Source organism: Rhizobium oryzihabitans, assembly GCF_010669145.1.
Taxonomy (GTDB): domain Bacteria; phylum Pseudomonadota; class Alphaproteobacteria; order Rhizobiales; family Rhizobiaceae; genus Agrobacterium; species Agrobacterium oryzihabitans.
This window is the reverse complement of the sequence record NZ_CP048635.1, coordinates 1832961-1890631: the sequence shown is the minus strand read 5'-3', so window position 1 is coordinate 1890631 and position 57671 is coordinate 1832961. Positions and strand designations below refer to the sequence as shown.

The 57671-nt window shown below is 60.4% G+C and carries 46 protein-coding genes and 3 pseudogenes (2 of these 49 cut by a window edge); 17 read left to right on the top strand and 32 right to left on the bottom strand.

Going from position 1 to position 57671, the window contains the following annotated elements; translation table 11 throughout:
- Positions 1 to 125, bottom strand: the start of a protein-coding gene (locus tag G3A56_RS25225) for an ABC transporter substrate-binding protein (RefSeq protein WP_003499501.1). The gene continues 682 nt to the left of window position 1, outside the view; the window shows 125 of its 807 coding nt (coding positions 1-125); it begins with the start codon at positions 123 to 125; its stop codon lies beyond the left edge, outside the window.
- Positions 126 to 591: 466 nt separating this feature from the next.
- On the opposite strand from G3A56_RS25225, the pseudogene G3A56_RS25220 reads away from it, so the two are divergent.
- A pseudogene (locus tag G3A56_RS25220) lies at positions 592 to 1628 on the top strand (Ldh family oxidoreductase).
- A 252-nt stretch (positions 1629 to 1880) separates the two neighbouring features.
- On the opposite strand, the gene G3A56_RS25215 reads toward G3A56_RS25220, so the two are convergent.
- From G3A56_RS25215 to ftsZ, 3 genes are all read right to left on the bottom strand, one after another.
- Complete coding sequence (locus tag G3A56_RS25215) at positions 1881 to 2846, bottom strand: dihydrodipicolinate synthase family protein (RefSeq protein ID WP_003499498.1); 966 nt, start codon at positions 2844 to 2846, stop codon at positions 1881 to 1883.
- Between the two features lie 108 nt (positions 2847 to 2954).
- On the bottom strand, positions 2955 to 3653 hold the full coding sequence (locus G3A56_RS25210; protein ID WP_035243351.1) for a GntR family transcriptional regulator: 699 nt from the start codon (positions 3651 to 3653) through the stop codon (positions 2955 to 2957).
- Positions 3654 to 3943: 290 nt separating this feature from the next.
- Positions 3944 to 4906: a cell division protein FtsZ gene (ftsZ, locus tag G3A56_RS25205; RefSeq protein WP_003499495.1), complete on the bottom strand. Its 963-nt coding sequence runs from the start codon at positions 4904 to 4906 to the stop codon at positions 3944 to 3946.
- 377 nt (positions 4907 to 5283) lie between these two features.
- Here ftsZ and G3A56_RS25200 point away from each other — a divergent pair, with 377 nt between their 5' ends.
- Complete coding sequence (locus G3A56_RS25200) at positions 5284 to 5727, top strand: response regulator (protein WP_003499492.1); 444 nt, start codon at positions 5284 to 5286, stop codon at positions 5725 to 5727.
- A 197-nt stretch (positions 5728 to 5924) separates the two neighbouring features.
- A complete protein-coding gene (locus tag G3A56_RS28595; protein WP_082184749.1) occupies positions 5925 to 6230 on the top strand; it encodes a hypothetical protein in 306 nt (101 codons plus the stop codon).
- Here G3A56_RS28595 and G3A56_RS25195 read toward each other — a convergent pair whose 3' ends face one another.
- The 11 genes and pseudogenes from G3A56_RS25195 to melA (G3A56_RS25145) all read right to left on the bottom strand — a co-directional run bounded on the left by G3A56_RS25195 (position 6231) and on the right by melA (G3A56_RS25145) (position 21919).
- The gene (locus tag G3A56_RS25195) at positions 6231 to 6377 is read right to left on the bottom strand and encodes a DUF1127 domain-containing protein (protein ID WP_003499491.1); all 147 of its coding nucleotides are present in this window, start codon (positions 6375 to 6377) and stop codon (positions 6231 to 6233) included. It lies immediately after the preceding gene.
- 159 nt (positions 6378 to 6536) lie between these two features.
- Positions 6537 to 7139 (bottom strand): hypothetical protein, encoded by a 603-nt coding sequence (locus tag G3A56_RS25190; RefSeq protein ID WP_164056864.1) that lies wholly within the window; start codon positions 7137 to 7139, stop codon positions 6537 to 6539.
- A gap of 135 nt (positions 7140 to 7274) precedes the next feature.
- Positions 7275 to 8391: pseudogene (locus tag G3A56_RS25185) on the bottom strand (ABC transporter permease).
- Entirely contained in the window at positions 8388 to 11165 is a 2778-nt protein-coding gene (gene rbbA / locus G3A56_RS25180) for a ribosome-associated ATPase/putative transporter RbbA (protein ID WP_082185964.1), read from the bottom strand. Before rbbA ends, G3A56_RS25185 begins: the two are co-directional and overlap by 4 nt.
- An 11-nt stretch (positions 11166 to 11176) precedes the next feature.
- The gene (locus G3A56_RS25175; protein ID WP_035224903.1) at positions 11177 to 12241 is read right to left on the bottom strand and encodes an HlyD family secretion protein; all 1065 of its coding nucleotides are present in this window, start codon (positions 12239 to 12241) and stop codon (positions 11177 to 11179) included.
- A gap of 645 nt (positions 12242 to 12886) precedes the next feature.
- Positions 12887 to 14260 carry an alpha-glucosidase/alpha-galactosidase gene (gene melA, locus G3A56_RS25170; protein WP_082184751.1) on the bottom strand — a complete coding sequence of 458 codons (1374 nt, stop codon included), beginning with the start codon at positions 14258 to 14260 and terminating at the stop codon, positions 12887 to 12889.
- A 22-nt stretch (positions 14261 to 14282) separates the two neighbouring features.
- Positions 14283 to 15953, bottom strand: coding sequence for an ABC transporter ATP-binding protein (locus G3A56_RS25165; protein WP_082184752.1), 1671 nt, complete (start codon positions 15951 to 15953; stop codon positions 14283 to 14285).
- 12 nt (positions 15954 to 15965) lie between these two features.
- Positions 15966 to 17102: an ABC transporter permease gene (locus G3A56_RS25160; protein WP_082184753.1), complete on the bottom strand. Its 1137-nt coding sequence runs from the start codon at positions 17100 to 17102 to the stop codon at positions 15966 to 15968.
- A gap of 1 nt (position 17103) precedes the next feature.
- Positions 17104 to 18111, bottom strand: a complete 1008-nt coding sequence (locus G3A56_RS25155; protein WP_003521727.1) for an ABC transporter permease — start codon at positions 18109 to 18111, stop codon at positions 17104 to 17106.
- Positions 18112 to 18256: 145 nt separating this feature from the next.
- The gene (locus tag G3A56_RS25150) at positions 18257 to 20344 is read right to left on the bottom strand and encodes an ABC transporter substrate-binding protein (RefSeq protein ID WP_082184754.1); all 2088 of its coding nucleotides are present in this window, start codon (positions 20342 to 20344) and stop codon (positions 18257 to 18259) included.
- Between the two features lie 108 nt (positions 20345 to 20452).
- Positions 20453 to 21919, bottom strand: coding sequence for an alpha-glucosidase/alpha-galactosidase (gene melA, locus G3A56_RS25145; protein WP_082184755.1), 1467 nt, complete (start codon positions 21917 to 21919; stop codon positions 20453 to 20455).
- Positions 21920 to 22116: 197 nt separating this feature from the next.
- On the opposite strand from melA (G3A56_RS25145), the gene G3A56_RS25140 reads away from it, so the two are divergent.
- Together G3A56_RS25140 and G3A56_RS25135 are read left to right on the top strand one after the other, a co-directional pair.
- Positions 22117 to 23010, top strand: coding sequence for an AraC family transcriptional regulator (locus G3A56_RS25140; protein ID WP_082184756.1), 894 nt, complete (start codon positions 22117 to 22119; stop codon positions 23008 to 23010).
- A 76-nt stretch (positions 23011 to 23086) separates the two neighbouring features.
- On the top strand, positions 23087 to 23554 hold the full coding sequence (locus G3A56_RS25135; protein WP_082184757.1) for a hypothetical protein: 468 nt from the start codon (positions 23087 to 23089) through the stop codon (positions 23552 to 23554).
- A 12-nt stretch (positions 23555 to 23566) separates the two neighbouring features.
- On the opposite strand, the gene G3A56_RS25130 is transcribed toward G3A56_RS25135, so the two are convergent.
- The 3 genes from G3A56_RS25130 to G3A56_RS25120 are packed head-to-tail and all read right to left on the bottom strand — an operon-like array spanning position 23567 to position 28123.
- On the bottom strand, positions 23567 to 24478 hold the full coding sequence (locus G3A56_RS25130) for a DMT family transporter (RefSeq protein ID WP_082184758.1): 912 nt from the start codon (positions 24476 to 24478) through the stop codon (positions 23567 to 23569).
- Positions 24475 to 26877 carry a PIG-L family deacetylase gene (locus tag G3A56_RS25125; RefSeq protein WP_082184759.1) on the bottom strand — a complete coding sequence of 801 codons (2403 nt, stop codon included), beginning with the start codon at positions 26875 to 26877 and terminating at the stop codon, positions 24475 to 24477. The genes G3A56_RS25130 and G3A56_RS25125 overlap by 4 nt, the downstream gene beginning before the upstream one ends.
- 19 nt (positions 26878 to 26896) lie before the next feature.
- Positions 26897 to 28123 (bottom strand): ROK family transcriptional regulator, encoded by a 1227-nt coding sequence (locus G3A56_RS25120; protein WP_082184760.1) that lies wholly within the window; start codon positions 28121 to 28123, stop codon positions 26897 to 26899.
- Positions 28124 to 28368: 245 nt separating this feature from the next.
- Here G3A56_RS25120 and G3A56_RS25115 point away from each other — a divergent pair, with 245 nt between their 5' ends.
- The 6 genes from G3A56_RS25115 to G3A56_RS25090 are packed head-to-tail and all read left to right on the top strand — an operon-like array spanning position 28369 to position 34885.
- A complete protein-coding gene (locus G3A56_RS25115) occupies positions 28369 to 29634 on the top strand; it encodes a sugar ABC transporter substrate-binding protein (protein ID WP_003499460.1) in 1266 nt (421 codons plus the stop codon).
- Between the two features lie 15 nt (positions 29635 to 29649).
- Entirely contained in the window at positions 29650 to 30591 is a 942-nt protein-coding gene (locus G3A56_RS25110) for a carbohydrate ABC transporter permease (protein WP_003499458.1), read from the top strand.
- Complete coding sequence (locus G3A56_RS25105; RefSeq protein WP_003499456.1) at positions 30588 to 31430, top strand: carbohydrate ABC transporter permease; 843 nt, start codon at positions 30588 to 30590, stop codon at positions 31428 to 31430. Before G3A56_RS25110 ends, G3A56_RS25105 begins: the two co-directional genes overlap by 4 nt.
- Before the next feature lie 4 nt (positions 31431 to 31434).
- Entirely contained in the window at positions 31435 to 32949 is a 1515-nt protein-coding gene (gene argH, locus G3A56_RS25100; protein WP_082184761.1) for an argininosuccinate lyase, read from the top strand.
- Positions 32949 to 33989, top strand: coding sequence for an ABC transporter ATP-binding protein (locus tag G3A56_RS25095; protein WP_082184762.1), 1041 nt, complete (start codon positions 32949 to 32951; stop codon positions 33987 to 33989). The genes argH and G3A56_RS25095 overlap by 1 nt, the downstream gene beginning before the upstream one ends.
- Positions 33986 to 34885, top strand: coding sequence for a carbohydrate kinase family protein (locus G3A56_RS25090; protein ID WP_082184763.1), 900 nt, complete (start codon positions 33986 to 33988; stop codon positions 34883 to 34885). The genes G3A56_RS25095 and G3A56_RS25090 overlap by 4 nt, the downstream gene beginning before the upstream one ends.
- A 12-nt stretch (positions 34886 to 34897) precedes the next feature.
- Here G3A56_RS25090 and betC read toward each other — a convergent pair whose 3' ends face one another.
- Together betC and choX are read right to left on the bottom strand one after the other, a co-directional pair.
- The gene (gene betC / locus G3A56_RS25085; RefSeq protein WP_082184764.1) at positions 34898 to 36412 is read right to left on the bottom strand and encodes a choline-sulfatase; all 1515 of its coding nucleotides are present in this window, start codon (positions 36410 to 36412) and stop codon (positions 34898 to 34900) included.
- Positions 36413 to 36426: 14 nt separating this feature from the next.
- On the bottom strand, positions 36427 to 37380 hold the full coding sequence (gene choX, locus G3A56_RS25080) for a choline ABC transporter substrate-binding protein (protein ID WP_082184765.1): 954 nt from the start codon (positions 37378 to 37380) through the stop codon (positions 36427 to 36429).
- A gap of 94 nt (positions 37381 to 37474) precedes the next feature.
- Here choX and G3A56_RS25075 point away from each other — a divergent pair, with 94 nt between their 5' ends.
- Entirely contained in the window at positions 37475 to 38371 is an 897-nt protein-coding gene (locus G3A56_RS25075; RefSeq protein ID WP_082184766.1) for a choline sulfate utilization transcriptional regulator, read from the top strand.
- A gap of 30 nt (positions 38372 to 38401) precedes the next feature.
- Here the strand turns inward: G3A56_RS25075 and G3A56_RS25070 are convergent, their stop codons facing one another.
- The 6 genes from G3A56_RS25070 to G3A56_RS25045 form a co-directional block, all read right to left on the bottom strand.
- Positions 38402 to 39853 carry an aldehyde dehydrogenase gene (locus G3A56_RS25070; protein ID WP_082184767.1) on the bottom strand — a complete coding sequence of 484 codons (1452 nt, stop codon included), beginning with the start codon at positions 39851 to 39853 and terminating at the stop codon, positions 38402 to 38404.
- Between the two features lie 16 nt (positions 39854 to 39869).
- Complete coding sequence (locus G3A56_RS25065) at positions 39870 to 40592, bottom strand: ABC transporter ATP-binding protein (RefSeq protein ID WP_082184768.1); 723 nt, start codon at positions 40590 to 40592, stop codon at positions 39870 to 39872.
- Positions 40585 to 41313, bottom strand: a complete 729-nt coding sequence (locus tag G3A56_RS25060; RefSeq protein WP_082184769.1) for an ABC transporter ATP-binding protein — start codon at positions 41311 to 41313, stop codon at positions 40585 to 40587. The genes G3A56_RS25065 and G3A56_RS25060 overlap by 8 nt, the downstream gene beginning before the upstream one ends.
- Entirely contained in the window at positions 41310 to 42218 is a 909-nt protein-coding gene (locus G3A56_RS25055; RefSeq protein WP_082184770.1) for a branched-chain amino acid ABC transporter permease, read from the bottom strand. The genes G3A56_RS25060 and G3A56_RS25055 overlap by 4 nt, the downstream gene beginning before the upstream one ends.
- A complete protein-coding gene (locus tag G3A56_RS25050; RefSeq protein WP_082184771.1) occupies positions 42215 to 43087 on the bottom strand; it encodes a branched-chain amino acid ABC transporter permease in 873 nt (290 codons plus the stop codon). The genes G3A56_RS25055 and G3A56_RS25050 overlap by 4 nt, the downstream gene beginning before the upstream one ends.
- Before the next feature lie 70 nt (positions 43088 to 43157).
- Complete coding sequence (locus G3A56_RS25045) at positions 43158 to 44372, bottom strand: amino acid ABC transporter substrate-binding protein (RefSeq protein ID WP_082184772.1); 1215 nt, start codon at positions 44370 to 44372, stop codon at positions 43158 to 43160.
- Between the two features lie 133 nt (positions 44373 to 44505).
- On the opposite strand from G3A56_RS25045, the gene G3A56_RS25040 reads away from it, so the two are divergent.
- Both G3A56_RS25040 and G3A56_RS28485 read left to right on the top strand, forming a co-directional pair.
- Positions 44506 to 45381, top strand: coding sequence for a helix-turn-helix transcriptional regulator (locus G3A56_RS25040; protein WP_082184773.1), 876 nt, complete (start codon positions 44506 to 44508; stop codon positions 45379 to 45381).
- A 129-nt stretch (positions 45382 to 45510) separates the two neighbouring features.
- Positions 45511 to 45687 carry a hypothetical protein gene (locus G3A56_RS28485; RefSeq protein WP_170311461.1) on the top strand — a complete coding sequence of 59 codons (177 nt, stop codon included), beginning with the start codon at positions 45511 to 45513 and terminating at the stop codon, positions 45685 to 45687.
- A gap of 227 nt (positions 45688 to 45914) precedes the next feature.
- Here G3A56_RS28485 and katG read toward each other — a convergent pair whose 3' ends face one another.
- The gene (katG, locus tag G3A56_RS25035; protein ID WP_082184774.1) at positions 45915 to 48086 is read right to left on the bottom strand and encodes a catalase/peroxidase HPI; all 2172 of its coding nucleotides are present in this window, start codon (positions 48084 to 48086) and stop codon (positions 45915 to 45917) included.
- Between the two features lie 215 nt (positions 48087 to 48301).
- Here katG and G3A56_RS25030 point away from each other — a divergent pair, with 215 nt between their 5' ends.
- Positions 48302 to 49222, top strand: coding sequence for a hydrogen peroxide-inducible genes activator (locus G3A56_RS25030; protein ID WP_003499426.1), 921 nt, complete (start codon positions 48302 to 48304; stop codon positions 49220 to 49222).
- Here the strand turns inward: G3A56_RS25030 and G3A56_RS29370 are convergent.
- The 5 genes and pseudogenes from G3A56_RS29370 to G3A56_RS25010 form a co-directional block, all read right to left on the bottom strand.
- Positions 49202 to 49549: a VirK/YbjX family protein gene (locus G3A56_RS29370; protein WP_281357793.1), complete on the bottom strand. Its 348-nt coding sequence runs from the start codon at positions 49547 to 49549 to the stop codon at positions 49202 to 49204. The genes G3A56_RS25030 and G3A56_RS29370 overlap by 21 nt on opposite strands.
- 1 nt (position 49550) lies before the next feature.
- On the bottom strand, positions 49551 to 50168 hold the full coding sequence (locus G3A56_RS29365) for a DUF535 family protein (RefSeq protein WP_281357792.1): 618 nt from the start codon (positions 50166 to 50168) through the stop codon (positions 49551 to 49553).
- Positions 50169 to 50319: 151 nt separating this feature from the next.
- Positions 50320 to 51196: pseudogene (locus G3A56_RS25020) on the bottom strand (DUF3313 domain-containing protein).
- A 102-nt stretch (positions 51197 to 51298) separates the two neighbouring features.
- Positions 51299 to 52639 carry a sensor histidine kinase gene (locus G3A56_RS25015; RefSeq protein ID WP_082184776.1) on the bottom strand — a complete coding sequence of 447 codons (1341 nt, stop codon included), beginning with the start codon at positions 52637 to 52639 and terminating at the stop codon, positions 51299 to 51301.
- Positions 52636 to 53310, bottom strand: a complete 675-nt coding sequence (locus tag G3A56_RS25010; RefSeq protein WP_003499418.1) for a response regulator transcription factor — start codon at positions 53308 to 53310, stop codon at positions 52636 to 52638. The genes G3A56_RS25015 and G3A56_RS25010 overlap by 4 nt, the downstream gene beginning before the upstream one ends.
- A gap of 186 nt (positions 53311 to 53496) precedes the next feature.
- Here G3A56_RS25010 and G3A56_RS25005 point away from each other — a divergent pair, with 186 nt between their 5' ends.
- A complete protein-coding gene (locus G3A56_RS25005) occupies positions 53497 to 54645 on the top strand; it encodes an efflux RND transporter periplasmic adaptor subunit (protein WP_082184777.1) in 1149 nt (382 codons plus the stop codon).
- A 1-nt stretch (position 54646) separates the two neighbouring features.
- A protein-coding gene (locus tag G3A56_RS25000; RefSeq protein WP_082184778.1) for an efflux RND transporter permease subunit crosses the window boundary here: on the top strand, positions 54647 to 57671 show its 5' portion. Its footprint extends 128 nt past the window's final position; the window shows 3025 of its 3153 coding nt (coding positions 1-3025); its start codon is at positions 54647 to 54649; its stop codon lies off the right edge, out of view.

The window sequence follows — 57671 nt, the reverse complement described above, 5'->3', positions numbered from 1 at the left end:
AAATCGAGCACGACAGCGCAACGCAGCGTGCCGGACGAAATGATGTCGTCAAGTTTGTCGGCCTTGGCCGGAGTAATAGCGAAAGTGGCGGCCAGCAGGCCGGCGACGATGACCGATTTTTTCATTCTTTATTTGCTCCCACAATTGGTCTGCCTTTGAAGGCGCGGTCACTATTTCCCCACGGGAGCGATAAATCAACATAAAAATACAAGGAGTATACAAAAAGAATTTTTTGCATGTGCGAATGATCGGAATTTTGTCAGGCAGGCTTTATGGAAAACGGTGCGGGGAAATGTGGAGCGGCGCAGAAAGGCCCAACGCCCCTCATTCCTGTGCTTGTCACAGGAATCCAGTCGGCACGCGTCGGCGGGACGGGAAGAGTCTTTTCAGCCCAAAGACTTGGGCTGACTGGATTCCTGTGACGAGCACAGGAATGAGGGCGCGGGAAACGTCGTGGAAAACCGGGAGCTTTGCGCCTAGCGCTTTGATCTGCGCTCTCATAACACTTCACTGAAAAGACGAGTTGCAATAGCACCACCTTTGTATACTTTATGTATTCAAAATGTGCGAGCCCGACATCGGAGGATTATGATGAGCGACACCACCACCTTGACCATTGGAGAGCTTTCGGCGCGGGTCGAAGCAATTTTTCGCAAGGCCGGTCTCAATGCCGTCCAGTCGGGAGCGATCGCACGCGTCATCACGGCCGGTGAGAGGGACGCCTGCAAATCCCATGGCATTTACCGCATCGAAGGTGCGCTCCGCACCGTCAAGGCGGGCAAGGTGAAGCCCGATGCAATCCCGGAAGTGGCCGAAGATGACGGCACGGCGATCGTGAAGGTCAACGCCAATGGCGGATTTGCCAACCCCGCTTTCGAGCTTGGCCTGCCTGTTCTGGTAGAGCGGGCGAAACACTCCGGCATCGCCGCGCTCGTCATCAATGATTGCACGCATTTTTCGGCGCTCTGGCCGGAAGTCGAGGGCCTTACCTCGAATGGCCTTGCCGGGCTGGTGATGTGCCCGAGCTATTCCACCGTCGCACCCACCGGCGGCAGCAAACCGCTACTCGGCACCAACCCCTTCGCCTTCGGCTGGCCGCGCAGGGACACTTCCCTTACGTCTTCGACTTTGCGACATCGGTTGCGGCGCGCGGTGAAATAGAGTTGCATCGGCGCGCAGGAAAATCCCTGCCGGAAGGCTGGGCTCTGGATGCCGACGGCAAGCCGACGACCGACCCGGAGGCGGCCCTTGCCGGCTCGATGCTGCCCTTTGGCGGCCACAAGGGGTCGGCCATCGGCACGATGATCGAACTTCTCGCCGGCATCATGATCGGCGACCTGACCAGCCCCGAAGCGCTCGAATTTCTCGGCACCACGACGCTTGCCCCGACCCATGGTGAGTTGATTATCGCCTTTTCCCCGGAAGCGTTCGCCAAGGGCCGCCCGGGCGATCCCTCCCAGCGGGCTGAAGTGCTGTTCGACGCCATCATCGGCCAGGGCGCCCGCCTGCCCTCCGGCCGACGCTTCACCGCCCGCGCCAAATCCGAAAGCGAAGGCATCACACTCACCGCCGCCGAAATGGCCGGGCTCGACCGGCTGCTGGAAAAGGGGCTGGACGCGGTTGCCTGACCGCGTTTGAATAAAAAAGGCCCGCGATTGCGGGCCTTTTTCATGTTGACACAGCATCCCCGCTCCGTCACCCCGGACTAGATCCGGGGTCCAGTGCGATCAAGTCCTTGATCGCAGAAGAGTCCTTTCACAGCGCAGACGCGCCGTGGCTGGATGCCGGATCAAGTCCGGCATGACGGAGGAGAGACATCAAACCTCATCACATACAAAAAAGGCCCGCAATTGCGGGCCTTTTTTTACAGCAGCAATCTATCAGGCCGCCTTGCAGGCCTGCACGGCGCCCGGAAGCTTGCTCCAGTCGGCGTACCAGCTGTTGAACAGCTTGAACTGCGCCTCGACATAACCGCGCTGGCTGTCTGTCAGGGCGTCGGTCTCGTTGAAGTGCAGCGTGTATTCCTTGTCGCCCTTCAGCACCATCATGTGCTTGAAATAAAGAACCAGATCCGGGCCTTCATCGAAGGAGGAGAGCACGGCCAGCGCCTGTTCCAGTTCCAGCGCGCGGGCGCGGGCATCGGCATCGCCCTTGGCGGCGGCCTGCGACAGCTTGCAGAGATGAATGACTTCCTTCGGCAGAACATTGCCGATGCCGGTGATGGCGCCGGTTGCGCCGCAATTGACGAAGCCGTGGACGACGGCGGTATCGACGCCGATCATCAGGGTCACGTCATCATCGCGGCTGGTGATGTTTTCAGCGGCATAACGCATATCGGCCGGGCCGCCGAATTCCTTGAAGCCAACGAGGTTCTTGTGTTCGGCACGCAGCGCGAAGAAGAGATCGGCGCGGGTGGCGAAGCCGTAATAGGGGCTGTTGTAGATGACAGCAGGAATTTCTGGAGCGGCAGCAAGGATGGCCTTGAAATGCGCCTTCTGGGCGGAGATGACCGAACCGCGCGACAGGACGCGCGGAATGACCATCAGGCCCTTTGCGCCAACCTTCTGGGCATGGGCGGCGTGCGCGACGGCAGATGCCGTGTTGACGGCGCCGGTGCCGACGATGACCGGAATGCCGGCTTTCACCAGACGCTCCACGCCTTCCATGCGCTGCTCGTCCGTCAGGAGCGGCCAGTCGCCCATGGAACCGCAATAAACGACTGCCGACATTCCATCGGCGATCAGTTCCTTGCCCTTGCGGACAAGCGCGTCGAAATCGGGAGTGCGATCATCCTTGCAGGGGGTCATCAAGGCGGGAATCACGCCGGAAAAAATGCTGGCCGTCATTACTAGCTCCTAAGGGACAGTTTTTCAGGAATGGACGCACCTCCGCGCCATCCTTTCGACAAGGACATTACAATCTTGTATTTTATTTGTCGACAAGAAATCGACAAGCTATAGATTTATTTCCAGACGCTCGTTACGCACCAGCAGTTTCTGCACCTGCCGCACGATCTGCTCGGCGTGCTCGCGGGCCAGTTTCTCGGAAAGAACGGTATCGCGCGCGGCAATCGCAGCAATGATCTCATCATGATCATCGACGAAGCGTTTCGGCAGGCGATCGTCATAGGACTGATAATAAAGTCTGAGGATGCGCCGTCCCTCGTCCAGCAGGCGCTTGAACAGGCTGGTGAAATAGGGGTTGCGCCCGGCTTCGGCGATCGAAAGGTGAAGCGCGGCATTGGTGGAAATCATCGCCAGCGCATCCTGCTCTTCCACCGCAACGGCGAACTCCGCATTATGGGCGCGGATGCCGGCCAGATCCTCCGGGCGATGATATTGCGCGGCAAGCTGGGTCGTGACCCGGTACATCAGCACCAGCGCATCGAAATAGGTATGCATGTTGAGGAAATCTATATTCGACACCATGGTCGAACGGTTCGGCAGCGTATCGATCAGACCCTCGCCCGAAAGCCGCACCAGGGCCTCGCGAATGGGCGTGCGCGACATCTTGAACCGCTCGGCAAGCTGCACCTCGTCAATGGGGCTGCCGGGCGGCAGGACCAGATCGAGAATTTCGTCGCGCAGCAGATCATAGACCATCTTCACGCCGGAGCCGCGCTTGCGCTCGGCAGATGCAATAATATCCGTCATCATCAAATCCCTCTTGTCGACATAAAGAGTACTATTATATTTTTTCCCGATCAACGCCGCGTTGCATCGCCCGCACTTCGAATGGCGGAATAATTGTTCAAAAACAACAAAAAGCCGTCGCGAAAATTACCCGCGACGGCTTTGCTTATTCAATTTGTGGCGCTGGTGCCTTGCCAGCCAACGCTGCGGCTCGGAACGGACAGTTTACAAATGGAGCGAGGAGCACCCACCTTGCTTCTTCTCCCCACGGGAGAAGAAACGAGCCGCGAAGTCGCTCCTCAAACGAAACGTCAGTTGCGCAGGCCGGTGGCCACGACGGAAATCTTGAAAGCGCCGTCCAGCGTCGGATCGAAGGAGGCGCCCATCACCACATCCGTCTCCTCGCTGACCGCCTCGCGCACCAGCGTCATCGCCTCATCGATCTCGTAAAGCGTCAGATCGTTGCCGCCCGAGATGGAGACCAGCGCGCCGCGCGCTTCTTTCAGCGAGGGTTCGCCGAGCAGCGGATTGGCGATGGCCGCAGCGGCCGCTTCCGAGGCGCGCTTCTCGCCCTTGGCCTGGGCCGTGCCCATCAATGCACGTCCGCCGTTCTTCATGACGTAACGCACATCGGCGAAATCGAGATTGACCAGACCTTCGCGCAGGATGAGATCGGTGACGCAGCGCACGCCGAGCGACAGAACCTTGTCGGCCGTCTTCAGCGCGTTCTCGAAGGTGGTGCCGGCATCCGCAATGCGCAGCAGGTTCTGGTTGGGAATGACGATGACGGTATCGGCGGTGTTCAGCAGATTGGCGAAGCCGTATTCGGCAGCCCGCATGCGGCGCGCACCCTCGAAGCTGAACGGCAGGGTGACGACGCCGACCGTCAGGATGTTCTTCGCACGGCAGGCTTCGGCGATGACGGGTGCAGCACCCGTACCGGTGCCGCCGCCCATGCCGGCGGTGATGAAGCACATGTCGTAACCGCTCAGGTGATCCATGATTTCGTCGAGCGAATCGATCGCGGCCTGGCGGCCGACTTCCGGATCAGCACCCGCTCCCAGCCCGCCGGTCAGCTCGGAGCTGAGCTGCACGAGCCTTGGTGCGTTGGTCTTCTTCAGCGCCTGCGCATCCGTATTGGCCGCGATGAAATCGACGCCGCCAATGCCCTCGGCGATCATGTTGTTGATCGCATTTCCGCCACCTCCACCTACGCCGATAACGGCGATATTGGGCGTGTTTCGGGCAATGGTGGCGCGCGGAGACTGGGTCATCGTTTTATTCTCTTTCTGAACTCATAGGGTCTCGCGCCGTTTTTTGAGCGCGGCACGCGAATGATCGGCAAGGTCCCAGCACTTTCCTTCTGATGCGCGAAGGAGGCTGTAACGCTTTGAATTTGCATGTAAGCCGCTCTGCCGCTTGCGGCAAATGGCCTGTACTCCTGGGACGAAAGATGCGCTACGGCGACTTTCTCCGACCCTTCCCCGGATGAAAACCGAACCGAATCAACTGCTTCGCTATCGAGAGGTGATAGCTGAAAAGCCATGTGGTTTACACTCCATTCACCATGTTTATCTCACTTTGGAACGAGTTGCTCCGACAAGTGTTTGCTTGCCGACAGCGCTAAAGCGCACAGAATGGAGGCAGGCATATGTTGGCAGACGTCTTGCAAAGCGAACCGGGTTTCCACACGGAACAACCGCGTGTGCTGATCGTGGAAGACGAGTTCCTCATCGCCATGGATATCGAGGATTCCATTCTGCAGGCGGAAGAAGAGGCCAATGTCATCGGCATCGCCAACCGGCTGGATCAGGCCGTGGCGCTCGGCAGCCGCGCCGACATCGCCTTCGTTGACGTCAACCTTGCCGACGGCCAGACGGGCCCCGAAATCGGACGGCGGTTGTCTCAGGATCATGGCGTCGTGGTGATCTTCATGACGGCGAACCCGGAAGTGGTGGTCAATCTCGGCATCGGCGCCGGGGTGATTGCAAAGCCCGTACCGCAGGATGCCGTGGAACAGTGCCTTACCTACGCACTTGCCAGACGCGCCGGCACGCGCGCCGTCACGCCAATCGGCATGATGGTTTTCGACTGAGCTATTTTTCCTGAAGGCAAAACGAAGAGACGAAAACAAAAAAGCCTGCCGCGGGAGGAGGTGCGGCAGGCTTTTTGAAAAAATGAACAGCGATATGGGAGGAGAAAAACCGCTGTCCCCGGGGCAATCCTTGGGAGGAGGAGTGGGATCGCCCGCATACCAAAACGATGTGGGAGGAGGTACATCCGTTTCGATGATTGGAAGATAGCATTTTCCTGCGCGTTTTGCAGGCACAAGGTTGCAGCGCAGATATGCGTTTGGCGCATGGCACTATCAACATCGAAAATTCCTGGCGATTGGTCCGCTTCCGTCGTCTTCCCGCGTGGAACGACATCGCTTTGCACATACTCAACGTCATCCTCGGGCTTGACCCGAGGATCCACACCCCGTTGAAAGCAATGGATCCTCGGGTCAAGCCCGAGGATGACGGAGGAGAGGCTTCCAAAACAAAAACGCCCGCTAAGCGGGCGTTTGGGCATTCAAAAGCGGCATTTTCGCCTTGATTACTTGCCGACTGCGGCGCGGGCGACGCTGGTGATCTGGCTGCGGTCGAGACCGAGATCATGCAGTTCGCGGGCGCTCATGCGGCCGAGCTCGTTGACGGTCTGACGATATTTGCGCCAATTGTTGAAGCTGCGTGCTACGTTCATGACATGACCCTTTCTGAGGTTTAGGTGACGTCAGCAACGTTTTCGTTCCGGCGTCCTTCGATGTCCTCTATATGCGCCTTGTCGTGACCAATGAACAGGCAGAATAAGGCAATCCACCCATGCGCTGCACGCAGGGCATGCAGTTTGACTGCAAAAGCGTCAGAACTTGTAGCGCACGCCGAATACATTGGCATTGGTCGCACCCTTCATGTTTCCAAGTGTCTTGCCGCCACCGGAACGATGGTGAAGCCGCCAGAAGAATTCCGTCGAGGAATCCTCGCTAAAGGAGACGTTGATTTCCGGACCGAGGTAAAACAGGACATTGGCATTGCCGTCATCCTTGATTTCCTGCTCCCGCTCGCGGCCGCGTTGTGCATCGTTCACGAGGCTTAAGCCCGCCGTGAAGCTTGGCGTGACGAACAGCCGTTCTCCGAGCTTGATCTGTTCATAGCGCGCAACCGGCCCCGCCCAGACCTCGCCGGTAAAGCCCTTGCCGAACCTGGCCGCAATGCCGATTTCGACACCCAGCTTCACATTGCCGATGCTGTAGGGATAAAACTGGTAACCGCCGCCGAGGATGGCGTTCCTCTCATATTCCACCGGAATGAGAGCCGCGCTTTTCAGCATGTCTTCCTTCGTCATGGCGCCGGCAAAGCCGAAGATCGCTTCGCTTGTCTCCGCGGTCATATCCTCCGAAGCAAGAGACGGCGTTGCCGCCAGTGCGATCATGGCTGCCAGAGACAGACGTGGTGCGATATTCATTTTATTACTCCTGAACAAAGCCCGCTTTACCCAGCCGTCCTCATAGGCATATTCCCGGAAGGCGAACATACCGTTACCGAACACAATTAATTCAACAGGGTCGGAATGGCCGGGAAACAGGCATTTTCCCCGGTGTCAGCGCAGGAAACGCCGGAAGCGGCGAAGCGCAAAAACGAAGAGCGCCGAGCCGATGGCCAGGAGGGCCAGCAATTGCGGCCAGACGACATCCAGCCCCGCCCCACGGAAAAGCACCGATTGCGCCAGGATGACGAAATGCGTGTTGGGTGCCAGAAGCATGATGTACTGGATGATATCAGGCATGCTTTCGCGCGGCGTCATGGCGCCGGAAAGCACCTGCAACGGCAGTAGAAACAGGATCAGCAGCATGCCGAACTGCGGCATGGAACCGGCAACCGTCGCCAGAAATATGCCCATCGAGGTCATGGCAAAGAGTTGCAGGGCGGTCCCAAGCAGGAAAAGCGAGAGCGAGCCTTCAATCGGAATGGCAAGCAGCCCCTGACGACGACGAACAGCGAAAATGCCGAGGCCACCAGCACCACGAGGCCCATGGACCAGACCTTGCTCAGCATTATCTCCAGCGGCGTCACCGGCATCACCAGCAGATGCTCGACCGTGCCATGCTCACGCTCGCGAATGAGCGCCGCCCCGTCAGCACGATGGAGAGCATGGTGATGGCGGTGATGATGTTATTGATCGATCCGAACCACGATTTGTCCAGTTCCGGGTTGAAACGGGAACGCAGCGTCAGGTCCACCGGCACCGAGGTCGCACCACGGTAGCGGTTCATATATTCCTGGATTTCGCTGGTCACGATGGTCTGGACATATCCGCCGCCGCTGAAAGCCTGGCTCATGCGGGTGGCGTCGATGTTGAGCTGAATGGCCGGCTGCTGTCCCGCCATGAGGCGGCGCTGGAAATCCGGCGGAATGTTGAGCGCGAAAGTGTCGAGCCCCGCATCCATGCGCTTGTCCATTTCAGCAATGGAAATCTGCTTTGGCGGCGCAAAATAGGGCGGATAAAACGCCGTGCTGATGCGGCCCGAAAGCGGCGACTGATCCTCATCGACAATCGCGATGGCGGCATTGTTCAGCGTCTCAGGCAGCGCGCTGGAGCCGGTATAGATCTGCAGCGTGAAGGCATAGACGATGAGCAGCAGCAACATGCCGTCACGCGCAAGGCCGCGCAGTTCCTTGATGCCGAGCTGGAAGATGTTGGACGAAAACAACCTCATGACGCCTGTTTCCTCAAGAGAGCGGCGCCGGCGATGAGCAGCAGCGGAATGGCGATGATGAGCGGCAGGAAAGAGCCGGAAAGGCCGGCGAAATCCAGCCCCTTCGAAAAAGTCCCGCGCGAAATCGTCATGAAATAGGTGGCGGGATAGATGTTTCCGATAAAGGCGCCCGCTCCCTGCAGCGACGAGACGGGATCAATCATGCCCGAATATTGCGTCGCCGGAATGAGCGTCAACAGGGCCGTACCGAAGATCGCGGCAATCTGGCTCTTCATGAAGGACGACATGACGAGGCCGATCGAGGTGGCGATGATGACGAAGAGCAAGGCTCCCGTTGCGTAAGCAAGATAACTTCCCGTAAACGGCACCCGGAAGATGAAGATGGCGAATGCCGTCAGCAGCAGGAAATTGAGCATGCCAAGTGCGACATAGGGTAGCTGCTTGCCGATCAGGAATTCCAGCCGTGTGGTCGGCGTCACGTAAAGATTGACGATGGAGCCGAGTTCTTTCTCCCGGACGACGCTGAGTGCCGCCAGCATGGCGGGAATGAGCATGAGCAGCAGCGGAATGACCGCCGGCACCATGGCGACAAGGCTTTTGACATCAGGGTTATATCGATAGCGCGTTTCGATGCTGAAGCTGTTCTGCGTCGCCGCACTGCCATAAATCTCGGCCGCCTTCCTCGCCAGCCATGTCTGGTGCATGCCCTGCACGTAACCGCGCACCGTCTCGGCCCGCTGCGGCATGGCGCCATCGATCCAGGCGCCCACCTCCACCGTCTTGCCGCGCAGCACATCGCGGCCGAAACCGGGGGGAATTTCAATGGCGAGGCTCAGTTCGCCATCGCGCATGCGCCGGTCCATATCGGCATAGTCGCGGATCGGTTCCTTTTCGAGGAAATAACGGGAACCGGCTATATCCAGCACATAATCGCGGCTGATGGTGGAATCGTCACGGTCCAGCACCGCAAAGGTCAGATCCTCGACATCCAGATTGATGCCGTAACCGATCACGAACATCAGGATGACGCTGCCAAGCACCGCCAGCGTGCCGCGAATGGGGTCTCGCTGCAGTTCCAGCGCCTCGCGGCGCGTATAGCTGAACATGCGCCTGACATCGAAAAACCGTTTGCGGGCGGGCGCTGCATGTGGCGTCACAGGCACATCCGCTTTAGCGACCGGCACCGCCGCCGGTTCCGCCTTTTTCACGCCGGACGCATCTTCGAGATAGGCGACGAAAGCCTCTTCCAGCGTTGCCGCATTCCGGCTTCTGGTAATCGCATCAGGCGTATCGCTGATCAGAACCTTGCCGGCATGCATCAGCGAAATCCGGTCACAGCGCTCCGCCTCGTTCATGAAATGGGTGGAGATGAAAATCGTGACATTATCGTTGCGGGAGAGATCGGCAAGGATCTGCCAGAACCCGTCCCGCGCCACCGGGTCGACACCGGAGGTCGGCTCGTCGAGGATGAGAATGTCAGGCGAGTGGATCATCGCCACCGCCAGCGACAGTCTTTGCCGGATGCCAAGCGGCAGGTCGTCCGGCAGGGTCTCCATGACAGCGCCAAGATCGAAACGCCCCGCCATCTCGGCGATGCGCGGCTGAATTTTCTCTTCCGGCAGCTTGAACAGCCGCGCGTGAAGATCGAGGTTCTGGCGCACGGTCAGTTCGGAATACAGCGAAAAGGCCTGGCTCATGTAACCGACGCGGTGGCGGATGGCCATGTCGCTGGCATCCACCTTGTGCCCGAAGAGCTTCGCCTCGCCTTCGCTGGCGGCCAGAAGCCCGGTCAGCATCTTCATGGTCGTGGATTTTCCGCAGCCGTTCGAGCCGAGAAAGCCGAAAATCTCGCCGCGCGGAATCTTGAAGCTGACATTGTCGACGGCGGTGAAGTCGCCGAAACGCATGCTGAGATGGGACGCCTCGATGGCATAATCGCCATCATCACTCACCTTGCGCGGCGCGATGTGTACCTCGTGGTAACCCTTGCGCTTTTCTTCCGGAAGAAGCGCGATGAAGGCGGCATCGAGATTTGCAGCCGAGGTGCGCTCCAGAAGCTCGGCAGGCGACCCCGTTGCCAGAATTTTTCCGCCATCCATGGCAACCAGCCAGTCGAAACCGGCGGCTTCCTCCATATAGGCGGTGGCGACGATGACGCTCATGCCCGGACGCCCGGCCCGGATCGAATCGATCAGTTCCCAGAACTGCCGGCGCGACAGCGGATCGACACCCGTCGTCGGCTCATCGAGAATGAGCAGGTCCGGGTCGTGGATCAGCGCGCAGCAGAGCCCGAGCTTCTGCTTCATGCCGCCCGAAAGCTTCATTGCCGGACGGTCGGCAAAGGGCTCGAGGCCGGTGCTTTTCAGCAGTTCGGCAATGCGCGCCTGCCGCTCCCTGCCGCCCTGCCCGAACAGCCGCCCGAAAAAGTCGATATTCTCGAACACGGACAGGGTGGGATAAAGGTTCTTGCCAAGGCCCTGCGGCATATAGGCGATGCGCGGGCAGGTATCCTCGCGGTGGCGCGGATCGGACATATCGCCGCCCAGAACCTCCACCTTTCCCTTCTGTATGGCCCGCGCACCGGACACAAGCGACAGGAGGCTGGATTTACCGACACCGTCAGGCCCGATAAGCCCGATCATCCGCCCGGACGGAATTTCAACCGATATGTCGGCCAGAGCGACCGTGCTGCCGAAGGCCAGCCGCACATCCACCAGCCGCGCAACCGGCGCGTTCCTGTCGTTTTCACTGTTCATCGCGGCGGGTGTGCCCATGGCGGCCACCGTCACTTGACGAGGTTACGTTCGAGATTTTCCGGCCAGGCGGCCTGCGGATCAAGCCGGACATAGGCCATGCCGGGCAGGCCGGTTTTGACATATTGAATGTATTTCTGCAGCAGTTCCTGCGGGATCTGCGCCCGCACCCGGAAGGTCAGCTTCTGGCGCTCTTCCTCGGTCTCGACCGTTTTCGGGGTGAATTGCGCGACATCGGCCACGAAGGAAACCTTGGCCGGAATGGTGTATTGCGGCGCGGCATCGAGGATGAGGCGCACGTCGGACCCCATCGATGTGCGACCGGCCTCCGCCGTCGGGAGGAAGAACGTCATGTAGACGTCGCCGAGATCGACGAGGTTAAGAACGCGGCCGCCGGCAGAAAGCACCTCTCCGGGCTGGGCGATGCGATATTGCACGCGGCCGTCGCGCGGCGATTTCAGCGTCGCATCGGTGATGTCAGTCTCGATGCTCTCAATATCGGCCTGGGCTGCATCGACCGCTGCTTCTGCGTCGACGATCTGCGCCCTGGCGGCGTTGATGGCGGCATCCGAAGCGGCAAGCGAGGCCTCAGCCGAGGCAAGCGTAGCGCGGGCGGATAGCTCGGCCGCTTCGCTGTCGTCGACGATCTGCTGCGACACCGCATTGCCGGTCAGCAGCTGTTTCGAACGTGCATTGGTCTTGGAGGCGGAATCGAGCTGCGCCTTGCGCTGTTCCACCACCGCCAGAGCGGATGTTTTTTCCGCCTCCCGCTGGGCAACGAGGCTGTTGGCGGTATCGATCGCTATTTTTGCGCGGCGAAGCTGTGCTTCCGCCTGGCGCTTCTTGGCTTCCAGCTGGGCCGTGTCCATCTGCGCCAGCACCTGCCCGGCCTTCACGAAGTCGCCTTCGCGCACCATGATATCCTGAAGGCGACCCGCTGTTTTCGTGGAAATATCGATCTCCACCGCCTCGATCCGGCCGTTACTGGCCACGAACCCGGCGGGAAGTCCCTCCCCCGTCAGCTTCGACCAGAAGAAATAGGCGGCAACGGCAACAGCCAGAACCACCAGACCAATGAGCAAGCCTTTTTTAGACATCCGTCTTCCCCATGAACCCTTCAGGTTTCAACCGTAATACGTAAAAACCGAAGAAGCCAGCCACCATCGCGTTCAGAATTCGCACCCGGCATTTCTTCTGTTTGAGGAAATGGGCCGGGTCATGCGGCTGTTTAGGCGTCGAGGTGTTTTGTGGCCTTGACACAAGTCAAATGACCCAAGGATGTTTCGTACAGGAAGCTGGGAGGGCGCAATTTCGCTCGTCAGAGGTTTTGCTGCTGTTGTCGCGACTGCCCAGAGGTTGCTAACACCACACTCGCCGTCATCCTCGGGCTTGACCCGAGGATCCACAACCCGGCGCGACGATGGATCCTCGGGTCAAGCCCGAGGATGACGGCGAGTGTGTTTAGGGCCTCTGCGACAAGTCCGAAGGCAGACCGCAGGGGTTGCAAAGCCCGATGAAACGGCCTCGTTTGGCAAAGCCGCATCATCCGCAGCCCGTCACCCCGGACTTGATCCGGGGTCTAGCGCGATCAAGTCTTTGATCGCGAGAGAGTCCTTTCACGGCGCAGACGCGCCGTGGCTGGATGCCGGATCTAGTCCGGCATGACGGAGGAACGGCTCACCTTAAATAGTCAGAGGCCGCAGGGTGAAACCGCGGCCTCGTATTGTCTTAGCGATAGAGCCTTAAACCGCCCGCGCCCGCTTCACCTCCACCTGCGTCCATTCCGGCAGCCAGTCACGATGCGCGACGAGGAGATCGTCGACCAGCGACCAGATCTGGTCGAGGTCGAGTTCCGCCGCCGTATGCGGGTCCATCATCGCCGCGTGGAAGATGTGCTCGCGGTTTTCGGTCATCAGCGCCCGCACCGTCAGTTCCTGCACATTGATGTTGGTGCGCATCAGCGCGGTGAGCTGCGGCGGCAACTCGCCGATATAGGTGGGCTGCACGCCGTTATGATCGACAAGGCACGGCACTTCCGCCGCACAATTGGCCGGCAGCGAGGTGATGCAGCCATTGTTGCGCTGGTTGCCGTAAATCACCGAGGGTTCGCCGGTCCAGACCGAGTTGATGATCGAAGAGGCATATTCCTTCGATTGCTTGACCTCGATCTTCTCGGCCGAACGATAGGCCGCCGCCTGCCCCTTCCAGCGCTCGATCTGCTCGATGCAGCGCTTGGGATATTCATCAAGCGGAATGCCGAATTTCTCGATCAAATCCTCGCGCCCTTCCTTGATGAAATAGGGCGTATATTCGGCGAAATGCTCGGAGCTTTCGGTGACGAAATAACCAAGCCGCGTCAGCATCTCGTAACGCACCTTGTTGGGGCAACGCGGGTTCCAGCCGGGCTTCGGCGCACGGCCTTCGCGATAGCCGCGCACGAGATCGGGATAGAGGTTCCTGTAGCTGCCATCCGGCTGGCGGTGCTCGAACTCCAGGAAAAACGCCATGTGGTTGATGCCGGCCGAACGATAACGGATTTCCTCGTAGGGAATGTCGAGATCGTGGGCGAGTTCCATGGCCGTGCCCTGCACCGAATGGCAAAGGCCAACTTGGCGGATCGTCGGGTATTTCTCCGCAATCGCCCAGGTGTTGATCGCCATCGGGTTGACATATTGCAACATGATCGCGTTGGGGCAGACGGCGAGTATGTCTTCGCAGATCTTCCACAAATGCGGCACGGTCCGCAGGCCGCGCATGATGCCGCCGACACCGAGCGTATCGGCAATGGTCTGGCGCAGGCCATATTTGCGCGGCACCTCGAAATCGGTGACCGTGCAGGGCTCATAACCGCCGATCTGGAAGGCGACGACGACAAAATCGGCACCCGTCAGCGCCTTCTTCTGGTCGGTATAAGTCTCGGCTTTCGCCTTTGCCCCGAGCGTCGAAATCAGCTTGTTGACGACGATGGCGCTTTCCTCCAGCCTTTCCCGGTTGATGTCCATCAGCGCGATGGTGGCGCCCGAAAGGGCCGGCCGTTGCAGCACGTCACCGATGATGTTCTTCATGAACACCGTGGAACCTGCGCCGATAAATGTGATCTTGGGATCTCTTGCCATTTCTACCTCCGGCATTTGGCATTCAAGCGATTTCGAAGGCGGCTCGTACAAGCCGCTGAGTATATTCGGTTTTCGGGCGGGTCAGTACCTCCTCGACGGGGCCTTCCTCAACGATCTTGCCGCGCTGCATGACGATGACGCGGTGGCAGAGCGCGCGAACGACCTTCAGGTCGTGCGAGATGAACAGGTAGCTTAAGCCCCGCTCGTCCTGCAGCTTGCGGAGCAGGTCGATGATCTGCGCTTGAACGGAAAGGTCGAGCGCGGACGTCGGCTCATCGAGCAGAATGAATTCCGGCTCCAGCGCCACCGCACGCGCAATGGCGATACGCTGGCGCTGGCCGCCGGAAAATTCATGCGGGAACCGTGAGAGGATGTTGCCGGGCATGCCGGCCGCCTCCAGCGCGTCGCGCACCCGCTCCAGCCTTTCGGCCTTGGTCCTGCCCAGCCCGTTGATGACAAGCCCTTCCTCGATGATCTGGCCGATGGTCATGCGTGGGTTGAGCGAGGCGAAAGGATCCTGAAAAACGATCTGCATGCGCGAACGCAGGGGCCGCATTTGAGATCGGGACCGGCCATCGACCCTCTCGCCATCAAAGATCACCTCACCGGCCACCGGCTCGTTCAGCCGCAACAGGGATTGTCCGAAGGTCGTCTTGCCGGAACCGGATTCGCCGACGAGCCCCAGCGTCTCGTGCCGATTGAGGGTGAGCCCCAGACTGTCGACGGCGATCAGTTCCTTCAGTTCGGGCTTGAACAGGCCGCCGTAGCGCATCATGAAGGAAACCCGCACGCCGTTCGCCGTCAGCAGCACGCCGGAATTTTCCGGCAGCGGTTTGGCCGTGCCATGCGGCTCTGAAGCCAGCAGCTTTTTTGTATAGGGATGGTTCGGCGCCGCAAACAGCCGCTCAGTCGTGTTGTGCTCGCGCATCTCGCCATGCTGCATGACATAAACATAATCGGAAAACTGCTTCACGATCGTCAGGTCATGGGTGATGAGAACCACGGCCATGCCGCGCTTCTTCTGAAGATCGCGGATGAGGTTGAGGATCTGCGCCTGCACCGTCACATCGAGCGCGGTGGTTGGCTCATCGGCAATCAGCACATCCGGATCGTTGGAAAGCGCCATGGCGATCATCACACGCTGCCGCTGGCCGCCGGACAGCTGGTGCGGATATTGCTTCAGCCGCGCTTCCGGTTCGGGTATCTGCACCTGCCGCAGCAGATCGAGCGCCCTCGCCTCGGCCTCTTTCCGGCTGAGTTTCGAGTGAACGCGGATCGCCTCGACGATCTGGCTGCCGATCGTATAGATCGGGTTCAATGAACTCATCGGCTCCTGAAAGATCATCGAGATGCGGTTGCCGCGTAGCGCCCGCCGCTGGCGGCTCGAAAACTTCAGAATGTCGTCGCCGTTGAAACGCACGGTCGCGGATTTCGAAACGGACGCCCGCTTCGTCAACAACCCCATGATGGTGCGGGCCGTGACGGATTTTCCCGAACCGGATTCGCCAACGATGGCAATCGTCTCGCCGCGATAAAGCTGGAAGGAGATGTCCTTCACCGCCTCCACCGTTCCGTGCTCCACCTTAAAGGTCACGGCGATGTTGCGCGCATCGATGATGGCGTCGTCGTTTCGGTCATCGGCGTCAAAGCGGATGGCGGGCGCGTAAGTGTTGTTCTGTGCAGCAGCAACCATGTTACGCTCCTCTCAATAGGGATCAACGGCATCGCGCAGGCCATCGCCGAGCGCGTTGAAGGCGAAGACCGTGACCAGCACGAAACCAACAGGTGCGAGAATCCAGGGATAGGAACCGATGACGGAATAGGTCGCGGTATCCTGCAGCATCAGCCCCCAAGAGATGAGCGGCGGCTTGACCGCAAAGCCGAGGAAACCGAGGAAGGATTCGAGCAGCACGACGCTCGGAATATGCAGCGTCACGGCGACGATCACATGGCTCATCACATTTGGCAGGATGTGCTGGAAGATGATGCGCCGGTCCGTGGCCCCGACGGCAATCGCCGCCCGCACATAATCGATACGCGCCAGCGCCAGCGTCTTGCCGCGCACCTCGCGTGACATCTGCGCCCAGCCGAGCGCCGACATGACGCCGACGACGAAGACGAGGAACACGGTAGTGGGTGCGGTTACCGGAATGAGCGAGGTCAGTGCGAGGTAAAGCGGCAATTGCGGGAAAGCCAGAACCACTTCAACGAAACGCTGCACCCAGGCATCCAGCGGCCCGCCGAAATAGCCTGACATCAGCCCGACGCTGGTGCCGATGACGGTGACGATGGCGACGACGCTCAAGGCAATGGCAAGCGAGATGCGCGAGCCATAGATGGCGCGCGACAGCACGTCGCGTCCGAACTTGTCGGTGCCGAGAAAATGCACCGGCTGGCCGTCCGTCGAGCCGAAGAAATGCCGGCTCATCGGGATGAGACCCAAAAGCCTGTATTCCGCACCTTTGACGAAAAAGCCGAGATAAACCGGATTGTCATAGTCCGGCCCGACGATGGGCTGGAAGGTGATCGGATCGAGCTCTTCGGTCTCGGCGGTGGCGTAGACCCGTGGCAAAAGGCTGACATTGCCGTCTTTGTCGCTGAAGCGCACCACCTGCGGCGGCGAGAAGCTGCCATGGGTTTCGAGCGGATTCATCGGCGCGAAGAAATCCGCGAAGATGGCAATGAGGATCAGCAGGACCACCAGCACCAGTCCGACCATACCGGTGAACGAGCGCCGGAGACGACGCCAGACAAGTGCGAGATAACTCTCATTGCCATGGGCAGAACGGTCGGGTTTTGCGGGGGCGGCGGTTTCGGTCTTCATCTCGTCAAACGCCATCATCTCAGGCCCTCCCGAATTCGCGGACGCGTGGGTCGAGCATGGCGAGCAGCATGTCGGCGATGATGTTGCCGACGATCAGCGTGGCGGCCAGCACCATCATGAAGGTCGCGGTGACATAGACATCGCCCACCGCCATGGAGCCGACAATGGCCGGGCCGACGGTCGGCAGCGCGAAGATGATCGCGGTTTCGATCTCGCCGCTCAGCATGTAGGGCAACACGACGCCCTGATACATGACGAGCGGGTGCACGGCGTTCGGCACCGCATGGCGCATGATGACCGCACCTTCCGAAAGGCCCTTGGCGCGGGCCGTCTCGACATATTGCGCATTCAGCGTATCGAGCAGATTGCCGCGCATCACCCGCATATTATAGGCCAGCCCACCGAAGACGGCGATGGCGACCACCGGCCAGACGTGGCTGACAAGATCGACGAATTTGCCCCACGACCACGGCGCGCCGCCATATTGCGGCGAGAAGAAACTGCCGATCTCAGACACGTCGAAATGAAACACCATGAGATAGACGAGGATCAGCGCCATCAGGAAACGCGGGATCGTCATGCCGAGGAAGGCGATGGTCGACAGAAGATTGTCGACCCAGGAATATTGCCGTGTGGCCGCCCAGATGCCGAAGGCGATGCCGAGAACGGATGCAAAGATGTGGCAGACCAGCGCCAGCGCAATGGTGCGCGGCAGGCGTTCGCCAACCACATCGGCGACCGGCTTGTTGTAATAGAAGCTGTAACCGAAATCGCCACGGGTGACGATGCCGCCGATCCAGTTGAAATATTGAATGACGAGCGGCTTATCGAGGCCGTGTTCGATGCGGTAGGCCTGCGCCTGCGCTTCCGCCTGTTCGAAGGACGCACCGCCCTGGTTCATCAGCTGCGAGCGGATGTAATCGGCATAATCGCCGGGCGGCGCCTGAATGATGGCGAAGGTTACCACGCTCAGGATCAACAGCACCGGAATGGCGGATGCTACACGTATCGTCAGAAATCTCAGCATCGAACGGTCTTCCTCGGTTTGGATTGGCCGTGTGTCTCCGGCCGCGCTTCACGCGCGACCGGTACCGGGTGTTCTCCGGGAGGAGTACTTCAAGGTATTCGCATTTCCGGACAGAAAACCGGGGTCCAGTTTTACCGGAAATGCTTTAGTTGATCGGCCCGCCCTCACCCGGCTTGCCGGGAAGCTGCTGCGGGAAGAGTTCGTATTTGCCCTGCTTATCCGCCGCGACCCAAAGGCGTTCGCGAATGATGGAATCTTCAGCCCAGTTGAACATGAAGATCGGCGTGCCCTGCGGCACATTCGAGAACCGCTTGTTGACGATCAGCGCGCCGGGATATTCGGTGAGACCGATCGTATAGAGGTTCTGCGTATAGACCTTCTGATATTGCTTCATCAGTTCCGCCCGCTCGGCATTGTCCTGCGAGGAGATGAACTTGCGAACGATGTCGGCCATCTCCTTCTCGAATGGCATCAGATCGAGTTCCTTGCCTTCGGGAGAGCGATGGTTCCAGCTGGTGCGCGGGCCGACAGGGGCAAGCTGCTCGGTATTCTGCACCACGGATGAAAGCTCGGTGGAGTTGCGCCGCACCAGCCAGTCGAACTGCCCGCCATAATGGGCGGCATCGCGCTGGTTGGAATCCAGGCTGTTGATGACGACGCGCAGGCCGAGTTTCGCCATCTGGCCAACAAGACCTTCCGCAAGGCTCTTGTCCGTCGCATAGCCATTATTGACGAGAAGGGTAATTTCGACATTGCGACCGCCAAGTGTTTCCTTCGGGAAATTCAGGAAACCATCGCCATCCGTGTCCTTCAGGCCGATCGAGGCGAGTGCGGCCTTGGCGGCCTCGAGATTGAAGGGGTAATAGACCGTGGAGGCGCGGTCATAGAAGCTGGTGCCCGACGAAATGCCACCCGGATAGATCGCCGTGAACGGCCCCTTCACCAGCGAGTCGCCGACTGCCTTACGGTCGATGGCCGATGTGACGGCCTGACGGAACACCTCGTTGCGGTTCAGCTCGCGAATGGCCTGCCCGCGCTCATCCGGATTGCCCCAGCCATTGCCGGAGAAATTCATCTGCAGATTATAGCCGATGAGGCGCGGCCCGAAGGCAAGGCGGGCCGGCGCATTGGGGTCGGCGGCGCGTTTCAGCGAGGCGACGAAATTTTCCGGCTGTTCGAGGTTGGAGAAATCGCCCGATCCCGCCACGGCCTGCACATCGCGGTCAGCCCAGGTGGAAAGCTTGTAATGGACCTCGTTGAGATAAGGCAGCTGCTGCCCCTTCTCATCGACCTTCCAGTAATAGGGATTGCGTCGCAGCACGATGATGTCATCGGGACGATAAGCGACCGGCACCCATGCCCCCATGACCGGCATGTTCATATATTCCGGCGGGAAAGCGTTCTTGAACTGATTGTAGGTGTTCTTGGAATATTTCGGATGCTGCGGTTTCAGGATATGCGACGGCCCTGGGCAGAAGCTCGGATAGGCCATGGTATAGAGATATTGCTTGGGAAAAGCCGCCTTGAAGGTCCATTCGACGGTGTAATCATCGATCTTCTTCAGCGTCGTTCCCTCACCGAAAGCCTCGGGCGATGCGCCGCCGCCAAGCGGTGAAACATTCGGATCGACGACGGCATCTTCCCAGTAAAACATCACGTCATCGGCATTGAAGGGCTCGCCATCAGACCATTTGGCGCCCTTGACAAGATGCATCGTCAGCTTGTGGCCGTCTTCCGACCATTCCCAGCTTTTGGCGAGATTGGGCAGCGGTTCGGTATCCTTGGCATCCACCTGGAAGAGCGGTGCGGTGCGCGTCAGGCATTCAGAAAGGGCGATATCGATGCCGCCCCAGCCCTGGCTCTGGCCGGCAATATAGTTCCAGCCCTCGGGCCTGCCGCCCACTACATGGCGCATCGTATCGCCGTAAACGCCCATACCGTCGGGCATATTGCCGGTCTTGTAGACCAGCGGCTCTTCCGGCAGGCGCTCTTTCAAGGGCGGCAGCTTGCCGGTCTTTTCGAATTTCTCGCTGACCCAGTCAGGCTCGCTGTAATCAGGCAGCGCCTTGAATTCGAGGATCGAGTCGCGCGCCACATAATTGATCTTGCCTTCGGCCGGAAATTGCGGCGGCTCGGGCGGCGTGGTGGTCTCGAAGGCATTCGCATTGAGTGCGATCATCGAAACACCGAGACCCAGTGCCGAGATGATACCGATCCTGCGTTGAAGTAACATCGTCATTCCTCCCAAATGGCAGCTCTTCGACCGCCCACCCTCTGTGATCGTTCTGGCCGTGGCGACGAACTCCCTTCCGCCGCCCGGCCTGTTCCCATGCCATTTCCTTCAAACAGCCTTTTTCAGCGCCGATTTTTCGGCGCGCAGTTCTTCAATGGAACGCACATTGCGGCGGGCGGCACCGGCCCAGTCGCGGGTCTTGACGCTGGATTTCGCAAGCCGCTCCTTCGCCGCCGGTACTGCATCCGCATATTGCGGCAGCCAGCGCGCCTGCGCGACGACCATCTCATCCACCATCTGCCAGACCTCCTCCGGCGTGGCGACGGCGCCGACCAGCGGATCGTGCAGTACAGCCAGCTTCAGCAGATCGATATCGCCGCTGACCGCCGCATGCACCGACATGCGCTGCACGTTGATGGAGGCCATGCAGGTGGCCGCACAGGCTTCCGGCAGCGTCACGCCCGAGACCATGTTGATGCCGAAACGGTCGACGAAACCGGGGGATTCAATGATGGCATCGGAAGGCAGATTGGTGATGACGCCATTGTTCCTGACGTTGAAATGACCGCGATAGACGCGCCCGGTTTCCAGCGCTTCCAGAATGTGGCTCGCATGTTCGTTGGAGCGCTTTTCCGGATCGATCGGCTTGGCGGCGGACGCCAGGAACTGCGGAAACTCCGTTTCAAACCAGTTCCGCGTCTCGGTGGAGTGGCGCAGGTAACCGCCGGTTTCGCCGTGAATCCAGTCGGACATGTCGATCCAGCGGGCGATTTCCTCCGGCCGCTTGCGATACCACGGCAGATATTCGGAGAGATGGCCGTTGCTTTCCGTCGAATAGACGCCGAAACGCTTCAGCACATCGATGCGCAGCTTCTCCTGCTGCGAGAAAACCGGATGCGCCTCGAAGGCGGCAATCAGCTCTTCCTTGCCGATCTTGCGGCCGTTCAGTCTCAGATCGATGAACCATGTCTGATGGTTGATGCCGGAGCAGATGTAATCCAGTTCGGACAAGCTTTTCGCACCGAGAATTTCGGCGATCTGTTCGGCACCGTGCTGCACGCCATGGCAGAGACCAACCGTATCGACCTTGCCATATTCGATGGCCGCCCATGTGTTCATGGCCATGGGGTTGGCATAGTTTAGGAATTTCGCGCCCGGCGCGGCAACCTCGCGAATATCCTTGCAGAAATCCAGAATGACCGGAATGTTGCGCTGGCCATAGAGGATGCCGCCGGCGCAGATCGTATCGCCCACGCACTGATCGATCCCGTATTTCAGCGGAATGCGGATGTCGTCCGCATAGGCTTCCAGCCCGCCGACCCGCACGCAGCTGATGATATATTTCGCGCCTTCCAGCGCCCGCCGCCGGTCGGTATCAGCGGTCACCTTCACCGGGAAACCATTGGCCTCAACGATCTTTTCGAGGATCGCCTTGATCATATCCAGATTGTGCTGGCTGATATCCGTCAGCGCGACTTCGATGTCGCGAAACTCCGGCACGCACAGGAGATCGGTGAACAGTTTTTTCGTGAAACCGACGCTGCCCGCGCCAATAATAGCGATTTTGAAACTCATAACGCCACCTCTGTTGCAAATCGAACGGGTGAAACGGGCCGAAGGATCATAAAATGGCGCTACAGAAAAATACCCGTAAGAATCCCGGAAAACCGGCCTTCCTCCCAATTTTTCAGCAGCAATATCCCGCTGGCTGTCTCCTCGGATCGGGATTATGCGTATAATAAGAGACAGGACCAGAGAAGGATTATGCTTTCATGGGTAATTTTGTGCTGCGTGATTTGATCGATCAGGGACCCGGCATGCGAACCGTCTCGCTGCCGCGCGGACGCCAGACCCTGCACACCATGCCCACCAGCAGCGGCTATGAAATCCGCAGCAGCGGCAACTATGATTGGGACGGGCGAAGGCGCGGCCAGACGCCGTTCACCGTGCTGCAATATTGCATCGGCGGACAGGGCAATCTGCGCTACGAAAACCGACATTATGTGGTGAAACCGGGTGAAACCCTGCTGCTGCTCATTCCCCACAACCATCGCTACTGGCTGGAAGAGGGCAAGGAATGGGAATTCTTCTGGATTTCCATGAATGGCGAGGAAGCCCTGCGCATTCACCGCAATATTCTCTCCGTCACCGGCCCTATCCTCAAGCTTCAGCCGGAAACCATCGATCATCTCGCTTATTGCTGTTCGCGTCTCGTCAACGGCGCGGAAACGCCGGGAGCGGCCTCCGCCGTTGCCTATGAGGCGGCGATGACGCTTTATGACGACGTTTTCGGCTCGCATCCCTCTTTCGGCGGTGAATATCGCACCCTGCAGCAGGTGCTGAGCTACATAGACAGCCATCTCGGCGAGCGGCTTTCCGTCAGTGACCTCGCCGCCGTCGCCGGCCTCAGCCGCGCGCATTTTTCCCGCATCTTCACGGCAAGCGAAGGCCTGCCGCCGGCGGAATTCGTGCTGCAGCGACGATTGCGGCGGGCGGCGAAGCTTCTCACCACGGCCGGCAACATTCCCATCAAGGAGGTTTCCGTGCTGTGCGGCTTCGAGGATCCGAACTACTTCTCCAAGGTCTTCCGCAGGCTTTACGGCACCAATCCGAGCGAATTTCGCACCACCGGCATGTATGCGAGCGTTCAGCAGAACAGATCGTGAAAAAACAACTTCGTTTTGCCATGTTTCAGGCGATTAAGGATGAATGACGTTACGCCCTTTTTGGAGACCGACTGAGGTGAAGAACAGAATCCGGATGATCCTCATCTTTCCGATTCGAGCGCTCATCGTGCTTGCCTTGGTCCTCGACGGCATTTTCCGCCCTCTTTACCGGCCGATCATCAGGGCCATATCGAGACTGACATTCATCAGGAAACTGGAAAGCCGGATTGGCGGATTGCCGCGCCTTGCCATTCTTCTTCTGCTTGCGGTGCCATTTGCCATTGCCGAGCCGATGAAAATCATCGGCCTGCTTCTCATCGCCCACGGTACCGTCAAGACGGGCGTTGCGGTGACGATCCTTGCCCATCTCGCCACCTTCCTGATTGTCGAGCGCATTTATCACGCGGGTCGGGAGAAGCTCCTCACCTATGCCTGGTTCGCATGGATCATGCGATATGTGCGTTTCGCGCGGTCCTTCTATGATCGCTTCAAGCTTGCCGCATTGAACTGGATCCGCCTCAGGGTTCTGGCGCACCAGAGATAGCTGCGGGACCTGTCACCGTCGGCGGCGCAACGTCTTCAGGAGATACTCCGCAAAGGCCGTTGCCTGCAGAGAGACGAGAATGATGGCGATGCCGAAGACGACGCGGGCCTCGGGCACCTCGTCAAACAGGAAATATCCCACAGCCGTCACAAACAGGATCGACAGATAGCCGACGGGTGCGAGCACGCTTGCATCGGCAATGCGATAGGCCCGCAGGAAACAATATTGCCCCATTTGCGCAAGCAGGCCGATGGCGAGCAGCGGCCCCCAGTCGAGCGGCGCGATCGGCTTCCATGTCCAGATCGCCGGAACCGCGGTAATGACGGCAAGGCCAACCGTATAGAACACCATCATCACCGTGGTGTTTTCCTGCCGCAGCGCCCGGGTCTGGATCACCGCAAGAGCACCGAACACCACCGAGACGAGGACGACGAGCACGCCTGCGTTGAATTCGGCGCCGCCCGGTCCGATGACGACGAGAACGCCGACAAATGCAAGGCAGGCCCCAGCCCAGCGATATCGGCTCACCCTTTCGCCGAGAACGGCGACCGCCATCGCCATCGTCACCAGCGGGCGGGAGAAGCCCACGGCATTGACGGTGGCGAGCGGCAACAGTGTGATGGCGACGAAGTTGCTGGTGAGTGCAATGGCGTTGCAGCAGATTCGGAAAAGATTGCGCCAGGGATATTTGACGTTCACCATTTCCATCCGGTGCCGCCAGATGAGCGGCAGGATGAAGATCAGGCCGATCATCGCCCTGATGAAGACGAGTTGAAAGGCCGGATAGGTAACGCCCTGCGCCTTGACGAGGGCTGTCATTCCGCCCGAAACGAGGGCCATATCCAGCAATAGCCAGCCGATGCCCGCGCGAGCATCGGTTTCGCGCGGGTTTTCCTGTTTTTCACTCTGGCTCTGGCCATTCACGCGGGTTGCACAAGGTTTGCCATGAGGCGGAACGCCCCCGGCACCAGCTTGTCCATCTGGTGGTGAAGGACGAGGCTCGTATGCGTGTGCCGGCCCTTGCCAATCGCCGCCGAGACCAGCGCACCCTTCAGGGGCTGTTCATCGACATCATGCATGGCAAGCAGGGGCTCATAGACATCATCCCAGCGCGAGGCGAAATAGAGCCCGCGCTCCTTGTCCCAGCCCGTCCAGTCAGCAGCACTGATCGTGTTGGGCCCGACAAGCAATGGATGATCGGGCAACAGCACCGTCACCTCGGCATTCGGGTCGGTCACACGCCAGCGCAGGGAAGGTTTGCCGATCTCGAGCCGCCTCACCGGCGTCGTCTCCGGGTTCCATCCATCCGTCGGCCGGTGATAGAGCGTGACAAGATGGCCGCCCTCTTCGACGAATCGGTGGAGCCGCTCTGTTGCCGCAGCCAGATCCTTTCTGATGCCGAAGGCGAAGATGCCGACAACAATCGTCGTAAACGACGAGAGATCACCGCCAAGCGCCTGCGCATCCAGTTCGGTGACATCAAGACCCATGCGAGAAAGCCATGACCCGACCCGGTCGGCACCGCCACCGACATAACCGACACGCGCGCCCTCCGGAAGTTTGAGGTCCAGCGAGAGGATTTTCAGAGCGGAAGGTGCGAGAAACCGCGTCCGGCCGATATGCGGATAGGCGATCGGCGTGATCTGGAAAGCCGGCTGCGAACCGACAGTCGCTTCGATCTGGGCAAGGCCCGTCGTAGCGTCGCCGGTGCGTTCGGCAATCCAGTCGCTGCCGCTCTTGCGCAGGTTCCAGCCGCCCGCACTCCTGAACGACAGCGGCGCATCGGCACCCCTTATATGCGCCTGAAAAACATGGGCGTCCTGCCCCTGTCCAAGCGGAACCAGAAGCGCATCGGGCGCGATCGTCAGCGACTGCGCGGGCGTTACGAAAAACGGCTCCTCCAGATCGAAGTTAGCCGAAACGTCCCGGCCTTCGACCCTTGCGGAAAGGCGCACCGAGGCATGGCCATTGCCGCCTGACGCTTTCCAGTCGGGCTGATAGAGACCGGAAACAGTGGCGTCCTGATCGGCGACAAGTGAAAAGACCCGCGTCTGGCCAAGCGACTGAACGGATGAGGAAACGCCAGCCGGAAGGACCGGGGTAACTTCGACCTGAAATTCACCCGCCTTGTCAGCAAGTTCCACATAAAGAGCGGATGTTCCGCCCGGAACGATCTCTGCCGGCTGGGCATAAGCCCGCTCGAAAAGATCAAGGGCCGTCAGGATAGCGGCATCGACCTGCGCCCGTTTGCGCGCGATCCGGTGCCCGTGCAACGCCTTGAAATCCTGGGCTGCGGCCTCGTCGACCTTCTGCAAAAGAGTTGCCGCCGAAAGAAGTGACGCCGTGATCCGCTGCGTGTCGGGAAAGGCTGCGATTGCGTCGATGATTTCCCGTTCGGCCTCAACCAGCGCCTTTGCCGATTCGGCGTCTAGCCCGGGAAAATCCGAGAGATCGGTCAGCGACGACGGCAGCCTGTCGAGGATCGAGCTTTCCCCGCCGCCCGCAACGTTGGAGAGCTCAAGATGCAGCGGCCAGACTTCCTGCGCCCGCTTCGGCCAATGCCCCATTCCCTGCGATGCATGGTAATAACGCGACCATTCGCCGATACGGTCATATTGCGCACCGGTGGCCTCCTCCTTGCCCGGAGCATTGACTATCAGCGTTGTCTCCGGCGGAGGCACTTCGTCATCATAGGTGTCGCCACCGCCCGACCATGCGGGAAGATAATATTTGGCCACCTTCCAGGGTTTCAGCCCCTCGGAGAAATGTTCGGGATAAGCGGCAGGATCGGCCGCCAGCGTGATCGCGGTTTTCGCCGCGCGCGTCATGGCGCGGTGATGTCCATGTTGTCCCGGCACATCGAGAAATGTGGGGATGACGATATCGGGCCGTTCCTTGCGATAGGCGCGCACCAAGCGCTCGACGATGCGCTGCTGCCCCCATCGACCGAAGGTCTGGTCACCATCCTTGGAGAAACCGAAGTCGTGAATGATATCCGCCGGGCCATGGCCAAGCCAGCTTACATCCGCATCGATGACGCGGGCAGCCTCCTCCAGCTCCCGCGACCGGATGACACCGAGCGCGCCCAGCCGCTCCGGCCCCAGCGCATTCTGCCCGCCCTCGCCGCGCGTCGAGCAGGCGATGATGGTCCGCATGCCCAGCTCCATCCGGAAATAGGCGAGAAGCCCGTTCTGCTCGTCATCCGGATGCGCGCCGGTGTGCATGACGGTGACAGCAGATTTCAGTGCGCTCAGTTTGCGATGCAGGCGCACGAGCCATGGATCGGCCATCTGCCGTTCGATGCGCTCCCGGGGGTTAAGCATGGGTGGTCTCCTCCAATATTCAGCCGGGCACCTGCGCTGCGGCGCCCAAGGACGTCTCAAGTTTTGGTGTGACGATGTCGAACAGCGGCAGGGCGGCGGCACCAAGCGCCGCCGTCAACTGTCCTGATTTGCCGTGGATGACGCGCGGCAACTCCCTTTGCCGCCGGCTTGCGACCGAAGTCGGCAGATGCCCCATCCGCGCAATGATCTCGCTGATAATGATTTCCGGCAGCGCTCCACCGAGAATGACCGTCTGTGGATCGAGAATGTTCTCGAGCATCGCAACCATCGGCGCCAGATGGACGGCGGCCTCGTCGATCCACTCCATCACCACCGGATTATTGGCCTTGAACAGGGCTTCCAGATCGTCAAGCTCCGTATCCGCCACACCGGCGCAGACGAGCTTTTCCTTGAGCACATAAACGGAAGCATAGGCCTCCAGGCAGCCCATTTGCCCGCAGGAAGGGCAAGGCCTTCCCTTCGGCGAGACGGTCACATGGCCGATTTCGCCGGCATTGCCGAACGCGCCACGATAGGGCGAGCCATCCTGAATGATGCCGAGACCGATGCCGACACCAAAATAGATCATGCAGAAATTCGGGATCGCCAGGCCCGCGCCGAACAGGCGCTCGCCGACGGCGGCGGCCGTCGCATCGTTTTCAACCACGACCGGTTGGCCGCAGGCCTCGCTCAGCATCTGGCGGGCGTCGATACCCACCCAGCCGGAGAGCGTCGTCGGGCCGACTGAGGTCATGCCGTCGATCTCGAAAGGTCCGGGCATGACGACGCCGGTGCCGAGCAGCCTGCAACCGACATTTTTGGCAACCGCGGCATGCTCTGCCGCAAAGGTCTTGAATATGGCTTCCGGCGTCGTGTCCTTGAGCGGCGTGACACGATGGGTGCGCAGCACACCGGCGAGATCGAGGCCGACGGTGACCATGTGGTCGGCGGCGATCTCCACCCCGATCGTCGCGCCGCCATCCGGGTTGACGGCAAACTGGATCGGCGGCTGGCCCCTGCCGGTGCGGCGGCGGCCAAGCTCCTTCAGAAGCTCCTCCCCCACCAGCTCATCGACGATATTGGCAACCGCCTGAGGTGTCAGATGCGTGATCTTGGCGATCTGAGCACGCCCGAGCGATCCGTGCCGCCGGACGATGTCGAGGACGACTCGCCGGTTGTGCTCGCGGCTGCGCTCAGGATTTTTTCCGATTGCTACGGGATAGGCATCCACCGTGTGCACCGTCATCTCTTCAACTTCCCGTCCGTTAGAAAATTCATAGCGTTGAAATGACGATAAGCGCAATATAATAATTCAAGTAAATTATCTTATTGACAAATGCCCGCCTTCAGAGAACCGTAGAGAGCGACCGGGGGTCAGGCTTGCATGGGGGTGGAACACGGAAAATCCCGCTGCCGGCAAATCGATGAGAGCGCGCGAAAGCGCGGATAAAGGGAACGATCACTCCGCATCCGGAAGACCGGGCGGGGAAAATGGAGGCTTACATGCGCAGGGCAACTTTGTTCGCCGGCTTGGTCGCCGGCTTCAGCACATTTGCGTTCAACGCCGCTCAGGCGGTTGAAATCGAATATTGGCAATATGTCTTCGACACACGCGTCAAAGCGATGGACGAGCTTATTGCGGAGTTTCAGAAGGCCAATCCTGACATTACCGTCAAACAGGTGACCTTCCCTTACGCCGACTACCAGACGCGCGTCATTGCCGCCAACATGTCCGGCAAGGGCCCTGACGTCATGCAGCTGTTTTACGGCTGGCTGGATAAGTTTGCAGCCGGCGGCATCTTGCAGCCGCTGCCGACCGACGCTTTCCCGCATGACAAGATCGAAAGCGATTTCTTCCCGATCGTCAGCGCCATGAAGCGCGGCGACGATTATTACGGCCTGCCGACGGCGGTTCGTTCGCTTGCACTTTTCTACAACAAGAAGCTCTTCACCGAAGCGGGCCTCGATCCCGCCAACCCGCCGAAGACGCTGGACGAATTCGTCGCTGCCGCAGAAAAGATCGCCAAGCACGACGCCGCTGGAAACCTCACCGTCGCAGGCTCCACACTCGATATGGGTGGCCAGGACCACCAATGGTGGCGCGAGGTTCTCATCCGCCAATATGGCGGCGAGCCCTACACCGATAACGACCAGAAAGTCGCCTATGACAGCGAGGCGGGTGTTCAGGCCCTGAAGTTCTACACCAGCCTGCAGCTTGAAAAGAAGATCGGTCAGGTGGGCTTCATGGATGAAGGCCAGGCCGCCTTCCGCGCCGGCAAGGCGGGTATGACCATCGACGGCACGTTCCGGCTGGGATCGTTCAGAACCATCAAGGACTTCGAGTGGGGCGTGACCGAGCTTCCCACCAATGACAAGAATATCCGCTCCAACTATGCCAGCTATTTTGCCAACGGCATCAGCGCCAAGACGAGCGGCGAAGAGCTTGAAGCGTCGAAGAAATTCCTCGCCTACATCTCCTCACCGGAAGCCATGGCGATCTGGCTGAAGACCGTGGGCGAATTGCCGGCACGGCGTGCGGCAGCTCTGACCGAAGAGAACCTGAAGGACCCGGTCTACGCACCGTTCCTGAAGGGTCTCGAATACGCCCACACCACCCTGTTCATGGACGAGGCCGCCCAGCGGCAGAACGCCATCGACATGACGAACCGGATTTTGCTCGAGGGCCAATCCGTCGAAGACTCCATCAAGCAGGCCGCCGGGGCCGAGCAGGAAATCATCGACGCGGCCAAACCCTAAAACCCAGGTCCAGACATGACAGCGATCGATCAACAGGGGGCGGCATCCGGCCGCCCCGGCGGCTCCTTCGGGGATCGCTTTTCCATGCGCACGAAACGGCTTGTGTGGATCTGGAGCTTTCTGGCTATCCCGATCCTGTTCTACAGCATCATCCGTTTTTACCCGACACTGCAGGCCTTCTGGCTGTCCTTCACCAACTGGGACCTGCTGCGGCCGGCAAAATTCATCGGCGTCGCCAATTACGTCAAGCTGTTCAAGGACCCGCAATTCTGGAAGGTCTTCAGGAACACCTTCACCTATCTCATCATCGGCACGCCCATCAGCCTCGTTCTGGCTTTTGTCATCGCCTTTTATCTTGATCGGGTGCGTATCCTCCACGGCTTCATCCGCGCGCTCTATTTCCTGCCCTATCTGACGACGGCAGCGGCGATGGCCTGGGTCTGGCGCTGGTTCTATCAGCCGCCGCCGATCGGCATCATCAACGACGTATTCGGGATGATCGGAATTCCGCAGCAGCCGTTCATCCGCTCCACCGATCAGGCGCTTTATTCGGTCATGGTGACAGCCATCTGGGCGGGCCTCGGTTTCCAGATCATCATCTTCATGGCGGGCCTGCGCTCCATTCCGTCGACATTTTATGAAGCCGCGCGCATCGACGGTCTTGGCGAGTGGGCGATCCTTCGAAAGATCACGCTGCCTCTCCTGAAACCAACCACCGTCTTCCTCGTGGTCTTCTCCTCGATCGGCTTCCTGCGGATTTTCGATCAGGTCTACAACATGACCACGAACGATCCGGGCGGCCCGCTCGGCTCAACCAAACCGCTGGTGCTGATGATCTACCAGACTGCGTTCAATTCCTATGCGATGGGTTATGCCGCCGCGCAGACGGTCGTCCTGTTCACCATTCTTCTTGTCGTATCGCTGGTCCAGCTCTGGGTCCTGAGGGAAAAGAAATGAGCGAAGCGCTGCCACTCTCCCACGCCCGCATCCGCCCCGGCCGCATCCTTGCCTGGACGCTGTTGTTCATCGGCGGCCTGATCATGGTCTCGCCGCTGCTCTTCATGTTTTCCACCTCGTTCAAGACGGCGGACCAGGTCTATGACCTCCGGCTCATTCCCGCAGCACCGACGCTTGCAAACTACATAACGGTGATGGCCGACGGCCGTTTCCTCCGCTGGTTCTTCAACTCGATCTTCGTTGCGGTCATCGTCACCCTTTCCAACTGCTTCTTTGACAGCCTGGTTGGTTATACGCTCGCAAAATTCGAGTTCCGCGGTCGCTACTTCATCTTCCTCGCGATCCTTTCGACGCTGATGATCCCGACGGAGATGCTCGTCATCCCGTGGTATCTGATGTCCAGCCAGCTTGGCTGGCTCGACAGCTACTGGGGCATCATGTTCCCTGGAATGATGACGGCCTTCGGCACCTTCCTGATGAAACAGTTCTTCGAGACGGTTCCGAACGACTTCATCGAGGCAGCGCGCGTCGACGGGCTGAACGAATTCCAGATTTGGTGGAAGGTCGCCCTGCCGCTGGTGACGCCCGCGCTCTCCGCACTGGCAATCTTCACCTTCCTCGGCAACTGGACTGCATTCTTCTGGCCGCTCATCGTCACCACCAGCAAGGAACTCTACACCCTGCCGGTCGGCCTCTCGAGCTTTGCCGTGGAACAGCAGATCCAGTGGGAAATGATCATGACGGGCGCTGCCATTGCGACCATCCCAACCCTTATCGTCTTCATCGTCCTGCAACGCTACATCGTTCGCGGTGTGATGCTGGCAGGCCTGAAAGGATAACACCATGGCCGATATGAACCCGCGCCTGTCCGACACCAGCAAGTTTCCCGATCCTGTCTACAAGGAAACCGTGCTGCGTCCGCTTTTCGACGGCGCCAAGAACCACCATGTCGACGGTTTCCGCCGCATCGACCGCGCCCATCTGGTCATGCTGCGCGAAACCGGCATTCTCGATGCGGACACGGCAGCGAAAATCGCCGGAGCGCTTGATGACATCGACAGGACCATCAACCCGTCGGAACTGGTCTATACCGGCGAGGTCGAGGATTTCTTCTTCCTCATTGAAAAGGAACTGAAAGCCCGCATCGGTGTCGATATCGCCGGCCGCCTGCACACGGCCCGCTCGCGCAACGACATCGACCACACGCTTTTCAAGATCGGTCTGAAAGAGAAGATCGACACGCTCACCGCCAAGGCGCGGCTTCTGCTGGCGGCCCTGATCGACGCTGCCGAGCGCAATGAAAAGACGCTCATCGTCGCCTATACGCACGGGCAACCGGCCCAGCCCACCACCTTCGGCCACTATCTTTCTGCCGCCATCGAAGTGCTGATCCGAGATATCGACCGTTTCACTGAAGCGCGGCGTATCGTCGATCTGTCGCCGATGGGTGCTGCCGCCATTACCACCTCGGGCTTTCCGATTGATCGGGCGCGTGTTGCAGAACTTCTCGGCTTTGCGGCACCCTTGCGCAATTCCTATTCCTGCATCGCCGCCGTCGATTATACGACGGCGACCTATGGCGCCATCGAACTGATGTTCCTGCATCTCGGCAGGCTCATTCAGGACTTCCAGTTCTGGACGAGCTTCGAAGTCGGGCAAATCTATGTGCCGAATTCGCTGGTGCAAATCTCGTCGATCATGCCGCAGAAACGAAATCCGGTCCCGATCGAACATCTGCGCCACCTTGCCAGCCAGACATTCGGGCGGGCACGGACTATGCTCGACGTGATGCACAACACGCCCTTCACCGACATGAACGACAGCGAGGGTGAAACCCAGGGCATGGGTTACGAAGCCTTCGCCTCTGCCGGCCGGATGCTCGATCTCCTTGCCAGCCTCGTCGGCAAGATCAGCATCGATCCGGAAAGGGTCGACCAGAATATTCGCCGGTCCTGCATCACCATCACGGAACTGGCGGATTCCCTCGTGCGCATCGAAGACCTGTCATTCCGGCAGGCCCATGAAATTGCCGCGACCGTCGCCAAGAGCGTTGTCGCGCTGAAGGGTGACCTGCCAAACGACGGTTACCAGCCGTTCCGCAAGGCGTTCCAGGAACTGACCGGACGCGAGACCGGCGTTGACGAGGAAAAGTTCAGGCAGATCGTCTCGCCCGAGCACTTCGTCGCCGTGCGCAGCCGCTTCGGCGGCCCTGCCCCCGAACCGATGCGGGAGGCGATTGCGGCCTATCGCGACAAGCTTGGAACGCTTGAAGCCGAGGCACAAAGATCCGCTGACCACGAAGCGGCGAAAGCCGCAGAGCTTGCAGAGAAATTTACCGCCCTGACGGGAGCGCGATAATGGCGACAATCGAACTCAATAAACTCGTAAAGCGCTACGGCAAGGTGGAGGCGGTCAAAGGCATCGACCTTGCCATTGAAGACGGCGAATTCGTCGTTTTCGTCGGTCCCTCCGGCTGCGGCAAATCCACGACGCTGAGAATGATCGCGGGTCTGGAGGAGATTTCCGGCGGGACGCTGAGAATCGCCGGGAACGTCGTCAACGAGAAAGAACCGAAACAGCGCAACATCGCCATGGTCTTCCAGAACTATGCGATCTACCCGCATATGACGGTTCGCCAGAACATCGGCTTCGGGCTCTATACCTCAAAGCTCGACAAGGCGGAAAAGAACCGGCGTATCGAAGAGGCCGGTCGGGTGCTCGGACTTGAGGCATTGCTCGACCGTCGCCCCGCGGCCCTCTCGGGCGGCCAGAGACAGCGCGTCGCCATCGGCCGCGCCATGGTGCGCGATCCCTCAGCTTTCCTTTTCGATGAGCCTCTCTCCAATCTCGATGCACAATTGAGATCGCAGATGCGCATTGAAATCAAGCGCTTGCATCAACGTCTTAAGACGACAACCGTATACGTCACCCACGATCAGGTGGAAGCCATGACCATGGCGGACCGGATCGTCGTCATGAAGGACGGCCATATCCTGCAGGTCGGCACGCCCTCGGAGCTTTACGAGACGCCGGTGGATGTCTTCACCGCGCGGTTCATCGGCAGTCCCTCGATGAACCTGCTGCGCGGCACGAGAACAGATAACAGTGTTGCGCAGTCGGCCACGGGCGATCTGCTGATCGGCATTCGCCCGCATGATCTGCTTGTTGGAGAAGGCGAGACCAATCAAGGGTCCTTCTCCCTCGAAGGGACGGTCACCGCCGTGGAGCCGCTCGGCCCCGAAACGCTGGTTCACCTCGATACGGCCACGACGTCCGTGATCGCGACGGCAAGAGGCAAGTCCATTCCAACTGTGGGCAGCCGGTTGCAATGCCAGGCGCAGGCAGGCGCGCTCTATGTTTTCGATGCCAAGACGGAAAAGCTTCTGGGCCGCGCATGATGACGACAGTCACGGATAAATCAGCGGTCATCAGTGTTGGCCGCATCTATTGCGACCTCATTTTCACCGGGCTTGACGAATTGCCGGTGCTTGGCCGGGAACTGTTTGCCAGCGACATGGAAATCGCCGCTGGCGGCGGGGCTTTCATTGCGGCGGCCCATTTCGCCCATATCGGTCGCACGGCCACGCTGCTGGCAAGGCTCGGCACCGACACATTCTCGCGGGCCATCGGCGAGAAGATGCAGCAGAGCGGTGTGGACCTGCAATTCCTGGAGCATTCGGCGGATGCGGGGCCTCAGGTCACCGTCGCAACCGTGGTTGGCCAGGACAGGGCGTTCCTGACCCGGCGTGCCGGTGCCGCTCGCCCATCGACCCTTGATGCCGCCTTTGGCTGGAAAAGGGCCTGCCATCTGCACATCGCCGAATTCGCCACGCTTCACGAAATCCCCGATCTCGTTTCGCGTGCGAAGCATAGCGGACTGTCCGTCTCGCTCGACCCTAGCTGGGATGCCTCGCTTATTTACGACAAGGGCCTGCTCAAAGCCTGCGAAGGCGTCGACGTGTTTTTGCCCAACCTCGAAGAAGCCGAAGCGATCACGGGCCATTCCGACCCCGAGGCGGCTATCAGGGCGCTTTCCGATGCATTTCCTGTCGTCGCCCTGAAAGGCGGCGCGCAGGGCGCGTGGGTTTCCGCGCAGGCAGGACTGCACCATGCGGCGGCGAAGAGCGTCCCGGTCATCGATACGACCGGCGCGGGTGACGCGTTCAATGCCGGTTTCATCGATGCCTGGCTTCGGCGCGAGGGCGAGAAGCAATGCCTGGAGGCCGGTGTGGCGGCGGGCAGCCTTGCCGTGCAGGCCACGGGCGGCGCGCCGCGAGCCAACGCCGCCGCATAATCCCTACCAGCGTTACTCGCCGCGCGGGTAACGCTGGTTCTCTTCCAGAACATTCAGATCCATGTGGTTGCGCATGTAGCGCTCCGACGCCTTCTGCAAAGGCTGATAATCCCACGGATAATAAGCGCCGTTACGCAGCGCCTTGTAGACCACCCAGCGCCGCGCCTGGCTTTCCCGCACCGATGCGTCGAAAACGGGCAGTTGCCAGCGCTGGCCGATCTCGGCGGAAAGCGATGACAGCACGTCGGCAAACTCGGGATTGTCGGCAAGGTTCGTGCGCTCCTGAGGATCAGCCTCAAGATCATAGAGCAGCGGCGGATCGGCCTCGCAGACCGAGAGCTTGTAGCGGCCGTCCCTGATGGCGACGAGCGGCGCGATCGAACCCTCGGCCGCATATTCCATCGGCACCGGACCGCGCTCGCCAGTACCAGCAGCCAAAGCCGACAGGTCTTCCCCATCCGTCCAGCGTTTGAGAGAGGTAATATCGAGCCCGGCCAACCCGCAGAGTGTCGGCGTGACATCCAGCGTCGAGACCGGCGCGTCGATGAGCGCCGGTTGCCAGCCGGGTGCTGCGATCATCAGGGGGACACGGGCCGAGCCCTCGAAAAAGCACATCTTGAACCATAGGCCGCGCTCGCCCAGCATATCACCATGGTCGGACAGGAAAAGGATGATCGTGTCCTCCTCCATGCGCGTCGCCTTCAGCACGTCGAGAATTTCGCCGACCTTTTCGTCGATATAGGAGATATTGGCGAAATAACCGCGCCGTGCCCGGCGTATCTCTTCCGGCGAGATATCGAAGGCCCGATGGTCGCAGGCTTCCAGCAACCGCCTCGAATGCGGGTCCTGCTCCTCGAAGGGAAGCGCTTGCACCTGCGGGTCGAGCGCCGTGCAATCCTCATAGAGATCCCAGAATTTCCGCCGCGCCACATAGGGGTCATGGGGGTGGGTGAAGCTGACGGTCAGGCACCAGGGCCGGTCATCGAGGCGACGCGACAGGTCATATAGTTTGCGGGTGGCGTGATAGGCGACTTCGTCGTCGTATTCCATCTGGTTGGTGATTTCGGCAACGCCCGCGCCGGTCACCGAACCGAGATTGTGATACCACCAGTCGATCCGCTCGCCCGGCTTGGCATAGTCAGGCGTCCAGCCGAAATCCGCCGGATAGATATCCGTCGTCAGGCGTTCCTCGAAGCCGTGCAACTGATCCGGACCGACGAAATGCATCTTTCCCGAAAGGCCGGTGTAGTAACCCGCCGCCCGCAGATGATGCGCATAGGTTGGAATGTCGGAGGCGAATTCGGCGGCATTGTCGTAAACCCGCGTCCGGCTTGGCAATTGCCCGGACATGAAGGAAGCCCGGGCCGGTGCGCAGAGCGGGCTCGCCGTATAGCTATTGGCGAAACGGACGGACCGCTCCGCCAACGCTTTCAGATGTGGCGTGTGGAGAAAATCGGCCGGACCATCGGGAAAAAACGTCCCGTTGAACTGGTCGGCCATTAAAATCAAAATATTGGGACGCGGCATTTCACCCTACAGTCTCAAAGGCCAAGTTTGCCTTTGACGGCATCCGCACCCGGCTTGCCATCCAGCGTGGTCACGCCCTGCAGCCAGCCATCCAGCGATGCCGGATTGGCCTTCAGCCACGCCGTTGCCGCCGTCTTGGAATCCTCGCCGCCGAGAATGGAGCCCATCAGGGCGTTTTCCATGCCGATATCGAATTTGAGGTTCTTGAACAGCGTCGCCGCATTCGGGCATTGCTGCGGCCAGCCGGTGCGGGCGAGCGTATAGACTTCCGCGCCGCCGAAATTCGGACCGAAATAGGCGTCGCCACCCGAGAGATAGGCGATATCGATCTTCTCGTTCATCGGATGCGGCGCCCAGGCGAGAAAGACCACCGCTTTCTTGTCCCTGCCCGCCCGTTCCACCTGCGCCAGCATGGCCTGTTCGCCGGATTCGACGAGCTGCCAGCCCTTCAGGCCGAAATCATCGGCGTCGATGATCTTCTGAATATTCTGATTGGCAGGTGCGCCCGGCTCGATGCCGTAAATCTTGCTTTCAAATTCGTCGGCGTGTTTGGCAAGATCGGAAAAATCCTTCACGCCCTTTTCCGCCATATAGGAAGGCACCGCCAGCGTGAACTTGGCGCCTTCGAGGTTCTTCGTCATCACCTCGGCCGCCTTCGCCGCGCTCAGATCATCAACGAAGGATTTCTGGGCGGGCATCCAGTTGCCGAGAAAGACGTCGATCTCGCCGTTCTTCATGGCCTGATAACCGATCGGCACCGACAGCGTCTTCACGTCGGCCTCATAACCCAGCGCATCCAGCAGCACCGAAGCGACGCCATTGGTGGCGGTGATGTCGGTCCAGCCGGGATCGCTGAGGCGGATGGCCTTGCAGGCGGCGTCATCGGCCGCATGAAGCGGGGTGGAGAAGGCCGCCACGGACAGAAACAGGCTGGCGGCGATGCGGTGCAGATGAGAAACGGTTTTCATTGCGGCTCCCCTTTTATTAGTCCAATTTATTGAACACCACATTGTTTTCGCCTGTGAAGCGGGTATTTTTCGATGTCTTATATAAGGATTTTTTATGATAGACAGGCCGCTCGACCTTGGATGGATGCGCATTTTTACCGAGATCGCCCGGCGTGGCAGCCTGACGGCGGCGGCAGCATCATTGCGGCTGACCCAGCCTGCGGTCAGCTATCAGATCCGACGGCTGGAAGACGAATTGGGCGTCGCGCTTGTCCGGCGTAAACATCGCGGCATCGAACTGACAGCCGAGGGGCGAAAACTGTTCGACATCGTCTCGCGCAACGTCGATGCCATCGATCTTCTCGCGCAGCAGCTTCGCCGGACGGAAGAACGGCAGACGATACGGCTGCATACCGACTACGCCTTCTCGTCCCTCTGGTTGATCCCGCGCATGCATGGTTTTCGCGCGCTCAACCCCGATATCAACATCCAGATCGTCGCCACGCAGGATCCGCTCGGACAGGGCAAACATGACAGCGACGTGATGATCATTTTCGGCACGCGGCAGGATGCGGGCGACGGTGCGGTGCTGCTGCTTTCCGAGAAGGTCACGCCCGTCTGTTCGCCGGCGCTTCTGGCGGAGACACCGGCACCGGCAAGCGTGGCGGATTTTTCACGGCTGAAACTCATCCACCTTGAAAACACCTCGCAGACCCACTGGTTCGACTGGCCTTCCTATTTCAAGCATTTCGGCGTGCCGAGAAGCCCGGAAAACGATGGCGGCGACATCAGCTTCAACAATTACACCATGGTGGTTCAGGCAACGATCGGCGAACAGGGTTTCGCGCTCGGCTGGGCCGGGCTGGTCGATCCGCTGGTCGAGGCGGGCGTGCTGGTGACCGCCGGCCCGAGCCTTGATGCGCCGGGACGTGGTTACTGGCTGATGAGGCCGAAAAATAATGATAGCGCGGTCCGGAAACTTACCGGCTGGCTGATTGACGAGCGGCGATGACGCCGCCCGCCAGCGTGCTTCGCTTCCGGTTCAGATCGGATAATGCAGCGGACCGTCCTGAAGCGTGACCCAGCGCAATTCGGTGAATTCCGCAATGCCCGCCGTTCCCCCGAAACGGCCGTAACCCGAGGCCTTCACCCCGCCAAAGGGCATCTGCGCTTCGTCGTGAACAGTGGGGCCGTTAATGTGGCAAATGCCGCTTTCGATCCGTCCGGCGATGGAAAGCGCCCGCGCCTGATCCCTGCCGAAAATGGCAGCGGAGAGACCGAACTCGGTTTCGTTGGCGATGCTCACGGCCTCATCGATGCTTGCGGCCCGGATGATGGAAACGACCGGACCGAAACTCTCCTCCGAATAAAGCCGCATGGCCGGTGTGACGCCATCGACGGCAAGCGCATCGATCATCGTGCCGCTTCCGCTGCCGCCGGCCACCAGACGAGCGCCCTTGGAAACGGCATCATCCACCAGCGCCCGGATGCGGGAGGCGGCCTCGGCGCTGACCAGCGAGCCAAGCGGCGTTTTGCCCTCGCGCGGATCGCCGGCCTTCAGGCTCGCCGCTTTTTTGGCAAAGGCTTCCACGAACGTGTCCGCAACGCTGTCGAGCACGATGATACGTTCCGTCGACATGCAGATCTGGCCCTGGTTCATGTAGGCGCCGAAGGCCGCGGCAGCCACTGCCGCATCGATATCGGCATCATCAAGCACGATGAAGGGGGCCTTGCCGCCAAGCTCCAGCAATGCGGGCTTCAGGTAACGGCCCGCCGTTTCGGCAATCACGCGGCCGACGCGGGTGGAACCGGTGAAATTCACCCGTCTGACGGCAGGATGGGCAATCAGCGCATCGACGATCTTCGCCGCATCTTCCGGCGCATTGGAAACCGCATTGAGCACTCCTTTGGGCAGACCGGCGGAGGCGACCGCCTCGATGATCAGCGCATGGGTGCGCGGGCAAAGCTCCGACGTCTTCATCACCACGGTATTGCCGCAGGCAAGCGGCGTGGCGATGGAGCGAACGCCGAGAATGACCGGCGCATTCCACGGCGCCATGGACAAAACGACGCCGGCTGGCTGGCGAAGCGCCATCGCCATTGTTCCCGGACGGTTGGAGGGGATGATCTCGCCCTTGATCTGCGTGGTAAGGCTCGCCGCCTCAACCAGCATGTCGCTTGCCAGCTTCACGTTAAAACCGGCCCAGGCATCCGTCGCGCCGATCTCCTCCTTCATCGCCTGGGTAATCTCAGGCCCGGCAGCGAGAAGCGCTTGCGCCGCCGCCAGAAGCAGGCGGCGGCGCTCACCGGGTGACGTTGCCGACCAGACGGGAAAGGCGGCCGCTGCGGCATCCGCCGCACGCGTGGCATCCTCCAGCGTTGCCGCCGCCGCACTGGTCGCCACGTCTCCGGTGATCGGGTTGTTGCGCTCGAAACGTTTGCCGTTTGCGGCCGGGCAATGGTCGCCGCCGATGAAAAGATTGACAGTCTGCATGGTCTTCCTCCTGAATTCAGACAATGGCGGCGGTGGTGCCGCCGAGAAACGCCCGTTGCACGGCGGGATCGGCGGAGAGGGCTTCAGCCGTGCCCGCACCCACGATCCTTCCTGCTTCCAGCAAATAACCGCGATCGGCAAGTGCGAGGCTTTCGCGCACATTCTGCTCCACCAGCAGGATGGAGAGGCCGCTCCTTTTGATCTGCGCCAAAGCGGCAAACAGCTCCTGCGTGACGATGGGTGCAAGACCAAGGCTCGGCTCGTCCAGCAGCAGATAATCCGGTGCCGACATCAGAGCACGGCCGATGGCGACCATCTGCTGCTCTCCGCCGGACATGGTTCCGGCAATCTGCTGCCGCCGCTCCGCCAGGCGCGGAAACAATGAAAAGATATGCTCGCGTGTCGCCTTTTCCGCCGCACGAGCGTGACGGGGGTTCGCGCCGAGACGCAGATTTTCCGCAACCGTCAGCGCCGCAAAAATTCCGCGCCCCTCCGGCACCAGCGCCACGCCGCGCTCCACGATCTGGTGGGCGGGAACTTTGGCGAGGGAGGCGCCATTGACACGCACCTCTCCCGAGGCCGATGCGACGAGCCCCCCGACTGCTTTCAGCAGCGACGACTTGCCAGCGCCATTGGCGCCGAGAAGCACGACCGTCTCACCCGGCGCGACATTGAGAGAAATGCCGTCAACCGCGAGATGTTTGCCGTAACGGATTGTAAGCGCGTCTATTTCAAGCATGTGCCGCTCCCAGATAGGCGGAAATGACCTGCGGATCGTCAAGAACCTCCGAAGTCGGCCCGTCGGCGATCTTGCGGCCGGCGGCCATGACCACCGAACGCGGGCAGAGCGCGCGAACGGCAGCCATGATGTGTTCAACGAGCAGGATCGTCGTGCCCTCGGACGCCAGACGACGGATCAGCGCAATTCCTTCCTGAAGCTCGGTGGGATTGAGGCCGGCCAGCCATTCGTCCAGCAACAGAAGCTTTGGCTCACCTGCCAGCGCCCGCGCCAGCTCAAGCCGCTTCTGGTCGATATAGGTGAGATCACCGGCCGGCATGGTCTCTCGCCCGGCAAGTCCGATCCTTTCAAGGCAGGCGCGGGCAACCCTCTCCGCCTCGAGCCGGGCCAGCCGCTGCGGGCCGAACATGGCCGACACAGCGACATTTTCAAGCAGGGAAAGCGAGGGCAGCAGCCGCACGAGCTGGAAAGTGCGCGCCACGCCGGCACGCGCGATAACATCCGGCCGCCTGCCCGCTATCTCCTGCCCCTTGAGGCGGATCGAACCATCGGTCGGCTTCAACGCACCGGAAATCAGGTTCATCAGCGTGGTCTTGCCGGAACCGTTCGGCCCGAGCAGCCCGACGACCTCGCCCGCCTTGATGGTGAGGCCAAGACCATCGACCGCCTTCAGCCCGCCGAAAGTCTTGCGGATATCGGTGATTTCAAGAACCGTGCTCATGCGGTTTTCTCCTTCCCGCGCAACTTCTCCAGCGCCGCCAGCACACCATCCGGCAGGACGAAGACGATGAGAATGAAAAGGCCGCCGAGGATGATGGAAAAATGGTTGGGGAAATTGGCGCCCAGCCATTCAAACAGCAGGAAGAGCGGCACTGCTCCGAGGATCGGTCCCCACCGCCGGGTTGCCCCGCCAAGCAGAGCCATGATGACGGTCAAGAACGATACCTGCGGGTTGAACACGATCGCCGGCTCGATATAGACCCAGCGCGGCGCCTGGATGGCCCCGACAATCGTGATGATGGTGGACGAGAGCACGAACAGCGTCAGCTTGGTGCGGGCAAGATTGATGCCCGCATGCGCAGCCACGACCTCGTCATCGCCGATCGCCTTCAGCGCCAGCCCCAGCTTGCTGCGATCGATCAGGATCGCCAGAAGAAGTGTCACGACAGCCAGCGCCAGCAATTGCCACAGCACGTGTTGCGGCTCCAGCGGCAGAAAAATGTAGCGCCCGAGCGTGCCCGTCACATTCACCTCGTACCACGTGATGAGCTGGCGGATGAGTTCGGCAAGACCGAAGGAGAAGATCACGAAATAAATGCCCGCAACCCTGAGCGTCGAAAGCCCGACGACAAGCGCCAGCCCCGCGCCGACGAGAGCCGCGCACAACAGCACCAGCGGCCATGGCAAAACCTCGCTCAGCACCGCGACCGTATAGGCCCCGACACCGAAGAAGGCGACGGTGGCGAGCGAAATATAACGTGTCGGACCGGAAAACATCGCCCAGGCGGAGGCGAGCGTCGCATAACCGAGAAGGCCGATGATGACGCCCACGCCATAGGCATCGAAAAACCAAGGGGAAAGCGCCAGCAGCGCAACCGCTGCAAGGCCGAGAAGAACGGGGATCATTTGCCCCTCCTTGCGAAGATGCCTTCCGGCCGCCACAGCAGCACCACGAGGAAGAGCAGATAGGTGGCGGCAAGTGTGAGGCCGGGATCGACATAAACAAGGACGAAGGTTTCCACGAGACCGAGCAGCAGGCCGGCCACCAGCGCGCCGAGCAGATTGCCGACACCGCCCATGATGACGACGACGAGCGCCTTCATGGTAAAGACCACGCCGTAAGAGGCGGAGAAGGTCTGATACATCGAGATCATCACCCCACCCGCGACGGCAAGCGCACCGCCAAGGGCAAAGCCGATTGAGGCCACACGATTGACGTCAATGCCGACCAGCGGCGCAGACTGGGGCGCAAGCGCCACCGCGCGCAGGTTGAGACCCCAGCGGCTATGGGTGAGAGCGAGATAAAGGCCACCGCCGATTGCAACCGAGAGGCAGAAGGACAGGAGCCGGTTCAATGCCACGGTCGTGCCGAAGATATCGACGCCATCGGCAAGATAGGAATAGGAGTGATAATTGCCGCCGAAGACCACGAGCATGATGCCCTGAATGACGAAGAGCAGGCCGAAGGTCGCCAGAATGGAATCGACTTCCAGACGGCCGGAACCGCCCGAACGGCGCACCAGCGGCCGCATCATGACACGGTAGATCAGGAATGACAGGCCGTAGCCGAGCGGCACGATGATGAAGAGCGACCAGAGCGGCGAGAGGCCGTAACTGGAAAACAGCACAAAGGTGATGAAGGCAGCGGCAATCAAGACCTCGCCATAGGCGAGGTTCATGATGCGGGCGATGCCATATTGCAGCGAAAGTCCAAGCGCGATCAGCGCGTAGGTCCCTCCCAGCATCAAGCCGAAGATGAGGGTGGATAAAAACAAGGGGATCTCTCCAGTATGGGAAGTGACCGAAGCCTGCGGGCCGGGGTTTACCACCCCGGCTCGCAAGGACTTACCATTGCGGCTTCGGAACGACTGGCTTTGCCGCACCCGGCCGGTCTGCGGGGGCAATCGCCACGAAACGATCGCCCTGCCATTGCCCCGCCCACCAGAGCTGGCGAAGCTGGTTGTCCTCGAGCTTCACCGGGCCGATGACGGTTTCGAAACTTCCCGTCGAAAGCTCGCCCGCAACCGCCGCCTTGTCGAGGCCGACGCGCTGGATGGACTGGGCGAGCATTTCGAGGCTCGCATAGGTGATGGCGCTTGCCCAGCTGTCCGGCTTTACGCCGATGAAGGCCTCGTGGCGCTTGAAATAGTCCTCGATCTTTGCGCTGCTGCCATCGACACCGCCGATGCTGATCACGCCCTCATGTTTGCCATCCGACACTTTCGGGAAGATCGGGAAAGCACCGCCGACGCCGACATAGAGCACCTTCGGGTTGAACTTTGCCGTCTGCGCCTGTTTCGTCACCGCGAAACTGTCAGGCGGATAGGAAAACGCGATGAAGCTGTCGGCCCCGCTCGCCGCCGCCTCATTGACCAGCGCTGCGAAATCGGAGGTGCCGACCGGATAAGTCTTGTCATAGGCAAGCGTAAAGCCCGCTTCCTTCAGCGCCGGCCGCGCCGCCTTGATGAGATCGATGCCGAAACCGTCGGCCACGGAAATCACCGCGACCTTGTCATTGATCTGGCCGGCAGCGCGCGCGGCTTTCAGAACGTCGGCAAGCGCATTGGCATAGTCATGGCCGCCGCCCAGCATCCAGAAGCTCTTTTTCCAGCGCGCCGCAAAATCGGGCGCCTTGTCTGTCACGCCGGTCACGGCCAGCTGCGGATACCCGAAACGGTCGTAAAGCGGCGCGACGGCGAGGTTGAACCCCGTGCCCCAGGGCGGCAGGATGAAATCGACCTTGTCCTGGCTTGCCAGGCGCTCGGTAAACCGCACCGCGTCTTCGGCAGACGAGCGGTCGTCATATTCGACCACGTCCACCGGCAGCCGCTTTCCGTCCGGCAAGGTGAGGCCGCCGGCATCGTTGACTTCCTTCACCCATAATTTGTAGTTCGGAATGGTGGTGATGCCCGCGCCCGTGGCATTGGCGCCGCTTTTGGAAACGGCGTAACCGATCTTCACCGATGTACGGTCCTGTGCATGGACATGGCCGAGCGACACTGCCGACAGGGCAGCACCGGAGAGCAGGCAGAACAGCGTTCTGCGCTTCAGATTATTCATGATTTTCCTCCCAAGGCGCGTTAGTGGGGTGGCCGTTCTCCTCAAGGCTTTCCCTGCGCTGATGAAAGTTTAGCAACGACAGGCGCATATAAAATGCACTAGTGTAGTGCATTATTGTACTTTTGGGGGATGAATGCCGCTTCACAGCCAGATAGCTGCAAACAGGATTGAGACGACGGCGCGCATGCTCACCTCGTCGCTACGCGTGTCTGAGTTCAAACTGGAACGCGGCGGAGCCCATCTTGTCCTCCTCTCTGCCGGGGAAGCGGAGATCGTTCAGGGAGAAAGGACACTTGTCATTACCGCACCGGGGCTTGCCTGGTTGCCCTCCGCCGGTCCAGTCGGCCGCCTGAGGCTCCATGCCGGCAGTCGCGGATCGCTGCTGAAAACGACCGAAATCGGCCTTGCGCACGCCATGCCGACCGGAACGAGCGCCATGACGGTGCGAAGCACATTGCAGCGCGTCCTGACACAAACGCTGACGGAAAAGGATCGGAAGGAACTGGCGGGTTATCTCGACACCATCGCGGATGAAAATTTCCGGTCGACAACCGGCTCGGATACGATCATCGCCAGCCTGTTATCCGTCACCCTTATCCGCATCTGCCAGCGCGCCATGGCCGACGTTGCAGGTGCGGCTTCCACGGCGGGCAGCCTTACCGAGCGGTTTGTGCTGCTGGTCAGCCAGCACAAGCGCGACCAATGGGACGTGGAAGACTATGCGGGGCAACTCGGCGTCAACCGTGAACGCCTCGGATTTGCGGTGCGCAAGGCGACAGGGCTTTCACCACAGGCCTATATTCACCGCGAACTGCTTTCCGAAGCCCGCGACCTTCTTCTCAACTCTTCACTGCAAGTTGCTGAAATCGCGTTTCGATTGGGATTTCAGGACCCGGGATATTTCAACCGCTTCTTCACCCGCAACGAGGGCACCTCACCCGGACGTTTCCGGCGAATGGGGATGCGCATGCAGACCATACCGCCGCCGTCCTATGCGGCATGGCCGTGAGTTCTGTTCCATGATTGGAATGCAAGCATTGTCATGTTGCCATGCGATCCCGCAACAAAGTAAGCCCTGGAACCTCCGCACCGGCCATCCGTTGATCTCCAGATGAATGAAATCACGAAGGAGATGACAATGAACGACAAAAAGGAACCGGGCGATTTCGCCGACAAGAAGCGCCAAGAACAGGGCCGCGGCGTCATCGTCGCGGGGCCGGCTGCCCATGAAAATGAAAAGGGCGGCAAAGCGCCGTCGGGGAAAGCCGAAAAATCATCCCCGGACAAACCGATAAAGTCCTCGGACCGTAGATAAGTTGGTGAGGTTGCGCGGCTTTACATTCAAGCCAAAAACTTCTGAATCCTTCTCCTCCGTCATCCTCGGGTTTGTTCCGGGGGTCCACAAATGTCTCAAGCGATTTGACGGGGATGGATCCTCTGGTCAAGCCCGAGGATGACGTCGAGTTCGGGCAACAATCTATCTACTTGCACCTCCCTGATTGCTCAGGAAGGTGCTTTTTATCGGGTTCGTTTCACTTCCGATCAGAGAAGGTCGAAACGGTCAGCGTTCATCACCTTCGTCCAGGCGGCGATGAAATCGCGAACGAACTTTTCCTTGTTGTCGTCCTGCGCGTAAACTTCCGCATAGGCACGCAGGATCGAGTTGGAGCCGATCACTAGGTCTACGCGCGTCGCCGTATAGCGCGTTGCTCCGGACTTGCGATCGCGGATCTCGTAGAGATTGCCGCCGGTCGGAACCCAGGAATAGGCCATATCCGTCAGCGTTGCGAAGAAGTCGGTGGTGAGCGAACCGGGGGTCTGCGTGAACACACCATGGGCCGCGCCGCCGTAGTTGGCGCCGATGACGCGCAGGCCGCCGATGAGAACCGTCAGTTCCGGCGCGGTGAGGCCTAGAAGCTGTGCGCGGTCCAGAAGCAGTTCTTCAGGGCTGACGACATAGTCCTTCTTTACCCAGTTGCGGAAACCATCCGCCAGCGGCTCGAGCGGTGCAAAGCTGTCCGCGTCGGTCTGCTCGGCGGAGGCATCGCCACGGCCGGGTGCGAAAGGCACGGCGATGTCGAAGCCGGCAGCTTTCGCCGCCTGTTCCACACCGTAATTGCCGGCGAGAACAATCACATCCGCAATGCTCGCGCCGGTTTCACGGGCAATCGGTTCCAGAACCGAGAGCACGTGGGAAAGACGGGCGGGCTCGTTGCCTTCCCAGTCCTTCTGCGGTGCGAGGCGGATACGGGCACCATTGGCGCCGCCGCGATTGTCCGAACCACGGAAGGTGCGGGCGCTATCCCATGCGGTCGAGACCAGATCGGCAACAGGCAGACCGGAAGCAGCGATCTTCGCCTTTACCGCGGCAACATCGTAGCTCGCAGAACCGGCCGGGATGGGATCCTGCCAGATCAGGTCCTCAGTCGGAACGTCGGGACCGATGTAACGGGCCTTCGGACCCATGTCGCGATGGGTCAGCTTGAACCAGGCGCGGGCGAAGACGTCGGAGAAATGATCCTGATCGTCCTTGAACTTCAGCGAAATCTCGCGGTAGATCGGATCGACCTTCAGGGCCATGTCGGCATCGGTCATCATCGGTATGGTGCGGATCGAGGAATCCTCGACGTCAACCGGCTTGTCCTCTTCGGCGATCGTGATCGGCGCCCATTGCGATGCACCGGCGGGGCTGTGCGTCAATGTCCACTCATGCTTGAAGAGCATGTCGAAGAAGCCGTTGTCCCACTTGGTCGGTTCGCTCGTCCACGCGCCTTCGATACCCGACACGACCGTGTCGCGGCCAATACCGCGGCCCTGGGTGTTGATCCAGCCAAGACCCTGATATTCCGGGCCTGCAGCTTCCGGATCGGGGCTGAGATTGGCGGCGCTGCCATTGCCGTGGGATTTGCCGATGGTGTGGCCACCGGCGGTGAGAGCCACGGTTTCCTCGTCATCCATGCCCATGCGGGCAAAGGTCTCGCGCATCTGCGCCGCCGTCGCCAGCGGATCGGACTTGCCGTTGACGCCTTCCGGGTTGACATAGATGAGGCCCATCTGCACGGCGGCAAGCGGGTTTTCCAGCGTCGCGGGCTTGGTCACGTCGCCGTAACGGCCGTCGCTCGGCGCCAGCCATTCCTTTTCGTCACCCCAATAGGTGTCCTTTTCCGGTGCCCAGATATCCTCGCGACCGAAAGCGAAACCAAAGGTCTTGAGACCGGCAACATCGTAAGCGATCGTTCCGGCCAGCGCGATGAGGTCAGCCCAGGAAATCTTGTTGCCGTATTTCTTCTTGATCGGCCACAGCAGGCGGCGGCCCTTGTCGGTGTTGACATTGTCAGGCCAGGAATTCAACGGCGCAAAGCGCTGGTTGCCGGTGTTGGCGCCGCCACGACCGTCCGTTACGCGGTAGGAGCCGGCCGCATGCCAGGTAACGCGGGCCATCATGCCCACATAGCTGCCCCAGTCGGCCGGCCACCACTCCTGGCTGTCGGTCATCAGGGCGCGCAGATCGGCCTTCAGGGCCTCGACGTCGAGCGTCTTCAGCGCTTCACGGTAGTTGAAGGAGGTGCCGAGCGGATTGGTCTTGGTGTCGTGCTGATGCAGGATGTCGAGGTTCAGCGCATTCGGCCACCATTCGGTCACCGATTTACCGGAGGCCGTGTTGCCTCCATGCATGACGGGACACTTGCCAGCCGGTTTTGAAGTTGCGTCCATTTCGCCCTCCGATGGGTTTAGCAATTAAACAAAATAATCATTGCGACATGTGCAGCATGTTGGCGCCAGAACCCGCAGCAGGCCATCCGATGAACACCGCATAGCGGGTTTGGCGATCCTTCATCGCTACATCCTGTTTCTGTCATGAAGATGACTAACAGCCGGGTTCCATAATTTCCAATTGTATATTCTAAAGGCTGCGATATGCTGAGCTTATGATTGCTCTTTCCATGAAACACCTCCGCTATTTCGACGCTCTGGCCAAGATCGGCCATTTCGGTCGGGCGGCGGAAGCCTGCGCCATTTCCCAGCCAGCCCTTTCGCTGCAGATCCGGGAACTTGAGGAATTGATCGGCGCGCCGCTCGTCGAACGCGGCAGCCGGCAGATCAGGCTCACCGCTCTTGGCGAAGAATTTGCCGAGCGCACCCGTTCAATCCTGCGCTCGGTGGATGAGTTGCAGGATCTGGCACGGGCGCGACATGGTCCTCTCAGCGGCCGCCTGCGCATCGGCGTCATTCCAACCGTAGCACCCTATCTTTTACCACAGGTCATCAAGACACTCACCCGGCATTATCCCGGACTGGAGGCGCGCCCGCGTGAGGCGGTGACGCAGAAACTCATCGAGGACCTTCTGGAAGCCCGGCTGGATATGGCAATCGTCGCCCTTCCGGTGTCCGAAGCGTCGCTGGAAGAGGTCCCGCTGTTTTCAGAGGAATTCATTCTGGTGCGGCCGATGGAGGATGCGGGCATGCCGGTGCCCAGTGCCGACAAACTTGGCGAAATGCGCCTGCTGCTACTGGAGGAAGGCCATTGTTTCCGCAATCAGGCGCTGTCTTTCTGCAGCACCACCAATGCGCCGCCGCGGGTGCTGATGGAGGGCAGCTCCCTTTCGACGCTGGTGCAGATGGTCGGCGCCGGCATCGGCGTCACGCTCATCCCGCAGATGGCCGTCGATATGGAAACCCGGCAATCCACCGTTTCGGTGTTCCGGCTGGCGGAACCGCGGCCCTCGCGAACCATCGGCATGGTGTGGCGCAAGAGCAATCCGCTTTCGGCGCAATTTACCCACATCGCCGAAATCGTGCGGGAATGCGGCTTGCAGAAACTGGGCCTCTCAGTCGCGCCCGAAACCTAGAGTGTCGCTGGACCTGCTCTCGCAAAATCTCTCAGCGAGGCTGAAGAATGCGAGCTTCATGTGGCTGCGCTTGTCCGCACCGCCAAGCGCGGAGACAGGCACCTTGAAACCGAAAATGTCATCCGGTTCGGCGCAGCGTTCCCGCCAGAAGGCGTCGATATCCGCCAGCAACATTTTTTGCCGCTTCGCGCGACGGCGCATGATCGGATGCCTGGCGTGGTCGATTGCAAAATACGCGCCTGCATTCCCCGGCAAAAACCCTTGCAGGACCATCAGCACCGCCTCCTTCGGGCGAAGGCCCGACAGGTCGCGGGTGACAGCCACCATCTCATGTTTTGCGGCGCGCGGTCCCTGCATCCCCCGACCACAACCGTCCAGTCTTCCCCTGGCGCTGTGCTGCGAAAATGAACTTGACCGTCCAGAGGATGGTGTCGTCGCGCGCGCGGATCAGTCTCACCGCGAAAGCGCCCTCGTGCCGGCCGCCGCAGAGATCCGCCAGGGCCAGAGTGCAGCGATACACGTCGCCACGGCCGCTTACGGTGCCAATCTCCATCGTCTTCCCAGCCCAAAGCGCGGCCATGGTGTCCGCTGCGAAACACTCGCTGGCGAGCACGAAATTATCCATCAGGAAATCAAGTCGCTTTCGGTAGGAGATTCTGCCCATGAGGAATTTCGACAGGGGTTTTTGAAGAAGCGCGTCATGCGGTAAAGGCAGGTTTCGCTCGACTGAAAACCGCTCGAGATACCGCCACCATCGAAAGGTCGTGAAGGGATGCGCAGCAAAGCGCATCCAGAAAAGCAGGCCTCGTTTCCAATGGGCGCGCAGGATGAAGGTGGCGATATTCCATCCCATTGAAAACCGGTGCGGCTCCGGGCAATCGACGGATGCCATCTCTGAAGCGAGGGAAATCAATTCTGATCCGGAAAGGGATTTCTCCGCCTCCAAGGCGGAAATATCTATATGCTGCATTTAATAATTCCGAATTATATTAGTAATTTATATAAGTTTCATGAGAATTTGGATCATGACTCCGCCGAGCGTGGTCGCACGACACCGATTTATGGCGCGAGTTCCAGCCCGGCAGAGACCGGTCGTCCTATTGAGGTCGCGGCTTTGCGTCTTTTTCGGTCCATTCGGGCGGCGCACCGAACTGGTCGGCCACCATGCCCTGCAAACCGCGCGAGCGGCCGTAAGCATCGCATTCGGCATATTTGGGCTTTCCGCCCAGCGCCGATTTGATGCGGTGGCCGGACGGGAGTGACATGTCCAGGCCCTCGGATTCTTTGCCGGTAACCAGAATGCGCGCGAAGTGGTTGGCAAAATCGGCCGCAAGCCCGTAGGCATCACCGATTTGCGAAACGCGGGCGCTGTCGGTGAAGGAGTTCGCACCCTTCGACCAGACGGCCGCCGCACGCTGAACGCCGGCATTGTCCACCGCCTCCGCTTCGACGGCGAGGCCGCCGAGACCGACGGGCAGGCGCGGCACGCCAACCGGCAGCACGAAATTGCTGCCGAGCGAAACGGCTGTCGATACGCCGGCCATGGTCTTGTCGGTCGGCACCAGATCGGTAATGACGGTTCGCACCGTCATATCCGCCGGCTGACCAAGGGCGGCGATCCGGTATTTATCGCTCAAAGCCACGCAGACGGCGCGATCCAGCGCATTTGAAACAAGCGTCCGGTCCTTTTCCGATGTCACGCGCGCGGCGGCGGCGAAGGAAAAGGTGGTCGGCACGATGGCGACCGTTTTGACGGCCGCCAGCCCCTTGGCATCCACGAATATCCGTGACTTGGTGAACTTGCCCTTGGCCGGGCTGAGCTGCGCGTAGGAGGTGAGTGTCCCCCTTCCTTGAGCGGCACGGATGTGCAGCCGGACATGATGATGGCGAATGGCAAGGTGGCAAAAGCGATATTGCGGCTGCGCGCCGTCTTGTCGCCTGAAGGCCGGGGAAGAGATTCCGCTGGTGGCTCACTGCATTACTCCGCTTGGCATGATTGCCCCTGTGCCCACACCCTACGACAGCTAAAATTGCGGCAGCATTACATGTGCGCCCCGCGAAAACCGGTGCGCAAAATTACGGTGAGAAACGGAGCCGGAAGGTGCTTCCGAAAGCCGTGCTTTCCAGAATGATCTCACCGTTGTGGTTCGCGATGATCTGCTTGACGAGGCTGAGACCGAGCCCCGCTCCTGTGCTACGCGGCGTAACGCGATAGAATGGCTCGAATATCCGCTCCTGCTGATCTTCGGCTATTCCCTGCCCCTCGTCGGAAATGGCGATCTCGCCGCTTGCGAGAACCGCCACGTGGATCATCCCTCTGTTTCCACCATGATCGATGGCGTTGCGCACGATGTTGCTGATGGCGCGCGGCAGCGCGAAGGGGTTGCCCTGCATCTCATGATGCGAGACCTGTGTTTCGAAGGAGATATCGTAACCCGCCGAAATCGCGAGAGGCGCAAGATCCGCAACCACGGTGCGGGCGATCTCGACCAGGTCCACCGTCTCGCGCCGGTCGTTCACCTGATCGTTGCGCTCGAAGGCCAGAAGCTGTTCGGCGGTTTCGCCAAGCCGGGCGACATCCTCCATCAGGCGTTGCTGCTCCGGTCCCGGCAGACCCTCTATCCGGGTCTGCATGATGGCAATCGGCGTTCTGAGCTCATGCGCGGCGTCGATGAGGAAACGCTGTCGCGCCCGGAACTGCTCTTCAAGCCGCTCGAGGATGCTGTTAAAGGAGAGGATCAAGGGCACGACTTCCCGCGGCACGTCCTCGACGGGAAGTTTCGAGCCCGGCTGCCGCGGGTCGATCTCCGGCGCTTTTTTGACGACGGAACTGAGGCCGGCGAGCGCCCGGCGCACGATGCGCGGCACGGAGAAGAAAACCGCAGGCAGGATGACCGCCAGCAGCGGAATGTAAATCGGCGCAGTCCCTACAAGAAGTGTCAGAAACGACGCTCTTACATGCGAGCTTCCACCGAACATCACTCTGATGGGTCCCAACGCGGTGTCGATGGTTTCCGCCAGAGCAACCTCGGAAATGCCGGTACCGCCGCGAATATCGGCGTCTGTCATCATATGAACGTAGCGTGACAGTTCGGCATAGACCGCCGGCACGTTGCCATAGGTCACAGCCCGTCCGTCAAGCGTGGAGGCCACGAACCAGAGCTTTTGATTTTCCGCCTGCAAGGCGCGCAGCGCCGGCCCCTCGGTAATGATGAGCCCCTTCTGTGGATCGAGTGAAAGCGACTCGTCAAGCGTTGCCGGCAGGTTGTCCAAGAGCCCTATGCCGGGTGAGACGACCGTCACACCGTAAATGCAAAGACCGATGATGACCACGGCGATCATGGCGGCAACGACAATGCTGAGCTGCCAGCTCAATTGCCACCATAGTGACGGATTGGACTTGCCCTGCGCTCTCATGCCTCTTCCTTCAGGAGATAACCGACGCCGCGAATATTGTGAACGCTCACGCCGGCCGAGGCGTCGAGCAGGCGTTTTCGCAGCCGCGATATATGCGCGTCGAGCGCATTGGACTGGATTTCCTCCTCGTAATTGTAGACCGCGGCCTCCAGCGTCGAACGCAGCACGGATTTGCCTTTTCGTTTCGCCAGCGCGACCAGTATCATGAGCTCGCGCCTTGGCAGGTCAAACGGCATCGAATTGATCGTGACGCTGAGGTGAAGCGGATCGATCACGATCCGGCCGGCCGCGACCTGCGTTGGGGCCACACTTGCCGGCCTTCTCAGGACCGCACGTACCCGCGCCAGAAGCTCACCGATGAGAAACGGCTTGCCCAGATAGTCATCGGCGCCGCCGTCCAGTCCGGCAATCCGCTCTTCCGGCTCGTTCATCGCCGTCAACAGGATGATCGGCGTATCTATGCCGGCACGGCGCAGCTGCGGGATGAAGGTGAGCCCCTCCCCGTCAGGCAGACGACGGTCGAGCAGGATGGCGTCATAGACATGCTGGCGCGTCAGCTCCATCGCGTCGCCAAGCCACATCGTATGGTCGATGACGATGCCCTGCCTGCCGAGCGTTGCCGTCAGCGCATCCGCCATTTCCTGTTCGTCTTCGATTAGCAGAAGTCTCATGCATCACCGTCCCTTCGCCATCCCTTGTCTGCCAGAAAGGTTGCGGCAGTATTGCGGCAGAGACCGCGCAGCAGGGTAATGCTGCTGCAATTGTGGGGGCTATTCGTCATCCATCAGCCTGAGAGACAGGCGACATGACCGCCAGACGGGCGGTCGCAGGATGTGTTTTGCCTGGAGGATTACGATATGTGGATGAAGAGAACGATCAAGGCGGGGATAGCGCTTGCAGGCTGCGCTCTCGTTGTCACCGCTCTCGATCCGGCGCGCGGCAGCGTCGATGCGAATGAGCGCGTCAAGGGTATCGTCGCAGCCGCATCGATGAGCCCGGCCGGTATCCCGTTCGAACTGACGGCAGCGGAAATAGCCAAGATCGGCACCCGCGTAATGGTGGAGCGGCTCAGCATCAGCGGCGAGCTTCAGCCGGTCAACCGTGTGGTGATGCGCGCCCGCGAGCCCGGAAAAATTCTAGGGGTGAGCGTCCGGGAAGGACAGGCGGTGCATGCGGGCGACGTGCTCGTGCGTTTCGAAACTGACGAACTGCAATCGACGCTGCTCTTGCGCCAAAGCGATCGGGATGCAGCCGAGGCCGAGCTGACGCTGGCGATGCAGGCGCTCGCCCGAACCGAACAGCTCGCCTCGAAAAACATCGCGTCGGCAGAGCAGCTCGACAAGGCGAAAAGCGATGTCGTGGTCAAGACGGCAAGGGTCCAGAGCCTTTCGGCGCAGGTGGATATCGCCCGCCTTGCCCTGCGCAACGCCGAAATCCGCGCGCCTTTCGATGGCACCGTCACCCGCAGGCTGGCCGAACCGGGGTCTCGCGTTGGAAGTGATGGCGAACTGCTCACGCTGGTCGATACCAGCGCGCTGGAGGCGAAGGTCCTCGTTGCTACACGGGATATTCCGCGCGTCGCCCTTGGCCAGACGGCGGAGCTGGAGATTGACGGGCTCGGTGGCCAGACCGTCAAAAGCACCGTCGAGCGTATCAGCCCGGTTGCCGAGGATGGTACGCGCTTCGTCGCCGTCTATCTGCGGCTTGCCAATCGCGACGGGCAATTATGGGGTGGCATGTTCGCAAGCGGATCGATCCTCGTGCGCGAAAAAAACGATGCCCTCGTCGTTCCCGCAATCGCGTTGCGCAAGGATGAGACCGGCTATCATGTGCTCAAGGTCCAGAACGGCCATCTTCGTCGCCAGACGGTGGCGGTGGGACCGCGCTGGAACGGCGGCAGCCTGATCGAGATCGGCGCGGGGCTTACCGATGGTGAAACCATCCTGACAGCGCCGCTTCCCGAATTGCAGCCCGATATGGCCGTCACCGTCGAGAAGGCAGGCTGACATGTTCTTGACCCGCATATCCGTCGCCCATCCCGTTTTCGCAACCATGATGATGGTGGCGCTTCTGGTCATCGGCGCCTTTTCGCTGCAGCGGCTGGGGCTCGATCAATATCCCAATGTCGACGTTCCGGTCGTGGTGGTAGTCACCGCCTATCCCGGTGCCACGCCGGAAACGGTGGAGACGGAAGTGACGCGACCGGTCGAGGATGCGCTGAATGCCATAGGCGGCCTCGACGAGATCAACTCCACCTCTTACGAAGGGCGCTCCGTCGTCGTCGCGAAATTCAAGCTCGAGGTTAAAAGTGCCGCGGCCGCACAGGACGTGCGCGACAAGGTCGCCGCCATCGAGGCGAATTTCCCCGAGGATGTCAAAAAACCGGTCATCTCGCGGTTCGATCCCGCCGCCGAGCCGATCCTGTCTTTGGCGATCAGTTCGACATCGCTTGATGTACCCGCGCTCAGCACCCTTGCCGACCAGAAGGTATTACGGCAACTGACGACCGTTGCCGGCGTCGGGCAGGCAACGCTGGTCGGCGCCCGCAAGCGGCAGATCGATGTCACGATCGACGACACGCGCATGCGCGCGCTCAAGGTGGGCATCAATGACGTGGTGAGCGCGCTGCGCACCGGCAACGGCAACAGCCCGGCCGGAAGCGTCATCGACACTGTTTCAGAACGCACGGTGCAGGTGCGGGGCCGCATCGAGGACCCGCAGGCGCTGCTGGACATGGTGGTCGCAAGGCGTGGCGGCGCGGCCATCTACCTTCGCGATGTCGCCTCGATTTCCGAAGGCGCCGCCGATCCTGAAAACCGCGCCCTCTATAATGGCCAGACGGCGCTGGCGATCGACATCGTCAAGGTTCAGGACGCCAATACGGCTCAGGTCGTGACGGATGTGAGGCAGCGCCTCGAAATGCTCAATGCCGAGCTCGCCCCGAAAAACGTGCAATTGCGCATCGTTACCGACTCTTCCGTTCCCATCAGGGAGTCGGTCACCCAGGTGCAGATGACCCTGATCGAAGGAGCCGCGCTCGCCGTCGCCATCGTCTTCCTGTTTCTCAATTCCTGGCGCAGCACGGTCATCACCGGACTGACGTTGCCGATCGCCATCATCGGCACGCTCGCGGTCATCGATCTTCTCGGCTTCACGCTCAATACGCTGAGCCTCCTGGCGCTCACGCTTTCCATCGGCATTCTGGTGGACGACGCTATCGTCGTGCGTGAAAACATCACCCGCCACCTGCACATGGGGAAATCCCATATCCGCGCGGCACTCGACGGCACGAATGAAATCGGGCTTGCGGTGATCGCGACAACGGCAACCATCGTGGCGGTCTTCCTACCGGTCGCCTTCATGGACGGCATTATCGGCCGTTTCTTCTACGAGTTCGGCGTCACCGTATCGGCCGCCGTGCTGATCTCGCTCTTCGTCGCCTTCACGCTCGATCCGATGCTGTCCAGCCTCTGGTACGATCCGGATTCGCAACCCGACGCCCGGCGTGGCCCAATCGGCCGGCTGATCGCCCGTTTCGACCGCGGTTTCGAGTGGCTGGCCGAGCGCTACCGGCTTGCGATCGGCTGGACATTACGCCACCGGCTCGTCACCCTGTTATCAACGATCGGCATCTTTGTCGGCAGCCTGTTCATGGTGCCGCTGGTCGGCGCGGAATTTGTGCCAGATACGGATGAAGGCCGCTTCCAGGTCAGCATTACGGCACCGGTCGGCTCCTCGCTGGACTACACGACGGCGAAGGTACGACAGGTCGAGAAGGCGCTCAGGGAATTCCCGGAGGTCGAAATGCTTTATTCCACCGTCAATACCGGTGGTGCCGCCGGCAAACATCGCGCCGCCGTTCAGGTCGGGCTGGTGCCGCTTTCGGCGCGCACGCGAACCCCGGTGACGCTCGCCGATCCCGTCCGAAAGCGCCTGTCGGCCATACCCGGCATCGACGTCGCAATCCAGCAGAACGGCCTAGGCGGTGGCGAAAGTCCGGTGCAGCTCAGCATCCTCGGCGACGACCGGGCGATCCTCGAAAAAATCGCCGCCGGTCTCGTGCAGGACATGAAAAAAATCCCCGGTCTTGTGGATGTCACGTCCAGCGCCAAGAACGTGACCTCGATCCTGTCCATCCGCCTCAAACGCGATGCGGCCAGCGATCTCGGCATTGCCAGATCCGATCTTGCCGCCGCACTCTCTCCTCTCGTCGGGGGCGAGGACGTCTCGAAATGGACGGATACGGACGGCACGAGCTACGACATCGTCGTGCGCCTGCCCGGTGAGCGGCGTTCCGATACGACGGCGCTGGGTGAACTGATGATCGCGACCAGCCGCACGGCAGCGAACGGCGCGCCCCTCATGGTGCGTCTCGATCAGGTCGCCGATATCGCCACCGTGCCGGCGCCCGCCGAAATCCGCCGCATCGAGAACCGCCGCGAAGTGCTTGTTTCGGCCAATGTCAGCGGCCGCACGCTTGGGGACGTGACAAATGCGTTGCAGAGCCTGACCGCCTCCCGCGATCTGCCTGACGGTTACCGCATCCGCTTCGGAGGCGAAGCCGAAACCATGCAGGAAACGGTTGGGCACATGGTCAAGGCGCTCGTCATGGCGGTCATCTTCATCTACATCGTGCTCGCCTCGCAATTCGGCAGCTTCCTGCAACCACTCGCCATCATGGCGTCGCTACCGCTGTCGCTCATCGGCGTCATCCTCGGATTGATGGTGGCCGGCAGCACGATCAACATGTTCTCACTGATCGGTTTCATCATGTTGATGGGCCTAGTTACCAAGAACGGCATATTGCTGGTCGATTTTGCCAATCGCGAAAGAAAACGGGGGCTGTCGTTGAACGAGGCGCTGGCAAGCGCCGGCGTCATCCGCTTCCGTCCGATCGTCATGACGACGCTTGCAATGATCGCCGGCATGATCCCGCTTGGGCTCGCCATTGGCGGTGGCGGCGCACAGCGCGCACCGATGGCGCATGCGGTGGTCGGCGGCCTCATCAGCTCCACCCTGCTCACCCTGATCG

Excerpts from the sequence above, each read along its gene's own strand:
- G3A56_RS25070 (WP_082184767.1), bottom strand. The coding sequence starts at position 39,853 with ATGCAGACTGTCAATCTTTTCATCGGCGGCGACCATTGCCCGGCCGCA.
- G3A56_RS25060 (WP_082184769.1), bottom strand. The coding sequence starts at position 41,313 with ATGAGCACGGTTCTTGAAATCACCGATATCCGCAAGACTTTCGGCGGG.
- ftsZ (WP_003499495.1), bottom strand. The coding sequence starts at position 4,906 with ATGACCCAGTCTCCGCGCGCCACCATTGCCCGAAACACGCCCAATATC.
- melA (WP_082184755.1), bottom strand. The coding sequence starts at position 21,919 with ATGAGTTTCAAAATCGCTATTATTGGCGCGGGCAGCGTCGGTTTCACG.
- G3A56_RS25160 (WP_082184753.1), bottom strand. The coding sequence starts at position 17,102 with ATGATGGCGTTTGACGAGATGAAGACCGAAACCGCCGCCCCCGCAAAA.
- G3A56_RS29370 (WP_281357793.1), bottom strand. The coding sequence starts at position 49,549 with ATGGTGGCTGTCACCCGCGACCTGTCGGGCCTTCGCCCGAAGGAGGCG.
- G3A56_RS25065 (WP_082184768.1), bottom strand. The coding sequence starts at position 40,592 with ATGCTTGAAATAGACGCGCTTACAATCCGTTACGGCAAACATCTCGCG.
- G3A56_RS25105 (WP_003499456.1), top strand. The coding sequence starts at position 30,588 with ATGAGCGAAGCGCTGCCACTCTCCCACGCCCGCATCCGCCCCGGCCGC.
- G3A56_RS25005 (WP_082184777.1), top strand. The coding sequence starts at position 53,497 with ATGTGGATGAAGAGAACGATCAAGGCGGGGATAGCGCTTGCAGGCTGC.
- G3A56_RS25045 (WP_082184772.1), bottom strand. The coding sequence starts at position 44,372 with ATGAATAATCTGAAGCGCAGAACGCTGTTCTGCCTGCTCTCCGGTGCT.
- melA (WP_082184751.1), bottom strand. The coding sequence starts at position 14,260 with ATGGCAAGAGATCCCAAGATCACATTTATCGGCGCAGGTTCCACGGTG.
- rbbA (WP_082185964.1), bottom strand. The coding sequence starts at position 11,165 with ATGGGCACACCCGCCGCGATGAACAGTGAAAACGACAGGAACGCGCCG.
- G3A56_RS25030 (WP_003499426.1), top strand. The coding sequence starts at position 48,302 with ATGATTGCTCTTTCCATGAAACACCTCCGCTATTTCGACGCTCTGGCC.
- argH (WP_082184761.1), top strand. The coding sequence starts at position 31,435 with ATGGCCGATATGAACCCGCGCCTGTCCGACACCAGCAAGTTTCCCGAT.
- G3A56_RS25195 (WP_003499491.1), bottom strand. The coding sequence starts at position 6,377 with ATGAACGTAGCACGCAGCTTCAACAATTGGCGCAAATATCGTCAGACC.
- G3A56_RS25190 (WP_164056864.1), bottom strand. The coding sequence starts at position 7,139 with ATGAATATCGCACCACGTCTGTCTCTGGCAGCCATGATCGCACTGGCG.
- G3A56_RS25120 (WP_082184760.1), bottom strand. The coding sequence starts at position 28,123 with ATGACGGTGCACACGGTGGATGCCTATCCCGTAGCAATCGGAAAAAAT.
- choX (WP_082184765.1), bottom strand. The coding sequence starts at position 37,380 with ATGAAAACCGTTTCTCATCTGCACCGCATCGCCGCCAGCCTGTTTCTG.
- G3A56_RS25165 (WP_082184752.1), bottom strand. The coding sequence starts at position 15,953 with ATGGTTGCTGCTGCACAGAACAACACTTACGCGCCCGCCATCCGCTTT.
- G3A56_RS25090 (WP_082184763.1), top strand. The coding sequence starts at position 33,986 with ATGATGACGACAGTCACGGATAAATCAGCGGTCATCAGTGTTGGCCGC.
- G3A56_RS25140 (WP_082184756.1), top strand. The coding sequence starts at position 22,117 with ATGGGTAATTTTGTGCTGCGTGATTTGATCGATCAGGGACCCGGCATG.
- G3A56_RS25175 (WP_035224903.1), bottom strand. The coding sequence starts at position 12,241 with ATGTCTAAAAAAGGCTTGCTCATTGGTCTGGTGGTTCTGGCTGTTGCC.
- G3A56_RS25015 (WP_082184776.1), bottom strand. The coding sequence starts at position 52,639 with ATGAGAGCGCAGGGCAAGTCCAATCCGTCACTATGGTGGCAATTGAGC.
- G3A56_RS28485 (WP_170311461.1), top strand. The coding sequence starts at position 45,511 with ATGAACGACAAAAAGGAACCGGGCGATTTCGCCGACAAGAAGCGCCAA.
- G3A56_RS25095 (WP_082184762.1), top strand. The coding sequence starts at position 32,949 with ATGGCGACAATCGAACTCAATAAACTCGTAAAGCGCTACGGCAAGGTG.
- G3A56_RS25155 (WP_003521727.1), bottom strand. The coding sequence starts at position 18,111 with ATGCTGAGATTTCTGACGATACGTGTAGCATCCGCCATTCCGGTGCTG.
- betC (WP_082184764.1), bottom strand. The coding sequence starts at position 36,412 with ATGCCGCGTCCCAATATTTTGATTTTAATGGCCGACCAGTTCAACGGG.
- G3A56_RS25125 (WP_082184759.1), bottom strand. The coding sequence starts at position 26,877 with ATGCTTAACCCCCGGGAGCGCATCGAACGGCAGATGGCCGATCCATGG.
- G3A56_RS25215 (WP_003499498.1), bottom strand. The coding sequence starts at position 2,846 with ATGACGGCCAGCATTTTTTCCGGCGTGATTCCCGCCTTGATGACCCCC.
- G3A56_RS25115 (WP_003499460.1), top strand. The coding sequence starts at position 28,369 with ATGGAGGCTTACATGCGCAGGGCAACTTTGTTCGCCGGCTTGGTCGCC.
- G3A56_RS25200 (WP_003499492.1), top strand. The coding sequence starts at position 5,284 with ATGTTGGCAGACGTCTTGCAAAGCGAACCGGGTTTCCACACGGAACAA.
- G3A56_RS25075 (WP_082184766.1), top strand. The coding sequence starts at position 37,475 with ATGATAGACAGGCCGCTCGACCTTGGATGGATGCGCATTTTTACCGAG.
- G3A56_RS25210 (WP_035243351.1), bottom strand. The coding sequence starts at position 3,653 with ATGACGGATATTATTGCATCTGCCGAGCGCAAGCGCGGCTCCGGCGTG.
- G3A56_RS25055 (WP_082184770.1), bottom strand. The coding sequence starts at position 42,218 with ATGATCCCCGTTCTTCTCGGCCTTGCAGCGGTTGCGCTGCTGGCGCTT.
- G3A56_RS25110 (WP_003499458.1), top strand. The coding sequence starts at position 29,650 with ATGACAGCGATCGATCAACAGGGGGCGGCATCCGGCCGCCCCGGCGGC.
- katG (WP_082184774.1), bottom strand. The coding sequence starts at position 48,086 with ATGGACGCAACTTCAAAACCGGCTGGCAAGTGTCCCGTCATGCATGGA.
- G3A56_RS25010 (WP_003499418.1), bottom strand. The coding sequence starts at position 53,310 with ATGAGACTTCTGCTAATCGAAGACGAACAGGAAATGGCGGATGCGCTG.
- G3A56_RS25040 (WP_082184773.1), top strand. The coding sequence starts at position 44,506 with ATGCCGCTTCACAGCCAGATAGCTGCAAACAGGATTGAGACGACGGCG.
- G3A56_RS25150 (WP_082184754.1), bottom strand. The coding sequence starts at position 20,344 with ATGTTACTTCAACGCAGGATCGGTATCATCTCGGCACTGGGTCTCGGT.